We start from the raw sequence: 57,671 nt of genomic DNA on the forward strand, positions 1-57,671 counted from the left end.
AGGCATAGCACCGAGATGCTTTCCTCGCCACGCAGGCCCGCCAAGACGATGCGGATTTTCTCTTCAGCTGAATAGGTTTGCCGCGTCTTGCGGCGGATGTTCTTAACCACCTTGTCGGCGGCGTCTTTTGATGTCTGGGGCTTCTTCGTCATCTCGATCTCCTAATCGATAAGATGAACCAGAAATCCTCCGTTATTCAAATCCTCAAATCTGTCCCACGGGTGCTGACGTCAGACACTCAATGTTAAACTCTATAGCAATCCACTTGCCCCTCCCCGCGCTTCGGTCTTAAACGGAAGGTGCATCGACAGCCGTACTCTGTCTGCGCAGGCCAAAGCCAAAGAGGTATCACATTGCTTTTCTTCACCATCTGGCCGATTTTCGCGCTTATCTGCCTTGGATATGTTCTTGTCCGGAGTGGTTTTCCCAATCCAGGCTTCTGGCCTGCTGCCGAGCGGATCAACTATTTCATTTTTTTCCCAGCCCTTCTTGTTAGCAGTCTCGCTGATGCCCCCATCCGCGATCCACAGGTACTGCGGCTTGGCTGTGCGACCGTTGCCACCATTCTGATAGCGGCACTCGCTCTGACCTTGATCCGGCGCGCATACCCTATGCCTGCCGCGCGCTTTGGCCCTGTGCTGCAAGGCTCGGTACGCTTCAACACCTATTTGGGGCTGGCTATTCTTGCCACTCTGGCAGGACCCGTAGGAATCGAGCGCGCGGCAATTTATCTTGCTATCGCCGTGCCCTTGGTCAACGTCTTGTCCGTCATGGCCCTGACCGAGGCCGGTCACGGCCGTACGCCGCTTGCCATGCTCCGTACAATGGCACGCAACCCGCTGATCCTTGCATGCCTAGGGGGCATCGCACTGGCGCTAACCGGATGGGGTCTGCCCTTTGGCACAGGGCGCTTCCTTGAGCTGATTGCACAAGCCAGCTTGCCGCTTGGCCTGCTCTGCGTGGGGGCAGCACTGCAGCCCACCACCCTGCATCGTGACGGGTTAACCTTGGCTGCAACCGGCGCTTTGCGCCTCTTATTGATGCCTTTTCTCGCAGCACTCATCGCGCGCGCCGTCGGCCTCAGCGGGGCCGAAGCCCTGGTGCTAGTCGTTTTCTCTGCTATCCCCACAGCCCCCACTTCCTATGTGTTGACCCAGCAAATGAACGGCGATGGCACGCTGATGGCAGGTATCGTCACCTCTCAAACCATCGCCGGCATTGCCACAATTCCATTGGTCCTGTGGGTCCTCACTATTTGACGCAGCGCAGCGGAATGCAGCGGTTGATGAATGACCTGTGTGGGGTGTTCGCGTCGATCGACACAACCGGCGGTGAGTTGTCAAAGCAGACATCATTATATGGGGGGATGACTTCGGGTTCTTTCAGCGCGCTATTTTGACTTCCGTGCTGCCAATGCTTGCGAAAATGCATCGGCCAAGGCGCGCACGCGTCGTGGCTGTGCTCTTCCTGGGGGAAACATCATTTGAAGCGGATTGGGAGGTGGTGCAAAATCTTCAAGGAGAGCGTGTAACCTAGACGGACCCGCGGGACACTTGTGGGGTTACTGTAGCTTGTCTCTGAGCGCCTCGTAAGGGGTTTGTCCGTTGTGGGCACCGTGCGGCCTGGCGAAGTTGTAGAACCGTTCCCATTCGTCGAGTTTAGCCTCCAGATCGACATCACCTTTGTAGCTGAGAAGTTGATAGAACTCCTGTTGATCGGAACGGTGGGATCGCTCGACTTTGCCGTTCAATTGCGGTGTGCCGCGTTTGATGTAGGCGTGCCTGATCCCGAGATCTTCGACATGCCAATGGAACTTGGCCTGAAACTCGTGGCCATTATCCGTGCGCACTTCGCGAATGCGAAACGGGACCTTTTCGATGATGTGGTCAATGAAGTCGATGGCGTTTGCCTGCGTATGTTTCTCGTAGACCTTGAGGGCGCGAACTCTGGTTGCATCGTCGATCGCGGTGTATTGGAACCGGCGGATCTTTTCGCCGCATTTTCCTTTGAAGGTCAAGAGCTTGACGTCTACTTGGATGTGGTGACCTGGAACCTGCTTCTGATATCGCTTGGTATGCAGCTTGCGCATTCGTGTGCCTCTGAGGATACGGTAGACCCTGGCATCTGAGATTTTGATGCCGTGGTAACGTGCCAAATACCAGACGATCCTTATGGGCCCCAGGTGATACTTGCGGCGCAGATACAGAACCTTCTCGACGATTTCAGCAGGTGTTTGATTGGCCGGGTTCTTCGGAATTGATTTGGCATTCTTCAAGCCAGCCTCCCCATGCTTTTGATAGGCATCCCGCCATCTATAAAAGCTGGATCTCCCAATCCCAAAAATACCGGCATGCTTTGCGTACATTGCCGATCTTCTCAGCATGCTGGAGCACTCTCAGCTTGCGTTGAATGTCACGTTCTTCGTTCGTCATAAAAACTTCCCCCACCCAAAATTGGGTAATTTACAGGAAGTGTCCCGAGAGTCCGTACATATTTACATATTCTAAATCTCTTTCTTATGCTCCGGGGGCATACGCCCCAATCAACTGTTCGAGTTTGAAGAAAGAGAAGGGTCGCCAGTCTAGATTACGTGGTCGCACCACAAGGGGCTAACGGCGTACACCTTCCCGATCCGGTATCTTGCAAAACGCCGGATCGGGATAACGATAGCAAACTTCCGATACATAAGGGGCTAGTCAAACTTATGATAATTGCCTTGCGAGGTTTGTACTCATATTCCAATGTAGATTGATGAACACAACGCTTACCTTTTCCTGCAACCGTTTTGAAGATGCACAGGCGCACCTTTCAGAATCGTATTGCCGCCATCGGCTGGTGCCTTTGGGCGGGCGGCCTATCGAGTTATCACATGTTTCAGCGTCATTTGGGACAGAAGCCTTCAATACCTTGAGTTATGGCGCAGAAATTGAAGTGAAGGCGAATGGTTTCGAGGGGTTCTATATGTTCGAGATGCCGCTGCATGGTGGTGTCGATATTTCAATTGGTCAACAGCAGGCGCAATCGCAGCCTGGGCGCGCACTCCTGCTTTCCCCGGGGCAGAGATTTCATTCGCGTTGGAAGCCAGACACTTACCAGTGGATGTTGCAAATCAGTCAAAAGTCCATTCAAACTGCATTTGAAAAACGCGCGCATCGTCGGCTGGATGCGGAAATCGTGTTTGATCCAGTGATTGAACTCGGGACGCCTCATGGACAATTCTTGCAAACGGCTATGAGTGATTTGGCACATTATATGGGTAATTACGATTCCGCACAGGGAGACATGTTTCAGCAACGGTTTGATACTGTTGTTGAGTTGTTAATTTCAAATTTGCCATATTTTCGCAATGGCTCGCCAGTTCCAGAGCGGCTGTATGCCACGCCGCGACATGTTCATCGCGTGGTTGAAATCATGCAAACCCGCTTTCATGAGGCGCTCTCAGTCGCTGACTTGGCGGTGGAGGTGGGCGTCTCTGAACGCGCACTTTATGATGGGTTTCAGCGGTATTATCAAAAACCGCCCTATGAGGTGCTAATGCGAATTCGCATGGATGTTGCGCGCAGCCTCATACGAAAAGATGATTTACCTTTGTCGGCAGTGGCTAGGCGCGTAGGTATGCCGCATCAAGGACGGTTCTCAGGGTTGTACCGAAAAACCTTTGGAGTGCGGCCATTGGCCGACCGGAGAACGCGGCACAAGCTAAAAGAGTAGCTTCCGTTTTATGTTTTATCCACATCCTGCATAATGTTAAGTTTAGGCGTGCGTCGGAGCTTGACTATGCCATTTCCCGTGTCTCTATTTATTTTAAATCTAAAGCGCCTGCTGCGCTATTTGACGGTTTAAGAATTGGGAGAGAGATACTGAAATGGCACGCCCGAACTTAAAAAACAATGGCCTGCTTTCTCAACGAGAAGCGCCAGTTTTAAGTTGTTATTTTCCGCTAGGAGATCCTAAGGTCCCTGTGGATTTGGTCGATATTTATGCCGATCATGGGGTCGATGTCCTGGAAATAGGACTTGCGTCTGATCACCCTTTTTTAGACGGGCCCGATGTCAGTGCCTCAATGAAACGCGCGGATGTAGACCGAGCGCGAAAAGATTTGGATCGCGTGATGAATCACCTATCCAAACGTAGGGTTGCTCCGAAAATTTTGTTGATGGGCTATGTTGAGCAGGCGCATAAAGGTCGAGAGGATACTCACTTTTGGTCGGGGATCGATAGTTTCCTAAGTGTTGGGTGTAGCAATGAACATATCGCACAGCAAATCGAAAAAACCGCCATCGGGGCAGGGGTCGCACCTTCTGTCTTCGTGGGATGGCCTATCGTGGACCATGACATTGATGCGGTTAGAAAGGCGACGTTTTACGTGATGCTTCAAGCTGGCGCTGGGCAAACAGGACCGCGCAAAGAGTTGGATCCGGAAAACCGCCAACGTATCCTGCAGTTGCGTGATGCCGGTGTCGATGTTCCGATTTTGTTGGGGTTTGGCATTTCCAACGGGGCCCAAGCACGTGAAGCAATTTCACTAGGGGCGGATGGCGTCGTTGTGGGATCTCAAGTCTTAAGGGCTGCGCTTGAGGGAGATAAGGTATTGAAATCTTTATTTACAGATTTGCGGAGTGGGCTTGATGCGTGATGGAACACTGATCATTGGATTTGATATCGGCTCAACGGCTGTCAAAGCGGGTCTGTTCAACATTGATGGTACAGTCGTCGATCAGTGGAGTCGTTCTTATCCGACGTCTCGACCAGGGCCGGGTTTGGTTGAACAAGATCCACAAGACTGGTTGGATGGTATCCAAAATGCGATCGATGCCTTGCTTGAAGGGCGTGATGCCAATTGCGTAGGGGCAATTGGCATATGTAGCCAAGTCAATACAGAGGTGTTTGTTGATGCGTCAGGCGTACCATTATGCCCCGCGATAACGTGGCAAGACGTGCGTGCCGCAGATCAAGCCACCGCTTTGAAAGACCGTATCACGCCGGCGCTTAAGCAGGCGTGGTGGGGGACTGATATGCCGATTGGGGCAAGTCATGTGATGGCCAAAATGCAATGGATGGAACAAATGCATCCAGATATTTGGGACCGCACATGCTATGTCTTGTCGCCTAAGGACTATTGTCTTTTTAAACTTGCAGGTGTTGCCGTTTCTGATCCCATTGCATCGTTCGGTCAGGTGGGCACAGACCTTGAATATATCTCGCCACTTCTTGACTTGATGCCTGGGGCATCAAAGCGTTTGCCTCCCTTGCGCTTTTTCACCGATGTTGTTGGAGAGATGGAACTTGGAAGTCACAAACGCAAAGTGCCTGTCGTTTCTGGCACAATGGATGCATGGGGAAACCTATTTGGCTGTGGTGTATATGAACCGGGACAAGGCATGTATATCAGCGGCACAAGTGAAATCTTGTCGGTCGTTGGCAGCGAGCGGATTGGAGCTTCTGGGGTTGTAACCTTTGCCACCGTGGACAATTTGGTGGTAAATGCAGGCCCCACTCAAAGTGGCGCGGACAGTCTGCGGTGGTGGGGCAATGTCGTGGACAAGACCCCAGCAGAATTGATCGCCTTGGCTGAGCAAGTGGATCGCGCGCAAAGCAATGTGCTTTTCCTTCCGCAGCTGGAAGGTGAGCGTGCTCCAATTTGGAATTCTAATATACGAGGATCATTCATCGGGTTGGACAGTCGAACATCAGGCCCAGAGTTTGCAATGGCCGTTTTGGAGGGCGTTGCTATGTCAGCGCGCCATTTGTTTGATGCTTTGGGTCAAGCCGCAGGCGCTCAGCCAGATTATCTTCTGTATGGCGGTGGCGGTGCGCGTTCGGATTTGTGGAGCCAAATCAGAGCAGATGTTCTTGGCGTACCGCTGCACAAATTTGAGTATGGTGATGTCGGATGCCTTGGCGCCGCCATTCTGGCCGCCGTTGGCATTGGTGCATTCCCCGATATTAAAAGCGCTGTACCAAACATGACGCGGGTCGAGAAAATCTTTGAACCAGACCCGCGCCAAAAGGCGCGATATGACACAATGTTTGAGACCTATCTGCGCGCCATTGATGCGCTGGAACCATTGACTGTTTTGAACAACAAAGAGCATCACCACAAGATGCCAGCTTAACCCCAACACATGAGGAGATATATGATGACCACCTTGAAAACTTCTATAACGGCACTGACGTTGGCAACGTTTGGCTGCCTTCCTGCCTTTGCGACAGACGTTAATGTTTTGACGCCTTACATGAGCTCCATTCCCACAAACGATATGGTCCAAGCATTCATAGCCGAAGGTGAAGCGCGTGGCTGGAACGTGACTGTCATCGATACACGCAACGACTTTGCCCAATTGGCATCACGTATTGAAGATACCGTAAACGCAAAAGCTGATGCGATTGTATTGGTTTCAACCACGGCTGAGTTGATTGCCGATCAGGTGGCTCTGGCTGCCGAATCAGGCATACCGGTGATCTCGCTTGACGGTGCCAAGGCTGAAAACGTTGCTGTAAATGTGACCTCCAACAACTTTGATCTTGGTGTGCAATTGTCCGAAGCCCTGTTCACGTCGCTGGATGGCAAAGGCAATATCGTGAAATTCTTCCATTCAGCGCATCCGGGCGTGTACCAACGCGAACTGGGTTTGGACAAAACACTGGCTAAGTACCCAGATATCAATGTGATTGCAGAACATTTTGTTCAGGTTCCGGGCCCTGTGGACAATGGACGTATCGCGATGGAAAATATCCTGCGCCAACATGGTGATGAAATTGACGGTGTCTGGGCCGCATTCGATGACCCTGGTATCGGCGCAGAGCTGGCTTTTGAAGCCGAAGCGCCAGACTCTTCAGCCATTATCATGGGGATCGATGGCAATGAACAAGCCGTCGATATGATCTCCTCTTGCACCCATTTCAAAATGACTTTGCGTCAAGATTTCGCGGGTATGGCCAAAATCGGCGCGCAACAGCTCGAGGCAATCCTTGCTGGGGGCACTGCTGAAAGCGACGAAATTTATGTGACTGCGATTCCGATTACAGCGCAAAGCCTTGGAGCTGACTGCGAATGATAAAGTCGGAGCCAGATAATACCACAGGGGCAGGGCAGCCATTTTTGACGCTGCGTGGTGTGAAAAAGCACTATGGTGGTGCTAAGGCGCTTGATGGTGCTGACCTCGTGGTCGAGGCTGGCTCCGTTCACAGCTTGGTTGGCGAGAACGGTGCAGGAAAGTCGACCTTAATCAAATCCTTGTCGGGTTTGATTGCACCTGATGCAGGCGATATTTTGGTTGATGGCAAACCTGTCACTATTTCTGGCGTGAAACAGGCCGAAGCACTTGGCTTTCGGTTTATCCACCAGGAACTCAGTCTCGTGCCGCATTTTACAGCTGTAGAAAACGCATTTGTTGGACGGACCTATCCCCGCAAGGGCCCCTTCATTGATAGAGCGCAAATGCGGCAAACCATTGCAGAGACAGCGCGCAATATTGCCCCCGATCTACCATTGGATATTCCTGTTGCAAAGATGACGACGGGGCAAAAACAGCTTGTGGAAATCATTCGCGCGTTGGTGGGCGCCCCTGCACGTTTGGTGGTGATGGATGAACCAACCGCCTCTTTGTCAGATGGCGAAGCGGCGCGTTTGCACCAAGCTGTCAACCGTATGTCCGAACAGGGTGTCGCGGTGATTTTCATTTCGCATCGCCTTGATGAGGTCATGCAAATTTGCGACAGCTACACGGTTTTGCGCAATGGCTGCACTGTTGGGGCAGGGCGCATTGCACAGACAGATCGTGCCGGTCTGGTTCATTTGATGTCTGGGCGTGAAGAATTGCGTGGGGCCGCACATATTCCCCCTGTCGGCAATCCTGTGGTTCTGCGTTTGCGTGATGTGCCATATGGCACGCGCGATAGTCGGGTTTCTTTTGATGTCCGCGCAGGCGAAATCGTGGGCCTATATGGTCTTGTCGGGGCGGGGCGCTCGTCATTGATGAAACTGATTTGGGGGGCGTCAAAACATTCTGGCGGACAGATCGAACTTGACGGCACAGAGTTAAGGGCGGGACGTATCGGCGACAGGATCGCCAAAGGGGCGGCCTATGTCCCTGAAGACAGGCGTCACGAAGGCCTGATCACCAGCCGTTCGATCGCGGATAATATCTCGATTGCGCAATTGCCTTCCATGCGCACTTGGAATGGATTGCCTTGGACAAGCCGACGCAAATTGGTGTCACGCAGCAAGACGGTTCAAACAACATTATCTGTTAAAATGGGGTCGCCATGGGATGGTCCATTGACGCTGTCTGGTGGCAACCAACAAAAGCTTTTGTTCGGGCGATGGTACGGTCGTGACACGCGATTGCTGATCCTCGATGAACCAAGTCGCGGTGTCGATGTCGGCGCTAAGGCCGAAATTCACGACCTTGCACGCCGCTTTGCCGCAGATGGCGCCGCCGTTTTAATGACGACCAGTGACATGGATGAACTGATGGCCCTAAGCGCACGTGTTCTTGTGCTTGCCAGCGGTGAAATCACCGCTGAGTTTTCGGGCGAAACCCTAACCCCAAGACGCGTCATCGACGCAGCTTTTCAACACCAAACAGAAAAAGAGACCCACGCATGACATCCTTTGTCCGTCGTTACGGGACCTTGATGGCGCTTGTGGCAATCATCGCTGCATTTTCCATCGCGTCTCCGCAGGCTTTCGGGACTGCTTCCAACTTGATCAACATAACGCAACAAATGACGCTTCTGGCGATTGTTGCCATCGGCGCCACGATTGTGATGGCGGTTGGAGAGTTTGATCTCTCGACGGCTTCGGTCGTGTCTTTTGGAGGTATTTTCTCTGTCTTTTTGTTCAAGCTTGGCATCCCTGCGCCCCTTGTGTGCCTTGCTGTTCTCGTCGCCGCAGGTGCTTTCGGTGCCGTGTCCGGCTTTATCGTTGCCCGCTTCGAGGTTTTGTCTTTCATCACCACTTTGGCCATCGGTACGATTGTCGGAGGCGTTACGTTTTGGCTTTCCAACGGGGCAACGCTGTTTGGCGATATACCAACCGGATTTAGAGATTTGGCGCGGGGCAAAAGCTTTGGCATTCCGATTTTGACGTTTTGGTTGCTTGGCGTTTCCATATTGGCGTGGATTTTACTCGATAAAATCGAAATCGGTCGCCGTCTCTATGCCATTGGCGGCAATCGCGAAGCGGCGCGCTTGGCTGGTGTGCGGATTGTGTCCAACACCACGTTTGCCTTTGTGTGCTCCGCAATTTTAGCCGCCTTGGTTGGGATGTTGCTGACAGGCCGAATTGGCAGCGCCAGTCCTACAGGTGGCGGTGGCTTTCTACTTTCGGCCTATGCGGCTGTCTTTCTTGGCATGACGGCTTTCCGTGAAGGAGAGGCAAACGTGCCAGGCACGCTTGTGGGGGCTGCGATCATTGCGGTGGTCGGGAACGGCTTGACCATTCTTGGCGTGTCGACGTTCATGCAAGATATCATTACAGGTTTGATCATCCTTGCAGCTGTCTTGGTGCGGCGCACCGGCGCACAGGGAAGATAATCATGGGGATTGAGACAAAAAATTCTACAAAAAACGGGCGTTTTGGTCATTTTGGTGGGCAATTCGTAGCTCCGATTTTGCTGCCTGTTCTTGATCGACTGGAAGCTGCGTTTGACGACGCGCGGAAAGACGCAGAATTTCGCGATACCTTGAATCAACTGCTGCACCGCTATGTGGGCAGGCCGACACCTTTGTTCGACATCCCGCGATTTGCCGCCCGTAAAGGTGGTGCGCAAATTGTATTGAAACGCGATGATTTGACCTTCAACGGTGGGAATTACGCCAATTCCGCCGTCGGGCAATGCCTTTTGGCAAAACGCATGGGTCTAAATGCCGTTGTGGCAGATACAGGTTCAGGACAGAACGGGATTGCCACGGCGGCGGTGGCCGCGCGGTTCGGGATGAAATGCACAATTTACATCGGTGCAAGTGATGCGGCACGCCAACAGAGCACGGTCAAAAAGATGACTCTCTTTGGGGCCAAAGTGCAAATCGTCGAAGACGCGGATCGCGCTTTGAGCGCGGCAACCAGTGCCGCAACACGCCATTGGATGGGCCGTAGCGACACAACAACCTATGTTGCCGGTGCCCCCATCGGGCCGCATCCTTACCCTGAAATGGTCGCGGCATTCCAAGCCGTGATTGGCAGAGAGACCCGTTTGCAGTTGATAGATCAAGGTCTTGCGCCTTCGATTTTCGTCTCTGCAGTGGGGGGCGGCGCGTCGACCATCGGGTTGTTTTCTGCGTTTCTAGACGATCCGCAAGTGCGTTTGATGGCGGTAGAAGGTGCGGGCGAGGGAGGCGAGAAATCTGCGCATTCAGCGCGTTTGGGACGCGGGCGTCGGGGTATTTTTCACGGCGCAGAAACAATGGTTTTGGCTGATGCGCATGGTCAAATTATCTCTACTTCTTCGATTGCTCCGGGGCTTTCCTATCCGGGGTCATCGCCGCAGTTGGCTCATTTGGTCGAAACGGGACGGATTGAAACGATGGAGGTATCGAATGCTGCCGCCAAGGCTGCCGTTTTACGCCTTGCGAAACGTGAAGGTATTTTACTGTGTCTTGAGGCAGGTCATGCCTTGGCTGCCGCCGAAGGTCTTGCCGCGCAACTGTCACCTGATCAAACCATTGTCGTGATGGCGCAGTCATCCGGAGACAAGGATATTGAAACTCTAGTGGAAGAGATCCCACAATGACCCAAAGTGCCACGACACCGAAAACGCGCCGGATTGACTCGATGTTTAAACGGCTTAAAGCAGAAGATAAATCAGCGTTTGTGACGTATACAGTTGCGAATGATCCTACCTTTGAGGCGTCTCTGGCCTTGATGCATAAATTTGTTGCTTCGGGCATTGACCTTATTGAGATTGGTCATCCGTTTTCAGATCCAATTCTCGATGGTGCGACAATACAAAAAGCGAACATTCGCGGACTTGCATCTGGCGGAAACTTGGATCGTACATTGGATCTGTGCGCAGCTTTTCGGCAAACGGATCCTGTGACGCCATTAGTGTTGATGGGATACGCCAATCCGCTTGCGGTGATGGGATATGAACACTTTGCACAACGTGCGGCTGCTGCGGGTGTGGATGGGTTGATCGCAGGCGATTTCCCCTTACGCGAAGCCGGTGATCTGCTTGATGCTTTGGCACGCTCTGGAATATTCATGATCCCGATGGCTGCCCCCACGCTTGAAGCAAAAGATTTCACATCTGAGCATCCAGCTGTCGGTGGCTTTCTATATTGTATCCCTGTTGTTGGCCCGACGGGTGGCCCTTCGGCCTCAATCGAAGCCATCGCAGCAGGCGTTGCTGAATGCCGCAAAGTCAGCACGTTACCTGTAATGGTCGGCTTTGGTGTGAAAACGCCCCAGATGGCGGCGGACGTCGGACAGGTGGCTGATGGCGTGATCGTTGCGACGGCGCTTATCGATATGTTTCAGGGAAAACTGAATGGTGATGATCCTCAAGGCTCTGATTATTTGGACTATGTTGCAGCCCAGATAAATCAATTTCGAATGGCCATCGACAAATGAGGTTGATCAGGCTGCACGTGTGGAAATTGCCCAAATATCAGTAACAATTGCCGATATCCCCAATCATTCTTATTATTTCAGAGCGCTATGTATTATGCGCCTAAGCGAAGTTTGGTGTCGTAGCTAGTGCTCTGAGGAATTGTTGCTCCGTCTTCGCGGCAAGGGTATCTTTACTGCGACAAAATTGCATTGAGAGGGGCACTCATACATGGATCGGATGATATCCGTCGCGTAAAAGCCGAAGATTAAACGCAGGTCACAAACGCCTCGCCTTGCGCAGGATTTCGCTTGGTGTGCAGCCGAATTTACGACGGAAATGTTCGGAAAATCGCCCGAGATGATAAAAACCTAGCTGCATTGCAACATCGGTGACATTGGTGCCAGGCTCGGCGTGGCTGAGTTCCTGCCAAGAGCGTTCCAATCGCAGATCGCGGAGCACTGCCATCGGTGATCGACCCCGCCCAGCCCGAAATGCCATCTGAAGCGCGCGTTCACTGACGCCTGTTTCACGTGCCAAAGTGCCGAGCGTGAGCGGCTCTGCAATATGCGCGCTCATATACTCTTCTGCCAGCCGCACAGCGCGCGGCAAAGCGCCAGATTTTTCAAGGCTTTGTTCAGAAAGGTTGTGCCGCTGGGTCTGCAAAAGCCCGACCATGAGGGTTGTTTCCAATTGCTGCCCCATAAGGCCGCCAGTGCCCAGCACGCCATCGCCGCTCATCGCGTAGTTCAGAAGGCCGAGAAAGGCTTTGCCTTCTTGCGCACGCATATCATTTGCGCCGCAGAACCTTAGGCTTTGCCCGTCAGGCAAGCCGAAATGACTGCGTGCTGTGCGCTGCAACGCATCTCGGCGGACTTGAATCATCAGTTGTGTACAGCCTTCACCCCAAATCATGCAGGTGCTTTCGCTTGGATTCACAACGCCACTGCGACCCCCGCCGATCTCGTGGCAGTTTGTGCCGTTCGAGATCGAGGCATGGCCGCTCAAAGGGTATTGAAATAGATAGAATTCTTTCAGGGCCCCTGGAATGATCATGGTTTTTGCCGAATAAGTCATCACATTGATTGACAGGTCGCTTCCCGCCAATCGATTGTGCCGAGCGTCGAAACCTCTTTTGCCCATGGGTTCCAGTCGGTGGTCGCAATAGACCTGTGCAACGCGCGCGCGGGCTTCATCCACATCCTGAGAGGTGAAAAATGGTGAGCAGGACAGCGGTAAATGCCGCGGCCGTCCCGTGTCTGCCATATTCTGTATTGCCCCAGTATTGTCCATCGTCACGCATCTTATTTTAGAGCTAAAGATAATTTTTTCGTATTCTGGATAGTGTTGACGCAAACAGGATAGCGCGAGGCGCCCCCCTTTAGGCAAGGTTTTTTTACAAAACCATAACAATAAGGGAGACACCGATGCGAGGGCTGAAGGATAAAGTTGCGATTGTACCCGGTGGTGCCACAAAAATTGGCGCGGCTGTGGTTCAGGCCTTTCGCGCCCATGGCGTGAAAGTTGTAATCGCGGATATCGACGCAAAAAGCGGTAAGGCACTTGAGGCGGACGGGGTGACGTTCGTCGAAGCAAATATCTGTTCGGATGAAGATATTGCCAAGGTCGTCACCACAGCAACCCAGACATATGGCCGAATTGATTTTCTTGTAAATGTCGCCGCGACCTATCTCGACAATGGGGTGGAAAGCACGCGGGCAGAATGGCTGGAAGCTTTGGATGTAAACATTGTTGGCTCGGTCATGTTAATGCAGGCGGCACGTGCGCAGCTTGCGAAAAACAAAGGCGCCATTGTGAATTTCGGCTCGATCTCTGCACGTGTGGCGCAGACCGGCCGCTGGCTTTATCCAGTGTCAAAGGCCGCGATTTTGCAGTTGACGAAAAATCAGGCGATGGATTTGGCCCCCGAGGGCATCCGCGTGAATGCCGTTTCACCGGGGTGGACGTGGTCGAACATCATGGACGGTCTTACAAATGGCGATCGCGAAAAGACCGACAGGGTCGGCGCGGATTATCACCTGTTTCCACGGGTCGGGGACCCTGAAGAGGTGGCCCAAGCGGTGATATTCTTGTGTTCGGACGAGTCTTCGTTCGTGACCGGGACCGATATTCGCGTGGATGGTGGTTATTCGGCGATGGGACCTGAGGGCAAAAGTCCGGCTATCCCGCGCCTGATGGATTGATCCGCGACCACACATATCAAAACAAAAACAACAGGAGAAACACGCATGAAACGTATCACCATCGTAGGTGGGGGCCAGTCGGGCCTGCAACTTGCTATCGGCCTTTTGCAAAAGGGCTATGACGTTAAGATTATTCAGGACCGCACCGGCGACCAGATTGCTGCGGGACGGGTTCTTTCGTCGCAATGCCAATTCGACGCATCCCTAGACCACGAACGCGCCCTTGGCATCAATTTTTGGGAAGAGGCTTGCCCACCGGTTGAAGGGATTTCTTTCACCGTGCCGGCCCCCGAAGGCGCGGGCAAGGCGCTGGAGTGGTCTTCACGGCTTGATGCCAAAGGCCAATCGGTCGACCAGCGGGTGAAAATGCCGCGCTGGCTTGAGGAATTCAGCCGTCTGGGCGGCGATCTGGTGATTGCGTCTGCCGATATTGCTATGCTGGAACAGGAATCCAAGACTGCTGATCTGGTGATTGTCGCCTCTGGCAAGGGCGAGATTGGAAAACTCTTTGAACGCGATGCAGAGCGTTCGCCGTTTGATGCGCCACAGCGTGCGCTGGCGTTGACCTATGTCCATGGCATGACGCCGCGCGAGAATTTTTCGGCGGTGAACTTTAACCTTATCCCTGGTGTTGGCGAATACTTCGTTTTCCCCGCGCTGACCAAAGCCGGCCCGTGCGATATTATGGTGTTCGAGGGTGTGCCGGGTGGCCCTATGGATTGTTGGAAAGATGCCACCACGCCTGAGGCACATCTTGAGACTTCGCTGAACATTCTTAAGACTTACTTGCCTTGGGAATATGCCCGGTGTGGCAATGTCGAGTTGACCGATGAGAACGGAATTCTTGCTGGGCGTTTCCCTCCAACGGTACGTAAACCTGTCGCAACCTTGCCATCTGGGGCAAAGGTTTTGGGTCTTGGCGATGCTGTATGCCTCAATGACCCGATCACGGGGCAGGGTGCGAACAACGCGGCGAAGGCGGCGGCGGTCTATTTTGACGCCATTCTTGCACAGGGTGATAAGCCGTTTGATGAGGATTGGATGGTCGCAACCTTTGAGCAATTCTGGGACTATGCGCAATGGGTTGTCCGTTGGACCAATATGATGCTCTTGCCGCCGCCACCCTTTGTGCTGAACATCATGGGCTCAGCGCAGGTTTTGCCGAGGCTCGCAAAACGCATTGCTAACGGGTTTGACGATCCGCGTGATTTCTTTCCGTGGTTCGCCGATGAAGCGGCGGCGCAAGAGTATCTCACCAGCCTTCAGGCGGCTTGATATGGTGGATGTAGCGACCTTTCGTCAGGCCATGGGGCTTTTCCCCGGTGCTGTGACGCTAATTACCACCGGTAAAGATACGCTGAGGCGTGGAATCACGGCGACGGCGGTGTGTTCGGTCACCGACAATCCGCCGTCTATCCTTGTCTGTGTCAATCGCAAAACCGGCACGTGTCAGGAGATTGAGCGTTCTGGAAAATTCTCTGTGCAGCTTTTAGATGGCGATCAGTCTGATGTGGCGCTTTGTTTTGCTGGTGCGACAGGGAAAACAGGGGCCGATAAATTCACCCCAGCAGACTGGACCGCCTGCGTTGTGGGTCTGCCGCGTCTTAAGTCAGCATTGGCGAGCCTGTCTTGTGAGGTCACGTCCTCAAGTGAAAACGGCAGTCACATGGTCTTTATTGGGGCTATAAAGGATACGGCGCTGCGCGAGGGAGAGGCCTTGATCTATGCGCAGTCTCATTTCAGACGCTTAGACGCGGTCTGAAGAAGGCATTCCAAGAAAAGGCCCCCACGGGGGTCTTTTTTATAGTTCCAGTTCCGGATGGAGGTTGCGTGAAAGGCCTTCGCAGCAGTTTGCTCGGCTATGAAATCGGAAAAATAATTTCGTAATTTACGCAATGAAGGGCTTATCGTGGTGTTAATCGCAGAGTAAAAAGGGACCAGTACGCGGCGTAAAACTGGTCCACTAAACTATCGGATTTCTGCGTTTTGGACAAATGGGTCCGGGGCTCGAGTGTCATTTTTGAATCGACATGCATTTATCATTGCAGTGTCGAATTGGGTTTTCCGTATCACAACTTCGGCTTAACGCTTGGGAGCCCACGTCAGGCTCGGCACTTTTGCGAAGGTGTCGGCCAACAGGCAAAGGCAGACTGGGTAGATGCTGCAATGTTAGCCAAAATGAGGTCACTGCTACAGTTGAAGGCCGATCAACCAAAGAGTGAAACCCTTCATGATCTCAAACAGTTGGCGAGGGCGCGGCAGGCCTTGATCAAGGGGCGCACTGCGGCCAAAATACGGCTCGCCGCCACGCCCCATCGGTTGCTCTTCCAGCAGATCAAACGGCGGCTGAGCCAGATCAAACGCGATCTTTCGCAGAGTGCAGTTATCGTCGACACGATCATTGCTGCTGATACAGAACTTTGCGCCAAGGCTGACATCATGGTGAGCCCTCCCAGTATTGCAAAGATGACTGCCTCTGCGATATCTGACTGATGTGCCTGATCTCGGGCATTTGAGCGGTAAGCAAGCGGCAAAACTGGAGGGTCTTGCCCCAATTACCAAGCAATTGGGAAAGTGACAGGGCAAATAACAGATTCAAGGAGGCCGAGCCAGCGTCAGAAACGCGGTCTACTTACTGGCTGTTGTTGGAAAACGATCCAACCCTGATTTGAAGGCCAAATATGAGCAATTGGTATCGACCGGGAAATGCTGACAACCGGTCATTACAGCTGTCATACGCATGCCCATTGTCATGGAAAATGCATTGTTGTGCGAAGGTCGAAAATGGAATGAATATCACGCTTGACCAATACGGATATCACCCAATTTCGATCTGCCTTGATGAGGGCGTTGGCCAGTTCAATGAGCTTTCGCATCAGGGCAGCAATGGCGACTTTTGGTGGTTTGGATACATTTGCGCCAGCTGTCCAGTGTTGTCGGCCTCTTCAGTTTTCACTATCCGCACCGAAAATCCTAAATTTTTGGGATGAAAAAGTCGATCGGTGTTCGAGTCATCGGTTGTATCGAAACTGGGTCGCTTAAGTGATCAGTCCAGATGTCGCTCTCTAACTAGAATTTATTTTTGATGAAATCGTTTTGAGTATAAAATAGATTCCACCATTTAAAGCGTTTTAAATTTTAGATTTCCGATGACACCGTGCCTATTTTTTGTGCGAAAACGACACGTTTGAGCGGTTTTCATGAATTTTTCTTGCAATATATACTTTAAACTTAAAGGTATACCGTAGGAAGTCGAAAGAGGTATAACTCCCGTGTCTCAGAAAAGTATGACGCAGTCCCTTGTTCAGCGTGTTTATGATGATTTGCTGTCGGATCTTTCGGCAGACCGCCTTCAGGCTGGCGACCGCTTGGTGGAAGCGACCATTGCGCGTGAAAGGGATGTTTCCAGAACGCCTGTGCGCGAAGCGCTTGGGCGGCTCGAAAACGATGGTTTGATTGAAAGCGTGCAGCCGTATGGGCATGTCATCATAACGCCTACGGTCGAAGATATACGGGAAATTTTTGCGATCCGTCGCGCGCTGGAGCCTTTGGCGTTTTCAAGCCTGATTGAATTCGCCACCGACGATGATGATGCGGAGTTGCGGTTACTTCTTGCAGATGTTCAAGCCGCACAGACACCCAAAGATGCCGCGCATTCAAATATTGCCTTTCGCAACTTCTGGATGTCCCGAATTCAAAATCGTCGTCTGCAAGAAACACTGTCTCGGTTTCATATGCAGGTCCATTTGGTCCGCGCTGCAACGCTGAAGCTATCAAATGGTCGTGACACGGCGCGCATTGGTGCGGGCAAATTGGCTGAAAGCTACTGGGCGCGCGACAGGGATGCTGCGCAAAAATCAATGACACAGTTTGTTGATGCAGCCCTTGTGATTTTTGAAGCTGTTTCGTCTGAAATGCCGGCGGTCCAAAATCGACGTCGAAAATAACGATTAACAAAAAATAGACCCATAAAAACCGACTAAACGGTGGGGTTTCTTAACCAACAATGAGGAAAACATGACAAAACTTTTAACATTCAAAGGCTTTGCCGCTGCAGCGGCTTTCGGATTGTCATCTGTGGCCGCTCAAGCCGAAGACATTATCCGTGCCGTCACATTTGTGCCTGCACAGGTATCATTTGCACGTAACTTTCAAGGATTTGTTGATCTCGTAAATGAGCGCGGAGAAGGTGTTGTTCAAATTCAGGTCATCGGGGGACCAGAAACTATCCCTGCAGAGCGGATGGGGGAGGCTCAAAAGAACGGTATCGCCGATATGTTCCTGCTGCCTGCGGGACTGTATCTTAACCTCGTTCCAGAGGGCGAAGCCTTTGCTGGATCCAATCTTGATCCAATGACGCTTAGGGCCGCTGGCGGTATGGAATTGGTCAACAAACCTTTTCACGAAAAAGGCAATGCCCATGTGCTGGCGCATGTTGACGGTGGAGCAAACTTCTTTTTGTGGACGACTGAAAAACCGGGTGCAGATGAGAATGGTCAGCTAAACTTAGAGGGCATTCGTATGCGTTCGTCGCCCTTATTTAGGTCGTTTCTAGAAGAGCTTGGCGCGACCAATGTCGTTCAAAGTGCAAGCGAAGTGTATACATCCTTAGAGCGTGGTGTCGTTGATGGAACTGCTTTTCCAGTTACGGGTCTTCGTGATTTTGGTTGGGACAAGTTCCTGAAATACCGTGTTAATCCAGGATTTTTTCAGACAGATGTTCTGGTGTCTATGAACTTGGATAGCTGGGATGATCTGTCTGACGAAGCAAAGGAAATTGTCAATCAAGCCGCTATCGATCATGAAATATCTTCCTATGGGGCGAGTATTGCGCTGAACGAATCCGAGAGCCAAATTCTTTTGGAGGGTGGCATCGAGAACATAGAACTGACCGGTGAACAGCGTCAAATCTTTCTTGAAAAAGCATATGATATTTCTTGGCAGCGCCTGAAAGATCGTGACCCAACAATGCATGATGAACTCAAGGCGGTCTTCTTTACAGACTTCTAAAATCGTCTCTTGGCGGGGATGATGATTGATCCCGCCATTTTGAATGCTCGTATTGTTCGCCAATAAATTCCCACTTGAAAGGACACTGTCATGTCTTTGATGTTCAGATGCCTCGATGCGGTGTCGAACCTGTTGTTTCGTCTCGCATGCCTTTTCATTGTCGCGATTGTTTTGATTGTCACATATGATGTGTTGTCCCGAAACTTTGGCCTTCCGATGTTTGTATGGGCGGTTAATTCCGTCGAATACTCGATGCTTTATGTGACGTTTTTGTGCCTTCCCTATCTTGTGATGACACGAGGGCATGTCAGTGTCGAAGTGGTCTTGACCTACCTCCCAAACAACGTTCGCAAAGCTTGGGAGTTCATGCTGCATATCATCTCAGCTCTGATTTGCTTCTACCTCGCATGGTATTCAGGAAAGAGCTTCGTCACGTCGATCATCGAAGGCACCTACGAGGTGCGCAGTTTTGATGCTCCGATGTGGGCGCTCTATGCCTCAATGCCGCTTGGTTTCGGATTTGGGGGCGCTCAGTTCCTGTCCTTTATTGCGCGCGGCGAAAGCTTCTTTGGTGCTGCGCCCGAAGCGCACGCAGGAATGTAAGGGATTTTGATATGATGGACTGGAGCATTTCGATTGCGATCCTCATCGGTGGCCTCATCTTTTCAATGGGCATCGGATTGCCTGTGGCGCTTGGCTTCTTTTTGATCAACGTGGTCGGCGTATTTTTATTCATGGGGGGGGCGCGTGGTATCGACCAGATGCTCTCAAATGGGACGATGGCGGTCTCGACCTATGCCTTGGCGCCCGTCCCACTCTTTCTTGTTATGGGGTCGTTGTTCTTTCACTCAGGTCTTGCACGCCGTGTTTTGGATGCGATTGACGTTCTGATTGGCCGCCTGCCTGCGCGATTGTCCTATCTGACGATCACGTCAGGGACTGTGTTTGCTGCTTTGTCTGGATCATCGCTTGCCAATACAGGGATGCTCGGCACGTTAATGGTGCCTGAGATGATGAAGCGCGGGTACAAAAAGCATATGGCCATTGGCCCTATTCTTGGGTCGGGTGGCTTGGCTGTGATCATTCCGCCATCAACATTGGCCGTGCTCTTTGGGTCCTTGGCGGGGATAGATATTGGCGGTCTTCTTGTGGCTGGCTTACTTCCGGGGCTCATTCTCGCAATTTTCTACTCAATTTTAATTTTCATTCAGGCCAAAATTGATCCGGATGCTGCACCGTCTTACGATTTTGAACCTGTGCCTTTGTCCAAGCGCGTTGGTATTTTTTGCCGAGACATTCTGCCGATGGTCGTGATTATGATGGCGGTTGTGGGATCAATCTTAACTGGTTTTGCGACACCCACTGAAAGTGGTGCTCTTGGAATTGTTGCTGTCGCCGCTCTAGCATTGCTGTTCAAAGCTCTCGATTTCAAAGCCGTTAGAACCGCGATTGCGGATGCGGCCCGTGTGACGGGAATGACGTTCCTTTTGATCACTGCGTCGTCGACCTTCGCACAGCTTTTGGCGTTCTCTGGTGCTTCATCTGGCTTAGTTCGCTGGGCTACGGCGCTCGAAATGGGACCAACTCAGACACTCTTGGTGATGGCGTTGATCCTGCTCGTTCTTGGAATGTTTATGGATCAGGTGTCGATGATGCTCATCACGCTGCCTCTCTTTGTTCCGCTTGCGCTGTCTTTGGATTTCGACATGATTTGGTGGGGGCTGATCATGCTTTTGATGCTTGAAGTTTCCTTTACAACGCCACCTTTTGGATTGCTGTTGTTTGTTATGCATGGCGTCAGTCCCCCCGGAACGACATTGCCAGAAGTGGCGAAAGCGGCCTTGCCCTATATTCTATGTGTGTTTTTGCTAATCGGTTTGGTGATCTTAGTACCATCTTTAGCGACCTTTATTCCCTCGCTGATGTAAGCAAGCTGCCCCATGTACAAAAAGGACAAACCAATGAGTTTTCGCGACAGACTTTCTTATGATGCCACGGCTGGCACCTATTTCGATGGTGATATGCGTTATATTTTCATCAAACCAGAGGCGGTCATGGGGATCGTTTTGGAGATGCCAGCAGAGCAACGCCCAGTGGTGTTCGAGGCAATGATCCGCTCGGTTTTCACCAATGGTGGGAAATCGGCGCAAAGCTATAAAGACGCAGGAGCGGGGGCCTCAGAAGCATTGCTTGGTGTGATCCGTGAAACGTCAGGCCAATTGGGTTGGGGCGATTGGGATACGGTTTTAACAGAAGATAGCCTCAATGTGACGGTTCGAAATTCTCCCTTTGCGGCAGGGTATGGGGCCTCGGATGTGCCTGTCTGTGCCCTTATTGTCGGAATGTTGACAGCAGTATCAGGGATGATTTTTGGCGCACCAACATGCGTCACTGAAACAACATGTGCAGCAATGGGCGCTGATGTGTGTCGGTTTGAAGCACGGATTGCAAAGGGCACGAAAGAATGAGTTTAGCGCAGCTTTACGATTTGCGTGATGCCGTTGCAAAACGCGTTCCTTTACGTGGGCCTTTTGTCGCTATTCCGACACCTGTGTCGGTCGAAATCGTGGCAGGTGCAAAGCCCGATTTTATCTGCATCGATACGGAGCATAGTCCAATTTCAGACGGGCTGTTGACGGATATGTTGCGGGCGGCGGACGTGGCTTGCATCCCAGCGATCGTGCGCGTGCGCAGCAATTTACCACAAAATATTTCGGCTGCTCTTGACGCTGGTGCTTGCGGTGTTCTTGTGCCGCATATCTCATCCGCAGTCGAGGCAAAAGCCGTTGTGAAAGCCGCTCGATTTGCCCCGCATGGCGCACGCGGAGCAGGGCCTGGACGCGCCGCATCCTATCTGCGCAACATATCTGGATCGATTGAGCGCGCACGCAAGGAAACTTTTGTGGCAATTCAACTTGAGACCCTTCAGGCGGTTGAGAATGTCGAAGAAATTCTAGCAGTTGCAGGGGTTGATCTGGTTTTTATTGGCCCCGGTGATCTTGGCGTGGATGCTGCTGCTCATACGGGTGATGTTACTGTTGATGCTTTGATCGAGCGTTTAGTGTCTGCTGCGCAAGCGGCGGATGTGCCTGTTGGCATTTTTACAGCCGATCGCAGTGCCAGTAAGCGTTGGCTTGCGCGTTTGTCCTTTGTGATCGAAGGTTCGGATGCATTGTTTCTCACACAAGCCAGCGATGCGGCCGCAGCGGCTTTGGACTAGGTTGTGCGGCTGCAACCACTTTAATGCAGTCTTTTTAAAGTGTTGCTTGTGCGCGTCCAAACTGAGCACGCGCATAAATCAAGGCATCACCTACTTCAAGGGCAGAGTCTATAATTTCACCTATGAACACTCTGTGACTTCCGACGTCGTTGTAAGAACTCACCTCACAACACACTGAGGCAACGGCGGTGGTCAGTTGCGGCAAACCACTATCTGTTTCTTCCCATGCCCCAACGGAAAACTTTTGAGCCCCCCGTAATCCTGCGGCACCTGCAAAAGCGAGGGCGATATCGTCGGAAGTATGGTCAAGAAGCTGCACGCTAAAGCTTTTCAATCGGGTGATTTCTGTACAGGTGTCCGTCGCACGGTTGACGCAGACCAACAGACTTGGTGGTGTGTCCGTGACCGAACAAACAGCCGTGGCCGTAATGCCGCGTCGACCATCGCCTTGCCCCACTGTGACAAGTGTCACAGCCCCTGGAAAAAGCGACATGGTTTGGCGGAATAGGTCGGTGCTAATGGTCATGTGAAGTGATCTCCGGTGATGTGAGGGCCGTCTGAATAAGCGCGCGGAGCCAAAGCAATGCGGGGTCTTCAGAAAAGCTAGAATGCACCCAGAGTTTGATGTCATAGGATGGCAATTCGAATGGAAGGTCGCGCGCAGAAAAGCCTCCGCGCCCTTCAAGACGCAAAAAGATGGAATTCGGGAAGATTGCGACAAAATCTGTTTGACGTACGACTTCTGGCACAACAGTAAAATGATCCAGGCGCGCTTTTGCATTTATGCGCAGGCCGCGCCGTTTAAAGCTGTCTTGTGCCATTTGATACCCCGTCGCCGCTCGGCTGACATCGACAAAGGATAAGCGTGCAAAGCTTCTTTCTGTCCAATCTTGCGTCAACGCGGGATGATTTTCGCGCATCAAACAAACCAAATGGTCTTTTAGCAAAAGGTCTCCGTGGCACTGAGCTGTATCTAGTCCTGGCAGATAGCCGATGGCCAAATCCACATGACCACTGCGCAGTGCGCTCGCAATCTCAGATGGATCAATGCGAACGGAGGTGATGTTCGCCTCAGGGGCTGCTTTTTCCAAAGCGGCCAGAATGCGCGGCATAGAGAAAAACTCACCTGTGTCCGTCATCGCAATGCGAAACCGGCGTGACGTGGCTTCGGGCACGAAACGATGGGTGTCCTGCACGGTTTGCTCTAGCAAGGACAGTGCCGCTTCAAACGGGCCGCGCAATCGGGTCGCTGTTGCTGTTGGCAACATTTGGTTTCCAACGCGTTGGAACAGAGGGTCGGAAAACTGATCGCGTAATCTGCGCAACGAATGGCTAACTGCGGGTTGGGTCAAACCAAGGCGCTCTGCTGCGTCTGTGAGGCTTTGCATGTCCCAAATCGCGAGAAAAACCTTGATGAGGTTCAGGTCAAAGTGGCTAGAGTTGAAGTTTCTCATTAAGGATGTCCAACCCATAAGGAAAGTAGAAAGAGGTTAAAGTGTGCTTACGGATACCCGCGAGGAGCATCTAGACCCGCCAGCACCCGACCTGCATTCTCAATAGTCATATCGGTCACTGCCGCATGTTGGGTCACAACCATTGCATCCCGTAAATAGCGCTGCATCGGGTTCCCTTTGGCGATAACGCCCATACCCGAAATCGTGTAGCATTTTTGTACGATTTGCGCGCTAATCTTGGCCGCGTTTGAGGCACTCAACCGCAACAAATTGGTGTGCTCAAGCGGTACAGGATCTCCCTGTAGCAGGTAATCCCACGCCTCTTCTGCAGCTTCATAAAAGAACGCGCGCGCGCCGCGCAAGGCTGCTTCTGATTCTGCTACCCCCGTCAAAAAATATCCACGATCGCAAAGGCGGGCATGTCCGGCCATGAGTTTTGCCGCACCCGATACTGATTTTGCCTGCTCGATTGCCGCGCGTGCTAAACCAAGGTTGCAGGCTGCGTGAACTTGAGCTTGGTACGCCATCGCAGGGTATCGGTAGAGAGGATCGTCAAAGAGCCCAGGGGCGCCGCGTTCACAAATCCATGTGTCAGGATAGAATTTATCCGTGACCGTCGTGTCGTGGCTGCCTGTGCCTTGCATGCCTGAAACGTCCCAACATTCGATGATGTCGACTTCATTGGCGGGTGCAACAGCCATCATCACAGTGGCGGGCGCATTTGGCTCGTTGCCTTGTGGCACGCCTTCGATACCGACGCCGATCCAGTCAGCCCCCATGCAACCCGATGCAAACTTCCAACGACCTGAGACAGACCAGCCACCGTCTACGCGTGTGGCCTTTTGCACAGGGTGCAATCCGCCAGCGAACACTTGATCTGGTCCATTTGCATACATGATTTCTTGGGCTTCGACGGGCAGGGCGGCGGTATATGTGTTGGCTGAACCAAACGCTGAAACCCAAGCTGCAGAGCCATCGACGGTGCCGATTTTGTCGACCATTTTCAAAAAATGATGTGGGGCAATGGCATCGCCGCCAAAGCGCGTTGGGGTGGCTGATCTAAAAATTCGGGCTTTCTTCATCAGCGCTACAATGTCTTTGGGCACGTGTCTTTTTTGCTCAATTTCGCCGCGGCGTTCAGAAATGGTTTCTAAGAGGAGTTTGAACTCTACGGTTTCTGTGAGCTTCGAAAAATCCGTCTCCAACAGCGGGGCGCTTGAGGTTTCTGGTGCTTTTACATCAAGTGCTGTAGTCATTGGAGCGGTCCTTTTCGTTGTTCAAACGTATTAGCGTTGAAATTGCTTTATAAATCAAATTCATTATTCTAACTTGTAGAATGAATTTAATTTATTCAGAATTGCAGTCATTTTTGAGCAAAAATTCTTCATCGGTGCATGACACACGACATTCCAAGTCTAAGCTAAAGTCTAAAACTTAATGTGTGTGAAGGCGAAGAAAACCAATTCCCGTCGGCGACGATCTAACACGGTGCAGCGCATCGATGCTTTCAATCCATGCCGGCGCAAGACGCGTTGATAATCGTGCGAACAGTATTGGCTGCCACGGTCTGTGTGGTATTCTCTCGGCAGTATTGCCTGCCGGCTAATCGATGTCATGGATGACGTCAGCGCCTATTTAGATCCATAGGCGATGACGTCAAGAATGCTATATAATTCAAGTGCTTGAGTCTTCTGCCCCGATCTGTAGCTGCGTATACGCAACATCAGGTGGTCGGTTTTGGCATTGCTCAATCAAGCGATTTTGCGAGGCTTACCTTCGGCATCGACTGCGACAAGCAGGACATCTGCGCTAAAGATGTGCGTGCAGGTCGTTTTGGGGGCAGCCCAGCCTGAAAAGGAAAGATTGAACGATGTATTTCCTGTGCGCGTTAAATTAGCATGTACCGCAAATTCCACGCCTGCGGACAGCGGTGCGTGGAATGTTAGGTCTTTGATCGAAAGTATAAGCGCGTCACCACCGCTTGCGTGATGTCCTGCAAGGCCTGCCGCGATGTCGAGTTGACCCATAATCCACGCGCCTGTGATGGCCCCGCGAGAGGTTGCCTCACTGTAGGGTGCTGTTGTGATTAAAACAGGCTGGCCTTCGGGTTTTTTTGGATCAGTCATGGGGAATGACAGCCGTTGCTTCGATTTCGATTTTAGCTTCGTCTTCCATCAAGGCCACAACCTGTACGACTGCCATGGCTGGAAAATGTCTGCCGAGCACGTCGCGATATGCTGCGCCGAAAGCGCGCAGGTTTTCTGTGTATTCTTTTTTGTCGGTGATATACCACGTCAAACGCACCAAATGTTTTGGGCTGGCACCTGCGCTATCCAAGACCGCGACGATGTTTTCCAGCGTCTGGCGGAACTGGCCAACCATATCGTCGTGTTCCCATTCTTGTTGTGCGTTCCAGCCGACCAACCCGCCTGTGAAAACCATCTTGCCCTCGGCCATTACACCATTGGCGTAGCCTTTTGCAGGGATCCAACCGTCTGGTTGAAGAAAATTGTGGGGCGTCAGGGCACTCATAAAATGACTTTCTTTTTAATCTAAGGAAGGGGTGATGTAGTGTTGCATTGCGGCACGCGGGGCATCTGGCCATGGATGGGATGCGTTGGTGGCAATATTTGCGTAAACGAGCGTCGCTGTGCATGTAAACCGAGGCTGCCCCGCGCATGAACATGTGATGAGAAAGGTAACAGACGCGTTGCCGATTTTTTTGATGTTGAGCGAAAAATCAAGCCAATCCTCAAGGCGAGAGGCCGCGTGAAAGCGGACCTCGATGTTGCCCATGGGGGTGCCGTAACCCTGCTTCATGACCGTGCCGGCCCAGCTGAAATCTACGGCGTCTGAGAAGAAACGTTCGCAAACAGAAGAAATCATTTCAAAGTAGCGAGGGTAGAACACGATCCCTGCAGGATCGCAATGGTTGAATTCGACCTGACGATTGTGTGTGAAAACCTTACTCATGTTTCACCGCCTGATACAGAGATGCTCTGTCCTGTGACCATATCCGATCCTTCTGCGCACAGCCAAAGCACTGCTGCGGCGACATCTTGCGGCGGCACAAGGCGGTGCATGGGATTTGTCGCCTCCAAAGTTGCGCGGGCCTCTTGCGCTGTGCGGCCGGTTTTTTCCACAATATTGGCGATAGAACGTTCGGTCATCTCAGTGTCTAGAAAACCTGGGCAGATGGCGTTCACAGTGATGCCTTTGCGGACCAGTTCAAGGGCCACGGATTTGACCATGCCGACCACACCATGTTTGGCAGCAGCATAAGGCGCCACATAAGGGTAGCCTTTGATGCCTGCCGTGGATGCTATGGCGATCAATCGTCCCCAAGGCTTGTCTTTCATAGCCTTCGCACCCTCGCGCAACGTCAAAAACGTACCCGTGACGTTGACCGACATGATCCGTTCAAACGCTTCAAGTTCGGTTTTGACAAAAGGGGCGCTTTCAGATGCGCCTGCATTTGCCACAACAATATCGGGGGCGGCAGCGGAAATGGCTGCTGATATGACCGCCTCATCAGTGATGTCTGCGACAGTGGCGGTTATGTTTTCATGCTGCGCGGCAACCGCCTGCAACGGGGCCAAACGTCGTCCACAAATCGTGACCTGCGCGCCAGCTTCGGCCAGTTGCAGGGCGATGATCGCCCCCACACCAGACCCGCCACCTGTTACGAAGGCCGTTTTTCCAATCAAACTCATACCGCCAAGGCCTTTGCGCGTTCGGCCAAAGTTATAGCTTGACGACGGCCGCCTTCATAGGGGGCAGGCCAGTCTTGAGCAGTGTCGCCCAGCTCTACCGCCGCATGCAGGGTCCAATATGGGTCTGCAAGATGTGGACGCGCCAGCAAGACCAGATCGGCACGCCCAGCCATCAGGGTAGAGTTGACATGATCCGGTTCATAAATATTGCCAGCGACCAACGTCGGCACAGCCAATTCATTGCGCACACGGTCCGAGAATGGCACTTGGAACATGCGGCCATAAATAGGCTGTTCGCCTTTGTCAGTCTGGCCTGACGACACGTTGATCGCATCGGCGCCTGCATCTTTGAACATTTGTGCGATGGCAACGGCATCTTCGGGATTGACGCCTGCTTCGCCCATCCAATCATGTGCGGAAATACGCACTGTCATCGGTTTGCTCTCGGGCCATTCAGCGCGCATGGCGTGAAAAATTTCCAACGGATAGCGCATACGGTTTTCCAATGAACCACCATATTCATCGCTGCGCTTGTTGGTGACAGGCGAGATGAAAGAGGCCAACAAATAGCCATGTGCTGCGTGCATTTCGATCATGTCAAATCCAGCTTTGTCAGCGGCTTTAACGGACGCGATGAACTGATCTTTCACCATGTCCATATCTGCGCGATCCATTGATTTTGGCACTACGTTGCCGTCCATCAAGGGGATGGCTGATGCAGACAAAAGATCCCAATTGTCCTCGGTCAAAGGTTTGTCGATGCCGTCCCATGCTAAACGCGTAGAGCCTTTGCGTCCTGCATGACCAATCTGCGCACAGATTTTCGCAGGTGTCTCGGCGTGTACAAAATCGGTCAAGCGTGACCACGCCGGGACTTGATCCTCGCTAATACAAGGGCAGCCGGGGGTGATGCGGCCTTCTTTCGACACACATAGCATTTCAGTGAACACAAGGCCCGCGCCGCCTTTGGCCCGTTCGGCGTAATGTACAAAATGCCAATCATTTGGATTGCCATCGGTGGCTTTGTATTGCGCCATGGGAGAAACGACGACACGGTTTTGCAGCGTCATATCACGCAATTTGTAAGGGGCGAACATGGGGCTGCGACCAGCTGTGCCGCCCGCTTTTTTCTGAAACCAAGCTTCAGCCTTGGCCATCCACTCAGGATCGCGCAGGCGCAGGTTTTCATGGCTGATCCGTTGAGACCGCGTTAGCAAAGCATAGCTGAACTGCGTCATGTCAAGGGTCAAGTAGCGTTCGATATCTTCAAACCACTCGGTGGAATTGCGCGCCGCAGAGGTCACGCGCAGCACCTGCAATTTGCGTTCATCTTGGTAGGTTTGCAAAGCGTCTTGCAGCGGTTTGCCAGCGTTCAGCACATCTGCAAGGGCAATAGCGCTTTCCATGCCCAGTTTAGACCCTGACCCGATCGAGAAATGCGCTGTGGCCGATGCGTCGCCCAGCAGGACGACATTTTCAAAGTGCCAGTTTTCACAGGTCACGCGCGGGAATTGAATCCAAGCAGAGCCACGAATGTGGTTGGCATTGGTCATCAGGGGATGCCCGCCGAGGTGCTTGGCGAATATCTTTTCGCAAAGTGCGATGCTCTCTTGTTGATTTAACGTGTCAAATCCGAACGCTTTATAGGTTTCAGGCCCGCATTCGACGATGAAGGTCGCTGTATTGTCATCGAACTGGTAGGCATGAGCCCAGATCCAGCCGTGCTCGGTCTTTTCAAAGATAAAGGTGAAGGCGTCGTCGAATTTCTGATGAGTGCCGAGCCAGACAAAGTGGTTTTGGCGCATGTCAATTTCAGGCTTGAATTTATCTTGATAGATTGTGCGGGTCTTGGAATTCAGCCCGTCTGCCGCCACGACAAGGTCATTGGTTTGTTTCAACTCGGCAATTTTTTCATCTGTCAAATCGGTTTCAAAGGCTAGATTGACACCCAGATCACGTGCGCGATCTTGCAGAGCAATAAGCAAAACTTTACGCCCGATCCCACAAAACCCGTGACCGCTTGATGTCATTTCTTCATCGCCGCGTACGGTTTTTACATCATCCCAATAGGCGAAGTTATCGCGGATCATTTTTTCACTGACCGGGTCGTTTTCTTCAAAGTTCGACATCGTCTCATCGGACAAAACAACCCCCCAGCCAAATGTATCATCAAAGCGATTGCGTTCGTAAATGGTGATGTCATGGGCGGTATCGCGAAGCTTCATCGAGATCGCAAAATATAAGCCAGATGGTCCGCCGCCAAGAACTGCTATCTTCATCTTATTATCCCTTGCTGATTGGCGAGTGTTAGACTCGCCTTAATGCTTTAAGCTTAAAGTTAATAGGCGGCGGCATGTCTGTCAACAGATAAGGTGCGGGAATTATATTGTCCGTGGGGTGGCTGGTGTTGTTATAACTAATTATTTTTTATTCATTTATTTAAATAATAACGAAGGCGTGTGTTGAATTTTAGATGGGCATTAAAAATTTTTTACGATATTTTGCATGGAAAAAAGACGGCCAGTCGTTGATTGAAACATCATTTGACTTTCGAATGCATTTTAAACATAAATGAAATTGAAGCATGGGTCGCTGCCCTATTACACGGGGTGGGATTCTGCAATTTTTGAGAGGAAATCAATATGCCCTTTACGATGACCAAACCAATGCGTTTTGGCGATTGCGACCTTACAGGCATCGCGTATCACCCTGCTTATTTATCCTATCTTGTCGATGTAAACGAGGCAATGTTCGCGTCATTTGGCGTGCTATGGAAAGAGCTTATGTTTGAGCGTCATCTGGGGTTGCCGAGTGTCAAAATGAACATCGAGTTCAAAAAACCTGCCGTTTATGGCGATGTGCTTGAATTCAATGTGCATGTGCGCAAAATCGGTAGATCTTCGCTTGATCTTTATACTGTTGTCATCGTGGATGGTGATGTGATCTGGACGATTGAGCAACTGATTGTGATGACCTCGACCAAGGATCACAAATCACACCCATGGCCCGATGATTGCCGTGCAGGACTTGAGAAATATTTGCACCCTGAGCTCGCAAAGTGATCTGAGGGGATATTTGGCGCGCCCAGTATGTTGGGCGCATCCGAATAGTTTTGGCTGTTAGTCGAACCAGCTGTCATTTATTTCAGGGCGCGGGATCGCATCAAGCAAGGCTTTGGTGATGTCTGATTTCGGGTGCTCAAAAACGGTTTGCACAGGCCCGCTGTCTACGATTTCACCGTGGTTCAAAACAATGACATCATCGCATAAATGACGGATCACCGATAGATCGTGGCTGATAAACGCTACGGTCAGCCCCATGTCTTTGGCCAGTGTTTTCAGCAATGACAGAACCTGTGCCTGACTTGACACATCCAGCCCCGATACAATTTCATCGGCCAAGATAAAGCGCGGCTCCAAAGCGATTGCGCGAGCGATGCCAACGCGTTGTCGTTGTCCACCTGACAATTCATGCGGATAGCGATCTGCAAAGGATTCAGGCAGCCCGACCTTTTCCAAGGCTTTCAATGCATCCGCGCGGGTGCCGCCGCGGCGATACCGTTTCATCGGTTGCGCGATGATACGCCAGACTTTGTGACGCGGGTTCAGCGATGACATCGGGTCTTGGAAAATCATTTGCAGATCGCGGCGCAGCGGACGCAGCGCATCTTCATCTAACGTGCCGATGTCTTTTCCGTCAAAGGTAACCTGGCCTGCGTCAGGCGCAAGAAGGCGTACCAATACACGGCCAAGAGTCGATTTTCCTGACCCGCTTTCCCCGACAATGCCTGTGATGCGCCCTTCGGGCAGATCAAGAGTGAGGCCTTTCAGGACTTCAATGCGTGGAGCTGTGCCAAACAGTGGCCTATGCGCGCGATCAGGGAACGACAGGTGCAGATCCTTGATTGAAAACAACGCTGGCTGTGGGGGTGTCATCACGTCAGTCATCGGTGCGCCCTTTTCGAAAATCTGTCGTCATCTGCCTGTATCTCGCGATGTAATTCGGCAATCAACGCGGGTGGAACAGGGCGGAACGGCTCGGTGCTGGCATTTGGGGTTGGGGTCGCGGCGATCAGCGCGCGGGTATAAGCATGTTCGGGGTTCTCAAAAATGCGATGCGTGGGCGCATCTTCGACAACCCGTCCGCCAAACAATACTGTGACTTTTTGACTGATTTTGGCGACAACGCCCATGTCATGCGTCACAAATAAAACGCCTGTGCCCGTTTCGCGTTGTAGTTCACGAATAAGGCGCAAGATTTCCTTTTGTACCGTGACATCCAGCGCTGTGGTCGGTTCATCGGCCACGATCAGGCGCGGAGAGGGTGCAAATGCGGCAGCTATCAAAATACGCTGGCGCATGCCGCCAGACAGTTCATGCGGGTAGCTGTTCAATACGCGGTCTGGATTTCGGATATGAACGCGGTCCAGCAATTCGCGGGTGCGGGCAAGCGCGCGGGCCTTGGTCCAGCCGTGGATGCGCGTCAGCGGATCAGTGATTTGCGGCCCGATTTTGCGCACCGGGTTAAGCGCGGTCAGCGGATCTTGGGGGATCAAAGCAGACGTCTGGGCAATCGTTTTGCGTCGTGTGGCGGGGGTCAGCGCATTCAAATGCGTGCCTTCCAGTAAAATCTCGCCTTGGCTGATTGAAATCCCAGTCGGTAGGATGCCCAATACAGCCTTGCCGATCATGGATTTGCCCGCACCACTTTCCCCGACAAGGGCGCGCACTTCGCCTGGATCTAATGACAAAGAGACATCGCGCAGTAGGCGGTGGCCATTGGGTAGGGTGACGTTAAGGTTAATGATATCAAGTGTTTTTGCGTGAAGATTGTTCATTTCAGCACCGGATCAAATTGTTTCTTTAGGCCTTCGCCAAGGGTCGAAAAGCTGAGAACGGTGAGGAATAGTGCGATCAGCGGGAACAGCAAAACCCACCATGCAAAGTGAATTGCGCCGCGGCCTTCGGAAATCATCGACCCCCAAGTGGGATCATCTGATGAAATAGACAGATTCACAAAGCTCAAGATCGCCTCGACGATCACAGCGATGCCCATTTCAAGCGCCAAAAGGGCAATGATTGACGGCAAGACATTTGGCAGTATTTCACTGAGCAGCGTCGCCATACGCCGTGCGCCGCCAATGCGCGCGCTGTCGACATAGTCCATCTGCGCCTGCACCATCGTTTCAGCGCGGATCACGCGGGCAAAGCGGGTCCAGTCAATCAGGGCAATCGCGAAAATAACCGATGTCAGCCCCGTGCCGATCACTGCCACCAAAAGAACGGCAAACAAAACGGGGGGGAAGGCCATCCAAATATCGACCAGCCGCGAGATAACGCGGTCCCACCAGCCGCCATAGTAGCCAGCGATCAGCCCAAGTGTAGATCCGAAAATCCCTGTGCTAAAGGCTGCAATGACGCTGACAAATAGGGCAATCCGAGCGCCATAGATCATACGCGACAGCACATCTCGGCCCAGACTGTCAGTGCCAAGCAGGTGTCCCGGCTCGGAGCCGTCGATGAAAAAGGGCGGTAAACGTTCCAACATCAAATCTTGGGCGAGCGGGTCATGCGGCGCGAAAATCGGAGCAAAAACAGCCGCGATTATCAGTGTGACAATCCATAACAGTGGAAGCCAAAGGCGCAAATTTCTGATCTTGAACCGCATGGGGCGGGGGGAATATGTTGCATCAACCATTACGCAGCCTCGGGTTTAGAAATGTGTAGGACAGATCAACCAGCAGGTTGATCACGGTAAACAAGGCGGCGAACAGTAAAACAATGCCTTGGATCAATGGCAGATCACGATTGATCACCGCATCAATGGCCATATTTCCGAGGCCTTCATAGGCAAACAGGCGCTCAACGATCACGGTACCTCCGATCAGGAATGTGAACTGGACGCCGACCAAGGCCAAAGTTGGCAAGGCGGCATTTTGCAAGGCTTCGCGCAGAATGACGGATGTTTCCGAGAAGCCGCGCACACGGGCCAGTGTGGTGTAATCTTGGTTCAAAACTTCTTTCAGGTTTTGTTTCAGCAACTGGGCAATCATTGCGGCCAAAGGCAACGCAAGGGACATTGCTGGCATGAGCATATGTGAGAACGTCGAGCTGACAACATCCCAGCGTCCACGCAACAGGCCCTCAAAAAAGTAAAAGTTAGTCGTGAAATCAATATCTAACCGTGGATCAACGCGCCCCGAAATCGACAGGACCGGCCAGAGAACGCCAAAGAGCAGCACAAAGATTAACCCCCACAAAAAGTCGGGAATAGACAGCACCGCGCCGCTGGTCAGGTCCAGCCCGACTTCGGTGCCTGTGCTACGCTTGCGTGCGCCAATCACCGCGACAAGGCCGCCGAGTGCCAAGGCAATCAACAGGGCCATCAGCGACAGCTCTAACGTGGCGGGCAAACGTCCCAAGACCAACTCATCAACGGGTTGGCGCAGGGTGATCGAGGTGCCAAAATCGCCTTGTATCACGCCGCCGATCCAGATCATAAATTGATGCGGCAGGCTTTTGTCAAACCCGTAGAGTGCAGTCAGCGCTGCGATATCTTCCTCGGTGGCGCCAGGGGGCAGCATCATCGAAATCGGATTGCCTGGGGCAACACGTACCAGCGTGAACACGACCACGGCGACACCAAATAGGGTGATCGCGGTCGTGAGCAGCCGCACAAACACGGTTTTCAAAAGCATAGTAATCTTTCTGAGTTTTGGCCTCGGACTGCAGGACGCTCAGTCCGAGGTTTTGCCTAATGAAATCAGGCTTTGGTGATCGCTTGTGGTAGCAAATCACCTGAGGTGTAGGGCGTCACCGCCAAGGAAGACGCGTAGACAACTGGCATCACATATTGCAAAATCGGAATGACATAGCCCTCTTCAGCGATGTAACGCGACACATCTTTAAAGCCTTGAATGCGGTTGTCTTCATCAGGCTCTACAAACAGCGGCCCGATCTTTTCAATCAAATCAGGGCTGTCCCATACCGCATGGGGTGAGGGGCCGAACATGGAAAAACCAGTCGATGTTGACGGGTCGCCGATCGAGTTGCCCCAGTTGTAAAATGCGGCAGGTGCCAATGTGTCCGTGGCGCGCAGCTCGTAGTGTTTCGCGATCTCGTAGACTTCGATCTCGGCCTCGATGCCCACCTTGCGCCACATGCCAACGATGGCTTGAATCATCTCATAATCTTTGGGTTTGAAACCACGAGTTGTTTGAATGGTAAAGGTCACAGGATTGTCCGTGGAATACCCCGATGCCGCAAGCAGTTCTTTCGCCTTTTCAACATCATAGTCAAAAGTAATGCTGTCGTCATAGGCTGCGTATCCGGGTGCTTCGAGTGTGGCCAATGGCACCCCATAGCCACGTAGCAAACGGTCGATGATCAACTGCTTGTCGATAGCGTGATGCGCTGCGAGGCGTACATTTTTGTCCAGCATGACGTCGATGTCATTGAGAAAAATCATACCTATATCAGTGACCGGAATGGCTTCGCCAGACAGGCCGTCTTTGGCAATCAAACGGTCATATTCTTCATAAGGCATGTTCGAAGTGACGTCGGAATTACCTGATTCAATTTCGGCCACACGAGAAGCCGCATCGGTGACGAATTTGACTGTTACTGTTTCAAATTCAGGTGCGCCTCCCCAGTAGTCGGCAAAGGCTTTCAGACGGACATAAGCGCCTTGCTCAAAGGCATCGACCATATAAGGGCCAGTGCCGATTGGGGCTTTTTCGAACCCTTCGGTGCCGACCTCTTCGTAGTATTTCTTGGGTAGGATAAAGGCTGTGAGAAAGGCCATCCATTTGAACAATGCGGGTTCAAAGCTCAGCACATCTGCTGTGATGACATTGCCATTTACGGTGAAGTTGCCGATTTTGGACCAGACGAATTGCATCGGGTTGCCCGTGTCAGGGTTGGCTGCGCGTTCCAGCGACCAGATGACATCTTCGGGGGTGAAGTCATCGCCATTGTGCCATTTGACGCCTTCGCGCACGGTCATTGTGAGCTTGGTTTTGTCATCGCTAAAGCCCCAGTCGGTCAACAGTCCGGCGTCGAATGTTAAGTCGGGGCGCTGTGCAATGTAGCGGTCATAAACGGCGAGATAAATGGATTGCAGTGCAGGATTTACAGCTGCAGGGCCTGTGGTTGGGTCCCAGCTTTGGACAGGGACGTTATAGGCGATTGTCAGGCTGTCGGTCCCTTGCGCAGCCAAGGGAATGCCACTTGCGAATAGGGCGGTCAGTGCGGCTGACGTTCCTATAAATCCACGGCGGGTAAGGTCTGATTTGGCAGTCATCTTGTATACTCCTGTTGAGAGGGTAAGGCTCGGTTTCCGAGTTCGTTTTATAGAGTCACTTTATGGGTGTTATTTCAAATATAAAGTAAAAACTGTGTGCGGAGTGATCGTCTTTTGCTATTTGATTGCTTGTGCAGCAAAAAAACCTGACGCGGCCCCCGTGCCCGCGCCGGGCCACGCCGCAGCGCCAATCAAATGCAGGCCTTTGATTGGTGTGTGCCCATCGGCAAAGCCGCGCAACGGACGGAATAAAAAGTTTTGGGTCAAGTGATGTGATCCGCAAATCTGATCGCCGCCCACAAGGTTGGGATTGCCTGCCTCTAAATCCTCAGGGGATACGACGTGCTGTGCAAGAATGGTGGCTCGGAACCCAGGGGCTTGTTCTTCGATCAAATCCAGTACGCGGTCCGCCATTGATTCTTTAGCATCATCCCAATTTTTATGGAGTATTTCACCTTTTGCATCACCTTTTATAACGGCAGGCACAACGCGAGCCTGCACCCATAGGGTGTGTTTTCCCTCGGGCGCGCGAGTGGGATCAAATAGGGTGGGTTGTCCCACGACAAGCAAAGGTGTTTCAGGCAGTAACCCTGCAACGGCTTGCGCATAGGTCTGGGACGCGGTGTCAATGGACCGCCCAATGTGGACATAGGCAAATTTCTTAAGCGGTTCTGCCAGCCACGGGACCGGGGCATCAAGGGCAAGATGCAACATCATTGTTCCCGGTGCATGGCGGAACTTTTCCATGCCTTTATCAAAACGCGTATCGGCGGTTGGGCCCGCCAGACGCGATAGATGTTTGGGCGCCAGTCCAGCAAGTATAATTGAAGTGTCAATTATTTTCCCATTCGCCTCAACGCCGGTAACTTTCCCGTTTGTGTGGCAAATACGTGTGACTTCGGTGTTGCATTCAATCTGCCCGCCGTGAGATTCGATCATCGAAACCAGCGCGCGCGTGGCACTATCTGCACCGCCTTTGCCGATAACCATTCCCATAGCTTGCCCCCCCATTGCCTCGAGGTAGGGAAAGATCGCACCGCCTGCGATATCGGGGGCGAAATCAAGGTGCATTCCCCATGTGGACAGGGCCGTGCGCAAGCGGGGATCTTCAAAGGTGTTGTCCAGCCAATCGCGCGGAGAGCTTATCAAAAACTGGGCAACTTCAATGGCTTTGGATGTGCCAAGAGAGCGCCAGGTTTTCCACAGAAACTTTGCCAATGGCCAACGTCGCATCGGAGTTCCCAACAATCCGCCAACCACGCCAGCGCGTTCGGGAAATTCAGCCATCAAATTGCGCCAAGTCTCTTTGTCGGCCTCGTTGGAAAAGCTGCTGAGAGTTTCTTCAAGGTCGGTTGTTACGCCGATATGGTCGCCCGGCTCTAGGGCTTGGGCGAACGGGTGGCTGATAGGGACCAACGCGAACCCGTGTCGTGCCATTTCTTCGCCGTGACGGGCCATGAATTGCGACCCCGCGAACATCGATAGGTTCATCGCGGCGACATCGTGGCGAAACCCTTTTTTCGTCAACTCTTCAGTGCGCACCGCGCCACCAGCGGTTGGGCCGCGTTCCAGCACCCGCACGGGTGTGCCGCGCGCGGCCAAATCCGCGGCCGCCACCAACCCGTTGATGCCTGCGCCAATGATTACAACAGGTTCGGTCATGGTTTACCTCGCAAAGCTTTTGACGGTTTCAAGCGCGCCGTCCAATGCATCGCCCTTGACATCATCAAGAGCCGCCACACGCAGGCGGCGCATCCAATCGGCGCCATCGCTGCGGCCTACGAGCATATCCAATGCGCCCATGACGCGGGCAAATTTGGAATGTCCGCGCACATGGGTGTCGGAATAGCCTTTAATCAGGCGGTAGTTTGTCAGGATTTCTATGGCCATTGCAGGATTGTCTTTTGCCACTGAAAGCGCCGTTTTGAACCACGTATCGACATGGTCCATTTCGCTTTTATGGCGCAGCAATTTGCGGCGGTAGGGGCGCAGGGATGATACGATCCACAGCATAAGAAAACCGCTTAGACTATCGGTGCGCACGCGGCGGCCTTTGTCAAAATGCTTGGTGTAGAAAGCCTCAAGCCCTTTACGTCTTTGCAGCCAGCGTCCGATGCTGGTGGGCAATGTGGTGGTGAACTCTTCGAAGCGCGGGTGAAAATATTCGGTGACCATCAAAAGTTGATCGTCTTTCACAACGACCTCGTTTTTGACCCGCTCCATACGCGAGGCACGGGTTTTGATATCGGCCACGCGCAGGATATCGTCGTAGCACAGAGCGCGCGCACAGTATTTGGCGGCACAAATGCTAAGATCAAAAGGCGTCACATCAAGAGTGGCGATTTGTTCGACCATATCCAGATAATCTGCGCCGTAGTCGATGTCTTGATAATCGACGACTTTTTGCAGACCCAAACCGACCATCTCATGGGTTTCTTGCGGCAGGTTGGCGATGCGGACCTCTAAAGCCGTCCATTTCGATTTCAGGTTTTTCGGCACATTTAGAACTGGCAGAATGACCGCAGGCGCATCTTCGGCAGTGGGCGCTGCTTTGTCGCCCTTGGCAATGTCATAGGCATCACCGAATGCGCGCAGGCTGGCTTCGACGCCGCGTCCTGACGCGCGAATGACATTTTCAAAGCTTTCGCGTGAAAAGGGCAGGGAGCCAGAGCCTGCAAGTGCGCCCAATAGGGACGATGAAATAACAGATCCCGCCGCTTTGGCGACCGTTTCCATATCAAACGCAACTACATGGTCGGCGGCGATGCCCATTGCTTCGATCACTTCCGCGCCGTCCACGCGGCCATCGCCTGCGTGGATTTTTTCTGACACAGCCGGGATGCGGTGGGTCGAGGCGATCAGCGTTGTTCGCCCCGGCGTGACAAAGCCGCGCATGATGGCGCGCCCGCCCTCCATCAATTCGGAGGCCATTAAAATATCGACATCGCCAATGGATGGAGACAGCGAAAACACAGGTGTGCGGCCTGTGTCGCGGCACATTTCGACGTAGTAAATCGTGGCCCCCGTGCGCTGCGCCACCCCCGCAACAGAGGTGGATTGTGCGCGGTATCCATTGGCTTCGGCAACGGCGACGATCCAGTTCGTCAATACGCCGCCGCCCTGGCCCCCTACCGCAAGAGCGGCAAGGGTTATGATTTTTTCTCCGTCAGGTCCGGGCGAACGGCGTGCGATGATAGGGGCTGCTTGCATGTTCATGATTTTGGTCCTTAGGCAAATGCAACGCGTTTGGCGTCGCGGCGGCTTTGTAGCCAAGAGATGATTTTTTGACTTCGTTTCGCGCGCCTTTGTTCAGATGCGCTTGGGTTTGAAACGATTTCCGCTTGGAAGAAAGATGGGCATAGCACGGCCGCGTCCGCCACTTCACCGCAGTTGCCGCAGCCCACACAGGTTTGGTCGATGGCGGCGACGGGATCATCACGCAAGGGATCGCCTGTGTCTTTGACGGAAAGCGATGGACAGCCCGACAGGCGCATACAGGCGTGGTCGCCGGTGCAAATGTCTTCGTCGACGCCGAAACGGGGGCGCACAACGCGTTTGCCGTCTTTGGCGGCTTTGGCCAACTCGGGTTTCACGCGGCGCTGTTTGTTCAGCATGCATTCCGAGGAGGCAACAATGACCTTTGGGCCGGTTTCTTCGGTCGTGAGCGCTTCTTTTAACGTATCGCGAACTTTGGTCACATCATAGGTGTGGTCGATGTGACGGATCCATTTCACTCCGATGCCCTTGCAAGCGTCAACGATGGAGTTTTGGGTTTGCTTGGTTTTATTATTGGCTCTTGAGGATAGGTTGTCTTGCCCACCTGTGGCGGCGGAATAGAAGTTATCGACGATCACGATCACATTGTCGGATTTATTGAACACTGCGTTCCCGACTGAGCTGGTCAAACCGTTGTGCCAAAACCCACCATCGCCAACAAAGGAAATAGATCTGCGCCCGCCTTTGGATTCATTGTGAAATGCGGCTGCCGATGCCGGCCCAAGGCCGTAGCCCATTGTTGTTGCACCCAGATTGAAGGGAGGCATGATGGAGAATAAATGGCACCCGATGTCAGAGGAAATGTGGTGTTCTCCCAATTCTTCTTCGACTAGTTTCGTTGCCGCAAAAATAGGGCGTTCAGGGCAGCCTGTGCAAAACCCTGGTGGGCGTGCGGGCAAGTTTTTTGACAGATCGGGGATGGCGACAGCTTCTTCGTTGCCAGCCGTTTTTGCGACAGGCAGCAAGCTTGGAGCGTGCTCGGACAAAAACGCGCCAATGCCATCAACCATAACCTGACCGGTATATTCACCGCCCATTGGCAGGTTGCCTTTGCCTTCCAGCTTGACGGATTTCCCTGCTTTATACAGCATATGAGCAATCTGCTGCTCTATGTAATTTGGCTGGCCTTCCTCAACAATCAGCACCGCGTCCTTGCCTTCGCAGAACTCTATTATTTGGCTATCAACCAGGGGATAGATGCAGTTTAGCACCAGCATATCCATATCTGTTTGGCCATAAATATCGGCCAAACCGAGACGGTTCAGCGCGCGAATAAGGGTGTTATAAGTGCCGCCTTGTACGATCAACCCGACCTTTGATGCAGGTTTGCCAAAGCGTTCGTTGATTTCTTTCTCTAAGATAAAGTTTTTCGCAGCGGGCAGGCGTTTGGTGAGCTTTTCTTCTTCATGCAGATAGGTCGCCGGCGGCAGAACAATACGGTTTAGGTCACGCGCAGGGTTTTCCAGCGCGTCGCTGACTGTCATGGCTGGTCGTTTATTGTCTGCGGCTGGGAATTGTCCGTGAACGTGGCAAGACCGGATGCCCATCTGCAACATGACAGGTGTGTTTGACACTTCAGACAATTCAAACCCGTCGCCAACAGCCTTTACAATTGCGGGCAAGTTCGGTCTCGGGTCCAGCATCCAGACCTGCGATTTCATGGCAAACGCATAGGTGCGCTCTTGCATGATGGAGGACCCCTCGCCGTAATCTTCGCCGACGATGATCAACGCGCCCCCCGTCACACCGCCAGAGGCAAGGTTGGACAGCGCATCCGAGGCAACATTGGTGCCCACGACAGATTTATATGTTACAGCGCCGCGAATGGGGTAATGTACCGAGGCGGCAAGCATTGCGGTGGCGGTGGCCTCGCTTGCAGAGGCTTCAAAATGCACACCTAGCTCGCCCAAAATTTCCTGCGCGTCGGACAGAACATCCATCAGATGGGAAATAGGCGAGCCTTGATATCCGCCAACATACCCGACACCATTTTCCAAGAGTGCCTTTGTGATGGCGAGAATGCCTTCACCGGCAAAAATATCGCCTTCGCCTTGTTTGAGTTTTTGAACTTCCTTAGCGAATGATCTTTCGGCCATTTGCGCTCTCCTTATTGGGTGGTTCTAGTGTTCCAGCACAGTTTTTGATTAAAAATCGTGGTGGCGAATGTCGTAAAAGATGCGCTGCAATAGTCGGTTAAACGTTGCGCGCTCGTCTGCGGATAAGGATGACAACATGGTGTCGCGCATGCCCAACATGGCAGGCCATGCAGTTTCATAGGCGGCGCGACCAGTGTCGCTGAGACTGATCAATCGCACCCTGCTGTCGCCATCGCGCGCTTCTCGTTTTATCAAACCTGCAGCTTCCATCGCGTCCAATGTACGTGACAGCGTGGGTTGTTTGATGACGGTGAGCACTGACAGCTCGGATATTGTGCAAGGGCTGTGATCGACAAGCACAACAAGCGCGCGCATTTGCGCGACGGACACGCCGACACCCTTGAGCGCTGCCTCGACACCTTTGTTGTAGCGCGCCATAATCCTGTTCATGAGGTAGGGCGTGAACTCTTCTAGGTCTTCGGTATGGTTGCTCATGCTCCCAACTCCTTGGCTGCAAGAAACCCTGATCCGCCAGACAGCCCTGGGCCGGGGTGTGTCGACGCGCCGATGTGATAGAGGTTTTTGATGCCCGTCTCGTGACGCACAGTGTCGCTAAATGGGCGCCACGCAAAGAATTGCTCGATTGAGCAGGCACCGCCATAAGGATCGCCTCCGACAAGGTTCATGTTATAGCCCTGTAAATCAGCGGGCGATATCGCGCGGCGGGTCACGATCTGGTCTGTGAACCCTTCGATGTGTTGCGCTAAAATCGCTTCAACGCGGTCTGCATAAGCCTCGCGAATGGCGTCAGACCATTGGCCGTCTGTGGGTGTTTCAATTTCGTAGCGCGCATCGCCTTTGATGTGGCGGGGCGCCTCGGGCATTTGTAGCCATAAGACGGTTTTGCCTTCTGGGGCGCGTGTCGGATCAGCGGCGCAGGGCTGACCGACACAGATGGTTGGTTGATCGGGTAGCATGCCGCGCTCGGCTTCATTGCCAGCTTTCGACACGCCGTCTAGTCCAGAGGTGAGGTGCAATAACTGCACGTCCTCAAGCCCTTCCGTTTTCCATCTTACAGGCCCGTCCAAGAGGTAATGAAGTTGGAAGTTTCCCTTACCATAACGATATTTACGCAGATCGTTTTGTTTTGTCGGGGTGGGGGCGAGTGTTTCATACAGTTGGTTTGGCGTGACCGATGCCAGCACTTTTCCAGCCTTAATCGTTTCACCGCTGGCAAGCTTTAGCCCCTCAGCTTTGTCGCCACGCACCATCACCTCAGACACCTCGGTTGAGGTGTGGATCGTTCCGCCGTTTTCTTCGATAATGGCGATCAGGCCACGTACCATATTTGCAGCGCCGCCTTTGACGATGGGCGCGCTTGCCGCCTCTAGTGCGAAACCGATGACTTGACCCATTTGTCCCGAAAATGCCGATTCTGGGGCAAGGCCAGCATGAAGACACCACGGAGCCCAAAGCGCCCGGGTCAGGTCGCTTTCAAAAGATGTTTCAAGCCAGCCGCGCATGGACTGCAATGCGCCGCCCATCGTTGTGGCAAGGCCGCGCGGTTTGCGTTTCCATGCCTCTTTGCCTAACAGTTTTACGGTTGATTTTGACCACGGGTCGCCACCCATAAGACCAAACAACAGTTCTGCATCTGCGCCAAATGCGTCTAAGTCCGCGGCGAGTTGTTGTCCGTCGCCTGCATTGACAGCATCAAATGCGGCAATATTTGCCGCGCGATCGGTTTTATAGGTCAGGGCGCGACCGTCCGGGAGCAGCACGCCTGTTGGGGTGCGCGTGGCGCAAAACTCGACGCCGTGGCGCGCCAGATCTGCGCCGAGCTCTGCATGAGCGCCGCCCGTGACCCAAAGAACAAATGTGGTGGCGAGGGGATCATAAGTGACCCCCTCGGCCAGTGTTTCAGAGCGCATGCACCCGCCTGCAACGGTCTCTCGTTCAAACAGCGCAACCTTTTTGCCTGATTTAGACAGCAGCGCACCTGCCGCTAAAGAATTGATCCCGCTGCCAATAATGGCAATGTCTATCCGTGCTGTCATGGTGCTACGCTCTTCGGTTTATGTTGTGGGAACAAGAGCGAGTGCGCGGATGGGCGAGCCTGTGCCGTTCACAATTTTAAGCGGTGCTGTGACAAGGATGGCTCCTTTGGCGGGCAGAGCACTTAGGTTGGTCAGTGAGGCAAGGCCATAGCGGTTGTGTTTGTGCAAAAGGTTGTGGGCAGGAAAGGGGATTTCAAATCCGCCTGCGGCACCTGCGTCGGTGCCGATGCACTGCGTGCCCCAGCCCAATGCTTTTTTCTCTTCCATCAAGTAAATAATGGCTTCGGCATTTGGTCCGGGGGTATGAGGGCCTGTTTCATCCGCATTCAGAAATTTGTCTGGGTCGGTGTTGTACTGATCCCAATCTGTACGCATTAGCACCCATTCGCCTTCTTTGATCTCGCCGTGCTCGGCTTCCCATGCTTTGATGTGCTCAGGTGTCAGCAAGAAATCGGGATCGGCTGCGGATTCTTTCGTGCAGTCAATAACATTGGCTGGGGCGACAAAATTTTGCGGCGCGATGGTGTCGACAGAGCCGTCAGGAAAATCTTTGCCCGTGATCCAGTGATGTGGCGCATCGTAATGCGTGCCGGAGTGTTCGCCCAGCTTTAGCCAATTCCAAGCCCAAAACGGACCGCGATCGCCGTATTTTGAAATTTCGTGGATTTCGATTTTTGGTGTGTCATCAGCCAATTCTGGGGGCAGCTTCAAAAGTGGCGTATCAGGGCCCAATGGGGCCGTGCAGTCGACGACTTTAATGGATCCGTCCAGAAGGCTGGAGGCAAGGCTGGCAAGTGTATCTTGTGTGGACATTGATGTGGCTCCCTGAAGTTTTTTTGTAGTTTCTGATCTGCTTTATATGCAAATACATATATCTGAATTCTTCAAGAGGAAAGTTTAATTCAGGTCGGATTAATTTTGTAAGATATAGTTTTAACAATGTATTTTTTCCAATACGATCAAAATATATGCATAATTTTCTGTTATTACTGGTGTTTTCGGCATCTTTTCATGCTGGCGTGCTGTGTGGGGTTAAGCCTGTAATGTGTTTGTTGTGATTCTCGCCCTCAATAAAGTGATTGAAGTCTAAAATAAATTCTGCCAACGTTAATATATGGCGGCGTGGGTCGCATTTAATTTAGGGAGGCATTTAAATGAGTGCTAAAGTTGTTCCTGTCGTAACGCGTTCAAGTGAATTGGACGATGGTACGTTGCAATCTGGCGAATGTGTGCGAAAATCAGGCGTTAGCCCGCAACACACACCGGCAACAAAAATCTGGTTTGGCCGTGTGAGTAACGAGCCCGGTCACCGTTCGCCACCGCATCATCACGAGGAATGCGAGACTGGCGGATATGTCCTGAAAGGGCATGGGCGCATTTATTTTGGCGATGATTACAAAGAATACACCGATCTGTATGAAGGTGATTTTGTTTTTGTTCCCCCGTATATGCCTCATGTCGAAGTGAACATGAGCACGACGGAAGAGCTGGTGTGGCTGACCTGTCGGACGCCTGACAATTTGGTGACAAACCTTCCCGATGTGCCTGACGAGGCCCTCGAAGGGTATCGCCGCGCTTAATCCAGACATCTCCCCCTTCGATGAAAACACGTCGAAGGGGCCTTAGAAAGGACGCTTCATGAAGCTTCTTCGCTATGGGCCTGTTGGCTCTGAACGCCCCGCTATTTTGGACGCTGACGGAGAGATCCGTGATCTGTCGGCTCATGTGAGTGATATTGACGGGGCAGCGCTTGCGCCTGCATCGCTTGAAAAACTCTCAAAGCTTGATCTATCCTCTTTGCCGCTTGTTTCTGGAGCGCCCCGAATTGGATCTGCGATTTCGCGGCCTGGAAAATTTCTGTGTGTAGGTCTGAATTACGCCGATCATGCGCGCGAAACAGGGAAAGAACCCCCCGTTGAACCCGTCTTGTTTTCAAAGGCCACAACCGCGCTGTGCGGGCCAAATGATAATGTTGAAATTCCACGTGGTTCCGACCGCACAGATTGGGAAATTGAACTGGGCATCGTGATTGGCAGTCGCGTCAAATATGTGGATGAGGCAGATGCGCTGTACTATGTGGCAGGCTATGCTTTGGTCAATGATGTGTCCGAGCGTCGCTTTCAATCAGAGCGCGGCGGCCAGTGGGTGAAGGGCAAAAGCCATGACACCTTTGGTCCTGTCGGTCCGTGGATGGTGACAAAAGATGAAGTAGCAGATGTGCAAAACATTGATCTGTGGCTTGATGTAGATGGAGAGCGTCGCCAGACGGGCAATACCAAAACCATGATTTTCGGGGTTGCGCATTTGGTACATTATATCTCGCAATTCATGACGCTTGAGGCTGGTGATATCATCGCGACGGGCACGCCTCCGGGGGTTGGTTTGGGGATGAAGCCGCCCACATTCTTAAGTGAAGGTCAGGTTGTCACACTTGGGGCAAGCGGGCTGGGCGAACAACGTCAGCTTATGGTGCGAGTATGAGTATCAACTTTGAAAAAATGAAATCAGCCCTAACCGATATGTCGGGCAAAACCGCAATCGTCACTGGCGGTGCGCGCGGTCAAGGCGCTGTGGAGGCAGAGCTTTTGGCCACGGCTGGTGCAGCGGTTTTGATCTGCGATGTGCTTGAAGATGATGGCGCTGCCCTTGCTGCGCGCTTGTCATTCGAGGGCCTGCGGGTGAAGTTTCTCAAGCTTGATGTCACCTCTGAAAGTGAGTGGAAAGCAGTAGTTAAGGATGCTCAGTCATGGACGGGTAGCCTTGATATTCTTGTGAATAACGCAGGCATCATTAACCGCAAAATTATCGGTGATATGTCGGTTGATGAATGGCGCAAGGTGATGGACGTCAATGCGACGGGCAGCTTTATCGGCATCAAGGTTTGTGCGCCAGCTATGGCTGCAACCGGTGGGGGAAGTATCGTAAATATTTCGTCCAACAGCGGGTTTTCTGGCCACTACGATCCTGCGTATACGTCATCCAAATGGGCGCTGCGTGGATTGACGCGGACCGCAGCCATGGAACTGGCTGATGATGGCATTCGCGTGAATGCGATTTGCCCGGGGTTGATTGTAACTGACTTAAACCGCGATTCCGCGCATCTTGGCCCGATGATTTCCATGACGCCTGCGCAACGCGCGGGCGAGGCCGAAGAAGTGGCGCAACTTGTGCTCTTCTTGGCGTCGGAAGGATCTGGATTCATCACAGGCGAAGACTTTGTGATTGACGGTGGATTCACCGCTGGCGCTGGTTATCGCCGCGTTGCAAAAGAAACCGGCATTTTGTAGGGCCAAAAATGCAGGGCGAAAAATAAGCGCGCGGCTTCTGGCTTCGCGCTTATTCCTTGTGGCGAATATCCAGCATAATCGAGATGGCGCGGGCTGCGTCAGGTTCGGATACGTCTTCAAACAATTCGTTGATCCAGATAAGATGTTCCGCCGCCATTTCATCCATTAAAGCCCGCCCCTCATCGGTGATGCGCACCAAAAAGGCGCGCCGGTCACTTTTAAGGTTCGTGCGCTCAGCAAGTCCTTCGCTGACAAGGCGATCCACGACGCCGGTAACATTGCCGTTTGACACAACTAGATGTTGGGACAGTTCACTCATTTTCATGCCTTCAGGCGTGACGTGCAGCGTGGCAAGCACGTCAAATCGCGGCAGTGTTGTGTCGTATCCCGAGCGCAACCGTTCGCGTAGCAAGCCTTCAACGTGGCGTGTGGCTTTTAACATTTGCAGCCAAAGTCGCAGACGCTGACGGGCAAGGTTTTCGGATGCGGTATCAGGTTTGGACGGGCTATCCATGAAATATCCCTAACTAAGTTGAAGGTAATAATTTGATTTATATATAAAACTTTTAGGATGTAGGTAAAGCCAGTTCTTGGCGTTTGGGCTGTTTTGGCCGTTAAAAAAAGCGTTTCACCTAAATGATGTGACCTAATTTCAGGTGTAAACGCCAAAGCTACATTTGTTACAAGCGCGTCTTGAGGTTGGCTACGCGAAAAGATTAATGCACCAATTGATTTGAGGCCAACATCGTCGACGCTTGATGCCAACATTAGTACAGTCCAAAAATAATCTAAAACATAAACGAGAGGGGCGTAAGGTTGTATTCAGGCGCCGTGTAGGATGTTTTTTGAGGCATCGATGGGAGGGGCCTGTCAGAGGAACTTGACGAGTGCCTGTTGATCCGCGCAATCTTGATTTATGAGCAAAACCGCACCTTTCAAATACTTCAAAACCAGTCCTGAAATCATCAAGCTGGCGGTGATGTATTACATTCGGTTTCCGCTGAGCTTGCGGCAGGTTGAAGATATTCTGCATGAACGCGGGATAGATATTACTCACGAGACTATTCGGTTTTGGTGGAACCGATTTGGTCCGCTGTTTGCGAAGGAAATTCGAAAGAATAAGGGAGACCGTCATTCAAACTGGCGCTGGCACATTGATGAGGTCTTTGTGAAAATCAATGGCGAGAGATTCTACCTATGGCGTGCCGTTGATCAAGAAGGAACGGTTCTTGAGAGTTTTGTTTCAAAACGTCGAGACCGCCGCGCGGCACTGAAAGTGTTACGAAAACTGCTTTCTAAACATGGTTCTCCGCATGAAATTATCACGGATAAACTTGGTTCCTACCGCGCAGCACTGCGCGAGTTAAACCTCTTAGATCGGCACGAAACAGGACAGTATGAAAACAACCAATCTGAAAATTCACACTTACATTTCCGACAGCGAGAACGGGCAATGTGTCGCTTTCGATCCGCGCGAAGTCTGCAGAAGTTCATCTCGATCAACGCAGCCATTTTTAACCACTTTAGTCACCAACGTCACTTCCTCAGTCGCCCCAATTTCAAGCTTTTGCGTGACCAGTCGCTCGCCGATTGGAGAAAGGTTTGTGCGGGATAGGATAATGGTCGTGGGGTCTATTACAGCGTGTTAGCATTCCTCTGACAATGCCGTCGGCGGCATTGAACGCCTGCTTCATGGCTCTGCCAAAGGTTGAACGTATACTCAGTGGGACTGTGCATTTTAGTATCACCCTTGTTGTTCGTTTAAGCCTCCTCCCGTTTAAAAGTGACGGTGTTTTTTGCTTAGGTGATGCCATGCTGGATTGCCTTTTTTCGTCTATGGTAAGCAACAACAGTTCAGCCAATGCGCTTTCAAGGTGAGCGGACAGTTTGTCGGCTCGCCTCGTTGGGGTAAGCACAATCCTGTCTTGAAAACAGCGGACCCCTCTGGCGACACTGGACCTATCATGTTTTGGTGCCGCCCTCGGTGTTCGTTTAAGCTACCTTGCGTTCTAAAGCGGCGGGGCTTTACCTGTTCAATTTTGAGTGGCGGTGTGGATCGTAAAAGCCGTGTGTGGGTGCTCCTTTTAATGCAAGAAGTTTTTCAGATTGCTCAGAACATGTGATCAGTGCGGTCGTGTGTCCGGCCTATATATGCAGCTTTCACACGCCACTGGCCTGTATGGTGTCCGTGGATTAGGTCCAAATCTGTAGATATGCCGTTACTCGCGAGACATTTCATAAGAAAGTTTGCTCTTGACGCGGGTTTGATTTCAGATGTACCTTATTTTAACGTTAAAATTAAGCTGGTGAAGGAAGTAAGTTGAAAAGACGTGTCACTCTTGCCGAGGTTGCCAAGTCTGCGGGCGTATCCCATCAGACGGTCTCAAATGTCTTGAATAACCGATCTGTGGTGCGCGAAGAAACGCGTAAGTTGGTTTCGCATCACCTCAAGCAATCAGGATATCGTCGCAATGCAACGGCTCGAAGCCTGAAGACCAATCAGTCGAATTTGATTGGTCTAGTTGTTCCAAGCATGACCAATTCCATGTACGCCGAGGTCGCCCAAGCCGTTGTGCGTGAAGCTGAGCGGCGGGGGTACACTGTGATGATGGCGGTGAGTAATCGTGACGCCGAAGTTGAGATGAGTGTAGTTCACACTATCATTGATCACAACGCAGCGGGTATTTTGATTTCTCCGTCCGACGTGGAAGGTAAGGCAAGCAAGTTGATCAAAGATCAAGGTGTTCCTTTTGCGGAGATGTTGAATCGAAGCGCTTTCGACATGTGCGACGTTTATGAGGCTGACAATCATAATGGTGCGCGCACCGCGACGAACCATTTGATAGAGTGTGGGCACACAAACATTGGGTTCATCGCGGGTGTGTTTAGTTCAACCGCACAAAGTCGATACGAGGGCTACATCGAGGCGCTAAAAACAGCTGGATTGCCAATGTCTTCCGAATTGATTGTGAGTGGTAACTATACGCGAGAGGGTGGGTTGTTGGCCTGTCAGCAGATACTGGACAGCGGGCGGCACCCGACTGCGATCTTTTGCGCAAGTGATATCATGGCCTATGGTGCGATGGATGAATTGGCCGCACGCGGATTGCGAATTCCGCAAGATGTTGCAATCATAGGATTTGATGACATGGAATTGTCCTCGTTGCCAGGTGTCAGTCTGTCCAGCATTTCGTTTCAACCGGCTGTCTTGGCGTGCAGAGCTATTGCGCAGTTGATTGATCGAATCGAACTGTCTGATCCCTTTGCTGACCGCGCATATGAACGCGTGCCTTGTTCACTTGTCGTTCGTGCAAGTACAGTTACAACACAGACGCACCGAGATGCATCATGAAGGTTGTTGACCCACATTTTCACCTCTGGGACCTAGATTTCCTTTCCTATCCTTGGTTGACGACTGGGCCCTCAATCGGGGTTTTTGGTGACAATACGCCCATCCGGAAAGCTCATACACTGGCAGACTATCTGGCGAGCGCTGGCTCTATCGAGGTCGTGAAAACAGTCCATGTTGAAGCAGCCGTGGAGGCCGGTAATGATGTCGCCGAAACTGTCTGGCTTGACGACATTGCTAGAAATGAAGGGCAACCGAACGGTATTGTCGGATTCTGCGATCTGTCCTCTGATGATGTCGAGGCAAAATTAGCCCTACAATGCCTGTCGGGTCGCATGCGTGGCATTCGCCAAATTCTGAATACCCATGACGACCCGCTTTTGAATTTTGCGTCGCAAGAGTATATGGAAAATCCGTCTTGGAACGCGGGGTTTGAACTGCTTGCCGAGCGGAACCTTTCGTTCGATTTACAGATTTACCCAAGACAGATGTCGACTGCCTCCGCACTCGCGAAGCGTAACCCACACACTGCAATCGTTTTGAATCATACAGGCATGCCAACGAGCTTTGATCAATGCGGGTTCAATGAATGGCAACAGGGTATGTCGAAGCTGGCAATATGTGAAAATGTGTCGGTTAAAATTTCTGGTTTGGGGATGATGTTTCACAATTGGACCGTTGAGGCGATCCGGCCATTTGTGCTTGAAACGATCAACTTGTTTGGTGTGGACAGATGTATGTTCGCAAGTAATTTTCCAGTCGATGGGATGTATTCGACGTTTGAGTTTCTTTGGTTGGCCTATGCGGACATCGTTTCAGATCAAAGTATGTCCATGAGTGATAAATTATTCCACCAAACCGCAGAAAAAATCTATCGAATATGATGCTGTGCTTTTTTGCGAGAAAATTTTAACGTTAAAATAAGGCGAACTAGGGAAATCTACGAATGAATAGCAAAAAAACAAAAACATGCCTTGTTACCGCAGCAGGCCAAGGCATTGGTCGAGCGATCGTGGATGGATTGCTTTCAGCTGGGCACAAGGTAATCGCCACAGATAGGGATGTGGCGTTGCTTGAGGGTTTAATCGGGGTGGAAAAGTGCGAAGTGCATGAACTTGATGTGACTGAGCCTGCCGCCATCGCCGCACTTAGCCACTACACTAATACTGTTGACGTGCTGTGCCACTGCGCTGGTTACGTCGATAGTGGCACCGTATTGGACATTACGGATGCGCAGTATGACTTTAACTTTCAGCTGAACGTCCAGTCTGCCGTGCGTTTGGCACAAGCTGTGCTGCCAGGGATGGTTTCCCGAAACGATGGAGCGTTGATCTTTATTTCGTCCGTGGCTAGCGCAATCAAAGGTGTCCCGAACCGCTCAATTTATGGCACCACCAAAGCCGCATTGCTTGGTCTCTCAAAATCGATTGCTGCGGACTTTGTGGCAGAGGGCATCAGGTCCAATTGCATCTGTCCTGGTACAGTAGAGACGCCATCTCTTTCCGAACGTATCGCCGAAAGTGGCTCCGATATTATGGCCCAGCGGAAAGAATTTATTGCACGCCAACCCATGGGGCGACTTGGTCGTGCAGAAGAAATTGCAGCATTGGCCGTTTTCTTGTCTGACCCAATGGCCGGTTTCATGACCGGGCAAGCGCTCGCAATCGACGGTGGTTGGACAATTTAATCACCAAAATTACTAAACATTCCGACAACCAATCTCTGGAGGAGAGAAAAAGTGAGTATTTCCTACATAAAGAAAATAATATCGGCTGGTACATTTGCCGCACTGGCGACATCTGCAAGCGCAGAAGACGTTACAATCGGTTATTCCGTATTCTGGGGAACAAACCCCTTTCTCGTTACGATGGTAAACGGTGCCGAAGCCGCTGCCGCAGAATGGGCCGACAAGGGCTATGATATTGATGTTGTCGTGACAAACGGTGGCGACGACGACAAATCCAGGCAGGTCAACGATCTTGAAGATTTGTTCGCTCAAGGGGTCGATGGACTCCTGATCTTCCCCGGAGACAGTGTTATGGTCGGTGAGCCGATCTCCAATTTGTACAATGCCTCAAATCTTCCGGTGGTCGTCACTGACATCGGCATTCGAAAAGGCGAAATTACGTCTCTGGTGATTACCGACAACTTGGCCGGTGGTATGCTGGCAGCAGAAGAAATGGCACGTATCGTCCCCGCTGGATCCAAGGTGATTACATTGGATTATGCCCCAACCAACGACAACGCCCAGTTGCGCCAGCAGGGGTTCGAGGAACGTGCAGCCGAGCTTGGCTTGATCGTTCTTGAAGAGGCCGCAATGCCGCCCGCAATGACGTTGGACAATGGCCGCAACGTCATGGAAGATTTGCTGGTGTCAGAGCCGGATATTGCGGGCGTGTTTTCGTTTAATCAGGTTGTTTTGCAGGGTGCGTATGCCGCGCTTGAGGGTGCTGATCGCGTCGGCGAAGTCAAACTTGTTGGGTTCGATCTAGACCCGGTATCTTGGCAGATGGTCCGTGACGGCAAGATCGACGCGCTGGTCGTTCAGGACCCATATGCAATGGGGTTCACGGGTCTCAATCAGGTGATGGCTGCGATTACGGGTGCTGAAACGCAAGAGTTTATCGGTCTTGATACCAAGCTGTTGGTCGCGGCAAACGCCGTTGATTTCGCGAATGATCCACAAGTGACAGGCGAATGAACGTCGCCGCCATCAAAAACGGGAAGGGGGGCGTTATGCCCCCCGCCCAAACCGACACCGTGTCAGGCATGCTTAGTGCCAGTGGCATAAGCAAGGCGTTCGGAGCTACCCAGGCCTTGGATGATGTGTCGATCCGGCTTGAACCTGGTGAAATCCATGGTTTGATCGGTGAAAACGGCGCGGGCAAATCCACGCTGGTCAAGACACTGTGCGGTGTCCATCGCCCTGACGCCGGAACAATTGAGGTGGGCGGGGAGTCCATCACAGGTTGGTCGCCTGAAATCGCAATCGCATCAGGCCTCATTACAGTGCATCAGGACGTCAATCTGATTGAGACCATGACCGTCACAGAAAACATCTTTCTGAATGCCGAAATTAAACGCGGACCCTTTCTTGACCGTCAAGCTATGGCAGCCGAAGCCCAGCAACTGCTGGACACACTTATGCTCGAGATATCGCCAGAGGCGGTCTTGGGCAGCCTGCCCACTGATCTGCGAAAAATGGTTCAACTCGCCCGCGCGATGCGCCAGAAGCCGCGCGTCCTTTTGCTCGACGAGCCAACATCATCTCTGACCGCTGATGAGGTCGACATTCTGATTTCGCAGGTGAAGAGTATCGCCGCAACTGGTGTGAGTGTTCTGTATATTTCGCACTATTTGAACGAGGTGTTCGAGCATACTCAGAGCCTCACTATTCTGCGTGACGGAAAAACGGCGTGGCAAGGAGCGACATCCGACATAACGTTGCCGGAAGCGATCCGCACCATGATCGGTGGAACCTTGCGCACCTCCCAGAAAATTGACGCTTCGACCAAACAGCTTGGTGAACCAGTACTTAAACTGCGGAATCTTACGCTTGGCCACCGATTGAGCGACATCAGTTTTGATGTCCGGCCAGGTGAAATTCTGGGTATCGGCGGATTGATCGGGGCGGGGTTGGGTGATCTCGCGCGGACAATTTTTGCTGATCCCGATTATCGAGCGACCTCTGGTGACATCATGATGGATGGTGAAAGAGTTGACTGGACCAGCCCAGCCGATGCAATGGGTGCCGGTATCGGACTGGTGACAAATGATCGCCATCGATCAGGTGCAATTGTGGATTTTTCGATTGCTGACAATATCGGGCTGCCGTCACTCAGCAGGTTTTCAAACAAATTTGGCGTGCTGAAAACCACTGCGCTGAAAGCAGAAGTCGACGACCAGATGCAGCAACTATCCGTCAAGGCAGCTGGACCGCTGGCAGCCTTGTCGACGTTGTCAGGAGGCAACCAGCAGAAAGTTATGTTGGCGAAATGGTTCATGACCAATCCCCGCGTCCTTATCCTTGATGAACCGACGATTGGCGTCGATATCGGTGCCAAACAATCCATCAAGGATTTGATCCTTCAAAAGGCCGCCGAAGGCTGCGCCGTGGTTATTCTGTCGAGCGAGATGGATGAAATCGTTGAAGTTGCAGACCGCGCATTGATCTTGTTTCGAGGTCGGATCGTCGCTCGTCTGGATGAGCCCGGGTTTACGCAAGAAGACCTTACGAATGCGGCAAACGCGTCGTTCAATCCCAAAATCAGCACGCAAACAACTGAGAAGTCAGTGGAGACAATATCATGAATTCCGTTATCGCCTTTGGTCGCCGCAATCTGAATATAATCCAATTGGTATTGGTCGTGCTGATCCTGTCAGCAACGATCTACAGCATGAACCCGCGCTTTTTGTCGCCGGTGAACCTTTCAAACCTTTTGGGGCAGATGGTTACACTTCTGATCGTCTCCCTGGGCATGACAATCGTGATCATTAATGGGGAGTTTGATATATCCGTTGGCTCCATGGTTGGTTTAACGGGGGCCGTTATGGGATGGTTCATGGTCGCAATGCCAGCTGCATACACCACGCCGTTCTGGGAGGCGCATCCCGTTTTGTTAATGGTCTTGGGCATCAGTGCAGCCTTGCTTGTTGGGCCAATGTTAGCCGTGCTGAGTGGGCTGCTGGTGACACAATTCCTGATCCCCAGTTTCATCGTCACATTAGGAATGTTGATGATCGCGCGGTCGCTGACGCTGGTTGTGACCGGCGGGCAGCCAATCGCTGGAATCCCCGAGAGCCTCAAGGCGTTCGGCGTTTCGCGACCAATCGAAATTCCACTGCCTATTGCGGATGTCGGGCTTCGGCTGCCTTCCATATTTCTCGTAGCGGTTCTCGTCTATGTCATAGGTTGGTTCGTAATGAATCGCATGGCGTTTGGTCGCAAAGTCTATTCGGTCGGCGCGAACCCAACTGTGGCGCGATTGGCGGGAATCAACACCACCAAAGTTAAACTACAGTGCTTTGCGATCGTGGGTTTTTGTGCGTCGATTGCTGGCGTCTTGAACGTCATGCGGATTGGCGCGGTCTCGCCGAATTCGGGCCAAGGCTTGGAATTTGAAGTCATCGCCGCAGTCGTGATCGGTGGAACGTCACTGAGCGGCGGGCGTGGCACCGTACTTGGAACCGTGCTGGGTGTGATTATCATCGTTTTGATCCGCAACTTTTTGAACCTCGCGCGGATCGATATTTTTTGGCAAGATTTTGCAACGGGGGCGATCATTATGACCGCCGTAATCCTTAATGCGCTGCAACGCCGTGTGTCGGGGGCGCCGGCATGAAGATGAAAAGCACTTCAAAACGCAGGTTAGGTCATACTGATTTGCATCTTTCGGCGCTGGGTCTTGGCACAGCCGGCCTTGGTGAGTTGTTTGAGCCCGTCGATGAAAATACAGCCCAAGCAACGTTGCAAACGGCATGGAAGCAGGGGTGTCGATACTTTGATACTTCGCCGTTCTACGGTCACGGGCAGGCCGAAATTCGGACAGGTCGGGGTCTTTATCGCAAGGATCGGGATGATCTTGTCGTCTCATCCAAAGTCGGCCGGTTGTTTCGTCGCCCCAAACACCCCGATAGCTTTGTTCCGGATCAATGGATTGGTGGTTTGCCGTTCGAGATCAAGTTTGATTACTCCTACGACGGCATTATGCGGTCTGTTGAGGACAGTTATTTACGCCTTGGCATGAACCGCATCGACGTGTTGCTTATTCACGATCTGGACACGTGGTTTCACCCGGATTCTGATACGCTTGAACAGCACCGAAAATCTCTTTTGAACAGCGGTTGGAAAGCACTGGAAGAGTTGAAATCGTCTGGTGTCGTCGGTGCCATCGGCGCTGGTCTGAACGACCGAGAGACTTTTGGATGGTATCTGGATCATTGCGACGTCGACTGCTTCTTACTGGCTTTACGGTATTCCTTGTTGGACCATGACGTTCTGGATGAAGAATTCAAACGTTGTGAATCAGCAGGGATAGGCATTGTCGTCGGTGGCGCCTTTAGCTCCGGAATCTTGGCTACGGGTGCCATCGAAGACGCCAAATATAACTACGAAAAAGCCCCGGATGATATTCTTGCCAAAGTCCGCAGGATTGAGGCCGTTTGCTGTCGGTACGATACGCCACTTGCGGCAGCAGCCCTGCAATTTTCAGCATCTCATCCTTTAGTTGCCAGCGTCGTAGTCGGTGCCTTGAGCCCTGCCCACGTCGATACAAACATTTCCGCGTTCGAGACCGAAATACCAGCCGACCTTTGGGCGGAACTTAAATCAGAGGGACTTTTGCCACGTCATGCGCCGGTTCCTGACCAACATCATATCAGTAAGGAAATTTTATGAAACTTCGTTCACAGCAGTGGTTCGACAATCCGGAAAATCCGGGCATGACTGCGATGTATCTTGAACGTTATTTGAATTACGGTCTGACACGCGAAGAACTGCAATCAGGCAAACCGATCATCGGGATCGCCCAAACCGGAAATGATCTGACCCCTTGTAACCGCCACCATGTCGAACTGGCTAAGCGTGTGCGCGACGGTATTACTGCTTCAGGCGGAATCTGCTTTGAATTTCCCGTTCATCCCATTCAGGAAACCGGAAAACGACCAACCGCAGGTCTGGACCGCAACCTTGCTTATCTGGGACTCGTAGAGACCCTTTACGGCTACCCGCTTGACGGCGTGGTGTTAACGATCGGTTGTGACAAAACCACGCCCGCGCTGCTGATGGCCGCGGCCACTGTTAACATTCCAGCTATCGCGCTATCGGTTGGCCCGATGCTGAACGGGTGGGAAGGCGAACAGCGCATGGGGTCTGGCACCGTGATCTGGGACGCGCGCAAAGACCTTGCTGTGGGTGAAATTGATGAAGAGCGGTTCATGCAAAAAGTATCGGACGCTGCACCTTCCGTCGGATATTGCAATTCGATGGGCACGGCGAGCACCATGAACTGCTTGACCGAAGCTCTCGGAATGCAGATGCCGGGTTCCGGTGCCATTCCTGCCCCATATCGCGAACGGGGCCAAATGGCGTATCGAACAGGTAAGCGGATCGTGGACATGGTCCACGAAGACCTTAAACCATCCGACATCATGACACGGGGCGCGTTCGAGAACGCGATCGTTGTCAATTCTGCAATTGGTGGATCGACAAATGCCCCCATCCATCTGAACGCTGTTGCATCCCATATGGGGGTGAAGCTCGACAACGACGATTGGGAGCGTTTGGGCCACACCGTTCCGTTGATCGTCGACATGCAGCCTTCTGGAAAATATCTAGCTGAAGACTTTCACCGGGCAGGGGGGATTGCAGCGGTTATATCATGTCTGCTCAGCAACAACGTTTTGCCAGATCGAACAGCCCTGTGTGCAACCGGGCAGACAATGGAAGATGTCTATGTCGATGTTCCCGTCACAAACACAGATGTCATTCGACCGTTCGATACGCCGTTGAAACCGCAGGCTGGTTTTTTGAACCTGACAGGTAACTTGTGGGACAGTGCAATCATGAAGACCTCAGTGATTTCCGAGGGCTTTCGCGCACGGTATCTGTCAGCTCCAGATGATCCCGAAGCTTTCGAGGGGCGCGCTATCGTTTTCGATGGACCTGAACATTATCACGCGACGCTGGATGATCCTGCGCTAGAAATCGATGAAACCTGCATTCTGGTTATGCGTGGGGCTGGGCCAATCGGGTATCCGGGTGGTGCCGAAGTCGTCAACATGCAACCCCCCGCTACATTGATTGCGCAGGGTATCACCGAACTACCGTGTATTGGCGATGGTCGCCAATCGGGTACGTCGGGGTCTCCTTCAATTCTAAATGTGGCTCCGGAAGCAGCAGCGATGGGCGGTTTGGCGATTTTGCAGACCAACGACATCCTACGTGTCGACCTGGCCAAACGGCGTGTCGATGTCTTGATAAGTGACGAAATCCTTGACCAGCGGCGTTCGGAATTAAGGGAAACTGGTAACTTCCCCTATCCAGCAGACCAAACTCCATGGCAGCAAATTCAACGCGGATTGATCAATCAGTTCGACAAGGGCGCCGTTCTATCACACGCCCCTGACTTTCAGCGGATTGCGCAGACAAAAG

The 57,671-nt window shown here is 52.2% G+C and carries 53 protein-coding genes and 2 pseudogenes (1 of these 55 running past the window's edge); 32 read left to right on the forward strand and 23 right to left on the reverse strand.

The window, feature by feature from the left end:
• Positions 1-152, reverse strand: a pseudogene (locus KO497_RS15430) (IS3 family transposase); the annotation flags it as partial.
• A gap of 201 nt (positions 153-353) precedes the next feature.
• On the opposite strand from KO497_RS15430, the gene KO497_RS15435 reads away from it, so the two are divergent.
• Positions 354-1,259 carry an AEC family transporter gene (locus KO497_RS15435; RefSeq protein WP_215944859.1) on the forward strand — a complete coding sequence of 302 codons (906 nt, stop codon included), beginning with the start codon at positions 354-356 and terminating at the stop codon, positions 1,257-1,259.
• A gap of 302 nt (positions 1,260-1,561) precedes the next feature.
• On the opposite strand, the pseudogene KO497_RS15440 reads toward KO497_RS15435, so the two are convergent.
• Positions 1,562-2,432: pseudogene (locus tag KO497_RS15440) on the reverse strand (IS481 family transposase).
• Between the two features lie 319 nt (positions 2,433-2,751).
• Here KO497_RS15440 and KO497_RS15445 point away from each other — a divergent pair.
• The 8 genes from KO497_RS15445 (at position 2,752) to trpA (ending at position 11,575) form a co-directional block, all read left to right on the forward strand.
• Complete coding sequence (locus KO497_RS15445; protein WP_215944860.1) at positions 2,752-3,711, forward strand: AraC family transcriptional regulator; 960 nt, start codon at positions 2,752-2,754, stop codon at positions 3,709-3,711.
• Positions 3,712-3,865: 154 nt separating this feature from the next.
• The gene (locus tag KO497_RS15450) at positions 3,866-4,636 is read left to right on the forward strand and encodes a tryptophan synthase subunit alpha (RefSeq protein WP_215944861.1); all 771 of its coding nucleotides are present in this window, start codon (positions 3,866-3,868) and stop codon (positions 4,634-4,636) included.
• The gene (locus tag KO497_RS15455) at positions 4,629-6,116 is read left to right on the forward strand and encodes a xylulokinase (protein ID WP_215944862.1); all 1,488 of its coding nucleotides are present in this window, start codon (positions 4,629-4,631) and stop codon (positions 6,114-6,116) included. Before KO497_RS15450 ends, KO497_RS15455 begins: the two co-directional genes overlap by 8 nt.
• A gap of 24 nt (positions 6,117-6,140) precedes the next feature.
• Positions 6,141-7,058 (forward strand): sugar ABC transporter substrate-binding protein, encoded by a 918-nt coding sequence (locus KO497_RS15460; protein WP_215944863.1) that lies wholly within the window; start codon positions 6,141-6,143, stop codon positions 7,056-7,058.
• Complete coding sequence (locus tag KO497_RS15465; protein WP_215944864.1) at positions 7,055-8,611, forward strand: sugar ABC transporter ATP-binding protein; 1,557 nt, start codon at positions 7,055-7,057, stop codon at positions 8,609-8,611. Before KO497_RS15460 ends, KO497_RS15465 begins: the two co-directional genes overlap by 4 nt.
• Positions 8,608-9,540, forward strand: coding sequence for an ABC transporter permease (locus KO497_RS15470; RefSeq protein WP_215944865.1), 933 nt, complete (start codon positions 8,608-8,610; stop codon positions 9,538-9,540). Before KO497_RS15465 ends, KO497_RS15470 begins: the two co-directional genes overlap by 4 nt.
• Before the next feature lie 2 nt (positions 9,541-9,542).
• A complete protein-coding gene (gene trpB / locus KO497_RS15475; protein WP_215944866.1) occupies positions 9,543-10,736 on the forward strand; it encodes a tryptophan synthase subunit beta in 1,194 nt (397 codons plus the stop codon).
• The gene (gene trpA / locus KO497_RS15480) at positions 10,733-11,575 is read left to right on the forward strand and encodes a tryptophan synthase subunit alpha (RefSeq protein ID WP_215944867.1); all 843 of its coding nucleotides are present in this window, start codon (positions 10,733-10,735) and stop codon (positions 11,573-11,575) included. Before trpB ends, trpA begins: the two co-directional genes overlap by 4 nt.
• A 256-nt stretch (positions 11,576-11,831) precedes the next feature.
• On the opposite strand, the gene KO497_RS15485 is transcribed toward trpA, so the two are convergent.
• Complete coding sequence (locus KO497_RS15485) at positions 11,832-12,845, reverse strand: AraC family transcriptional regulator (RefSeq protein WP_215944868.1); 1,014 nt, start codon at positions 12,843-12,845, stop codon at positions 11,832-11,834.
• Positions 12,846-12,979: 134 nt separating this feature from the next.
• Here KO497_RS15485 and KO497_RS15490 point away from each other — a divergent pair, with 134 nt between their 5' ends.
• The 10 genes from KO497_RS15490 (at position 12,980) to KO497_RS15535 (ending at position 21,986) form a co-directional block, all read left to right on the forward strand.
• Positions 12,980-13,756 (forward strand): SDR family oxidoreductase, encoded by a 777-nt coding sequence (locus KO497_RS15490; RefSeq protein ID WP_215944869.1) that lies wholly within the window; start codon positions 12,980-12,982, stop codon positions 13,754-13,756.
• A gap of 45 nt (positions 13,757-13,801) precedes the next feature.
• Positions 13,802-15,031: a styrene monooxygenase/indole monooxygenase family protein gene (locus tag KO497_RS15495; RefSeq protein ID WP_215944870.1), complete on the forward strand. Its 1,230-nt coding sequence runs from the start codon at positions 13,802-13,804 to the stop codon at positions 15,029-15,031.
• Position 15,032: 1 nt separating this feature from the next.
• Positions 15,033-15,518, forward strand: coding sequence for a flavin reductase family protein (locus KO497_RS15500; protein WP_215944871.1), 486 nt, complete (start codon positions 15,033-15,035; stop codon positions 15,516-15,518).
• Between the two features lie 293 nt (positions 15,519-15,811).
• Complete coding sequence (locus tag KO497_RS15505; RefSeq protein ID WP_252729732.1) at positions 15,812-16,249, forward strand: IS110 family transposase; 438 nt, start codon at positions 15,812-15,814, stop codon at positions 16,247-16,249.
• A 794-nt stretch (positions 16,250-17,043) separates the two neighbouring features.
• Entirely contained in the window at positions 17,044-17,703 is a 660-nt protein-coding gene (locus tag KO497_RS19305) for a GntR family transcriptional regulator (protein WP_215944873.1), read from the forward strand.
• Between the two features lie 70 nt (positions 17,704-17,773).
• Positions 17,774-18,766 carry a TRAP transporter substrate-binding protein DctP gene (gene dctP / locus KO497_RS15515; protein ID WP_215944874.1) on the forward strand — a complete coding sequence of 331 codons (993 nt, stop codon included), beginning with the start codon at positions 17,774-17,776 and terminating at the stop codon, positions 18,764-18,766.
• 90 nt (positions 18,767-18,856) lie between these two features.
• Positions 18,857-19,369 (forward strand): TRAP transporter small permease, encoded by a 513-nt coding sequence (locus KO497_RS15520; RefSeq protein WP_215944875.1) that lies wholly within the window; start codon positions 18,857-18,859, stop codon positions 19,367-19,369.
• Positions 19,370-19,380: 11 nt separating this feature from the next.
• A complete protein-coding gene (locus KO497_RS15525; protein WP_354668128.1) occupies positions 19,381-20,694 on the forward strand; it encodes a TRAP transporter large permease in 1,314 nt (437 codons plus the stop codon).
• A gap of 33 nt (positions 20,695-20,727) precedes the next feature.
• On the forward strand, positions 20,728-21,234 hold the full coding sequence (locus KO497_RS15530; RefSeq protein ID WP_215944876.1) for a V4R domain-containing protein: 507 nt from the start codon (positions 20,728-20,730) through the stop codon (positions 21,232-21,234).
• Positions 21,231-21,986, forward strand: a complete 756-nt coding sequence (locus tag KO497_RS15535) for an HpcH/HpaI aldolase family protein (protein ID WP_215944877.1) — start codon at positions 21,231-21,233, stop codon at positions 21,984-21,986. The genes KO497_RS15530 and KO497_RS15535 overlap by 4 nt, the downstream gene beginning before the upstream one ends.
• 34 nt (positions 21,987-22,020) lie before the next feature.
• On the opposite strand, the gene KO497_RS15540 is transcribed toward KO497_RS15535, so the two are convergent.
• From KO497_RS15540 to KO497_RS15575, 8 genes are all read right to left on the reverse strand, one after another.
• Positions 22,021-22,512 carry a flavin reductase family protein gene (locus tag KO497_RS15540; RefSeq protein ID WP_215944878.1) on the reverse strand — a complete coding sequence of 164 codons (492 nt, stop codon included), beginning with the start codon at positions 22,510-22,512 and terminating at the stop codon, positions 22,021-22,023.
• Positions 22,502-23,440 carry a LysR family transcriptional regulator gene (locus KO497_RS15545; RefSeq protein ID WP_215944879.1) on the reverse strand — a complete coding sequence of 313 codons (939 nt, stop codon included), beginning with the start codon at positions 23,438-23,440 and terminating at the stop codon, positions 22,502-22,504. The genes KO497_RS15540 and KO497_RS15545 overlap by 11 nt, the downstream gene beginning before the upstream one ends.
• A 47-nt stretch (positions 23,441-23,487) precedes the next feature.
• On the reverse strand, positions 23,488-24,696 hold the full coding sequence (locus tag KO497_RS15550; protein WP_215944880.1) for an acyl-CoA dehydrogenase family protein: 1,209 nt from the start codon (positions 24,694-24,696) through the stop codon (positions 23,488-23,490).
• A gap of 495 nt (positions 24,697-25,191) precedes the next feature.
• Entirely contained in the window at positions 25,192-25,566 is a 375-nt protein-coding gene (locus KO497_RS15555) for a hotdog domain-containing protein (protein ID WP_215944881.1), read from the reverse strand.
• Positions 25,559-25,972, reverse strand: coding sequence for a RidA family protein (locus KO497_RS15560; RefSeq protein WP_215944882.1), 414 nt, complete (start codon positions 25,970-25,972; stop codon positions 25,559-25,561). Before KO497_RS15560 ends, KO497_RS15555 begins: the two co-directional genes overlap by 8 nt.
• 15 nt (positions 25,973-25,987) lie before the next feature.
• Complete coding sequence (locus KO497_RS15565; RefSeq protein ID WP_215944883.1) at positions 25,988-26,413, reverse strand: acyl-CoA thioesterase; 426 nt, start codon at positions 26,411-26,413, stop codon at positions 25,988-25,990.
• Positions 26,410-27,153 (reverse strand): SDR family NAD(P)-dependent oxidoreductase, encoded by a 744-nt coding sequence (locus KO497_RS15570; RefSeq protein ID WP_215944884.1) that lies wholly within the window; start codon positions 27,151-27,153, stop codon positions 26,410-26,412. The genes KO497_RS15565 and KO497_RS15570 overlap by 4 nt, the downstream gene beginning before the upstream one ends.
• The gene (locus KO497_RS15575; RefSeq protein ID WP_215944885.1) at positions 27,150-29,432 is read right to left on the reverse strand and encodes a bifunctional salicylyl-CoA 5-hydroxylase/oxidoreductase; all 2,283 of its coding nucleotides are present in this window, start codon (positions 29,430-29,432) and stop codon (positions 27,150-27,152) included. The genes KO497_RS15570 and KO497_RS15575 overlap by 4 nt, the downstream gene beginning before the upstream one ends.
• 363 nt (positions 29,433-29,795) lie before the next feature.
• Between KO497_RS15575 and KO497_RS15580 the strand changes: the two genes are divergently transcribed.
• Complete coding sequence (locus tag KO497_RS15580) at positions 29,796-30,215, forward strand: acyl-CoA thioesterase (RefSeq protein WP_215944886.1); 420 nt, start codon at positions 29,796-29,798, stop codon at positions 30,213-30,215.
• A gap of 57 nt (positions 30,216-30,272) precedes the next feature.
• Here KO497_RS15580 and KO497_RS15585 read toward each other — a convergent pair whose 3' ends face one another.
• The 11 genes from KO497_RS15585 to KO497_RS15635 all read right to left on the reverse strand — a co-directional run bounded on the left by KO497_RS15585 (position 30,273) and on the right by KO497_RS15635 (position 43,696).
• Positions 30,273-31,100, reverse strand: a complete 828-nt coding sequence (locus KO497_RS15585) for an ABC transporter ATP-binding protein (RefSeq protein ID WP_215944887.1) — start codon at positions 31,098-31,100, stop codon at positions 30,273-30,275.
• Positions 31,097-31,990, reverse strand: coding sequence for an ABC transporter ATP-binding protein (locus tag KO497_RS15590; RefSeq protein ID WP_215944888.1), 894 nt, complete (start codon positions 31,988-31,990; stop codon positions 31,097-31,099). Before KO497_RS15590 ends, KO497_RS15585 begins: the two co-directional genes overlap by 4 nt.
• A complete protein-coding gene (locus tag KO497_RS15595; RefSeq protein ID WP_215944889.1) occupies positions 31,987-32,850 on the reverse strand; it encodes an ABC transporter permease in 864 nt (287 codons plus the stop codon). The genes KO497_RS15590 and KO497_RS15595 overlap by 4 nt, the downstream gene beginning before the upstream one ends.
• Complete coding sequence (locus tag KO497_RS15600; protein WP_215944890.1) at positions 32,843-33,850, reverse strand: ABC transporter permease; 1,008 nt, start codon at positions 33,848-33,850, stop codon at positions 32,843-32,845. The genes KO497_RS15595 and KO497_RS15600 overlap by 8 nt, the downstream gene beginning before the upstream one ends.
• Positions 33,851-33,915: 65 nt before the next feature.
• A complete protein-coding gene (locus tag KO497_RS15605; protein WP_215944891.1) occupies positions 33,916-35,454 on the reverse strand; it encodes an ABC transporter substrate-binding protein in 1,539 nt (512 codons plus the stop codon).
• A 117-nt stretch (positions 35,455-35,571) separates the two neighbouring features.
• Positions 35,572-37,116 (reverse strand): phytoene desaturase family protein, encoded by a 1,545-nt coding sequence (locus KO497_RS15610; protein WP_215944892.1) that lies wholly within the window; start codon positions 37,114-37,116, stop codon positions 35,572-35,574.
• Between the two features lie 3 nt (positions 37,117-37,119).
• Positions 37,120-38,670, reverse strand: a complete 1,551-nt coding sequence (locus KO497_RS15615; protein ID WP_215944893.1) for an indolepyruvate oxidoreductase subunit beta family protein — start codon at positions 38,668-38,670, stop codon at positions 37,120-37,122.
• Between the two features lie 11 nt (positions 38,671-38,681).
• Entirely contained in the window at positions 38,682-40,826 is a 2,145-nt protein-coding gene (locus tag KO497_RS15620; protein ID WP_215944894.1) for an indolepyruvate ferredoxin oxidoreductase subunit alpha, read from the reverse strand.
• Between the two features lie 48 nt (positions 40,827-40,874).
• Positions 40,875-41,321: a MarR family winged helix-turn-helix transcriptional regulator gene (locus KO497_RS15625; protein WP_215944895.1), complete on the reverse strand. Its 447-nt coding sequence runs from the start codon at positions 41,319-41,321 to the stop codon at positions 40,875-40,877.
• Positions 41,318-42,883, reverse strand: coding sequence for a phytoene desaturase family protein (locus KO497_RS15630; RefSeq protein ID WP_215944896.1), 1,566 nt, complete (start codon positions 42,881-42,883; stop codon positions 41,318-41,320). Before KO497_RS15630 ends, KO497_RS15625 begins: the two co-directional genes overlap by 4 nt.
• A gap of 18 nt (positions 42,884-42,901) precedes the next feature.
• Entirely contained in the window at positions 42,902-43,696 is a 795-nt protein-coding gene (locus KO497_RS15635; protein ID WP_215944897.1) for a cyclase family protein, read from the reverse strand.
• Between the two features lie 341 nt (positions 43,697-44,037).
• Here KO497_RS15635 and KO497_RS15640 point away from each other — a divergent pair, with 341 nt between their 5' ends.
• Genes KO497_RS15640 through KO497_RS15650 form a run of 3 tightly spaced genes read left to right on the forward strand, consistent with a single transcriptional unit; the run spans position 44,038 to position 46,170 of the window.
• The gene (locus KO497_RS15640) at positions 44,038-44,463 is read left to right on the forward strand and encodes a cupin domain-containing protein (RefSeq protein ID WP_215944898.1); all 426 of its coding nucleotides are present in this window, start codon (positions 44,038-44,040) and stop codon (positions 44,461-44,463) included.
• A 58-nt stretch (positions 44,464-44,521) separates the two neighbouring features.
• Positions 44,522-45,364 carry a fumarylacetoacetate hydrolase family protein gene (locus tag KO497_RS15645; protein WP_215944899.1) on the forward strand — a complete coding sequence of 281 codons (843 nt, stop codon included), beginning with the start codon at positions 44,522-44,524 and terminating at the stop codon, positions 45,362-45,364.
• On the forward strand, positions 45,361-46,170 hold the full coding sequence (locus KO497_RS15650; RefSeq protein WP_215944900.1) for an SDR family NAD(P)-dependent oxidoreductase: 810 nt from the start codon (positions 45,361-45,363) through the stop codon (positions 46,168-46,170). Before KO497_RS15645 ends, KO497_RS15650 begins: the two co-directional genes overlap by 4 nt.
• A 49-nt stretch (positions 46,171-46,219) precedes the next feature.
• Here KO497_RS15650 and KO497_RS15655 read toward each other — a convergent pair whose 3' ends face one another.
• Positions 46,220-46,684: a MarR family winged helix-turn-helix transcriptional regulator gene (locus KO497_RS15655; RefSeq protein ID WP_215944901.1), complete on the reverse strand. Its 465-nt coding sequence runs from the start codon at positions 46,682-46,684 to the stop codon at positions 46,220-46,222.
• A 402-nt stretch (positions 46,685-47,086) separates the two neighbouring features.
• Here KO497_RS15655 and KO497_RS15660 point away from each other — a divergent pair, with 402 nt between their 5' ends.
• The 9 genes from KO497_RS15660 to KO497_RS15700 form a co-directional block, all read left to right on the forward strand.
• Positions 47,087-47,785 (forward strand): IS6 family transposase, encoded by a 699-nt coding sequence (locus KO497_RS15660; RefSeq protein WP_215944902.1) that lies wholly within the window; start codon positions 47,087-47,089, stop codon positions 47,783-47,785.
• A gap of 705 nt (positions 47,786-48,490) precedes the next feature.
• The gene (locus KO497_RS15665; RefSeq protein WP_215944903.1) at positions 48,491-49,522 is read left to right on the forward strand and encodes a LacI family DNA-binding transcriptional regulator; all 1,032 of its coding nucleotides are present in this window, start codon (positions 48,491-48,493) and stop codon (positions 49,520-49,522) included.
• Entirely contained in the window at positions 49,519-50,403 is an 885-nt protein-coding gene (locus KO497_RS15670) for an amidohydrolase family protein (protein ID WP_215944904.1), read from the forward strand. Before KO497_RS15665 ends, KO497_RS15670 begins: the two co-directional genes overlap by 4 nt.
• Before the next feature lie 62 nt (positions 50,404-50,465).
• On the forward strand, positions 50,466-51,206 hold the full coding sequence (locus KO497_RS15675) for an SDR family oxidoreductase (RefSeq protein ID WP_215944905.1): 741 nt from the start codon (positions 50,466-50,468) through the stop codon (positions 51,204-51,206).
• 51 nt (positions 51,207-51,257) lie between these two features.
• Positions 51,258-52,220, forward strand: a complete 963-nt coding sequence (locus KO497_RS15680; protein ID WP_215944906.1) for a substrate-binding domain-containing protein — start codon at positions 51,258-51,260, stop codon at positions 52,218-52,220.
• Between the two features lie 68 nt (positions 52,221-52,288).
• Positions 52,289-53,830 carry a sugar ABC transporter ATP-binding protein gene (locus tag KO497_RS15685; protein WP_252729735.1) on the forward strand — a complete coding sequence of 514 codons (1,542 nt, stop codon included), beginning with the start codon at positions 52,289-52,291 and terminating at the stop codon, positions 53,828-53,830.
• Positions 53,827-54,861 (forward strand): ABC transporter permease, encoded by a 1,035-nt coding sequence (locus KO497_RS15690; protein ID WP_215944908.1) that lies wholly within the window; start codon positions 53,827-53,829, stop codon positions 54,859-54,861. The genes KO497_RS15685 and KO497_RS15690 overlap by 4 nt, the downstream gene beginning before the upstream one ends.
• Positions 54,858-55,916 (forward strand): aldo/keto reductase, encoded by a 1,059-nt coding sequence (locus KO497_RS15695; RefSeq protein ID WP_215944909.1) that lies wholly within the window; start codon positions 54,858-54,860, stop codon positions 55,914-55,916. Before KO497_RS15690 ends, KO497_RS15695 begins: the two co-directional genes overlap by 4 nt.
• Positions 55,913-57,671, forward strand: partial view of an IlvD/Edd family dehydratase gene (locus tag KO497_RS15700; protein WP_215944910.1) — the 5' portion only. The gene runs 23 nt beyond the window's last position; only the first 1,759 of its 1,782 coding nucleotides appear in the window; the start codon lies at positions 55,913-55,915; its stop codon lies beyond the right edge, outside the window. Before KO497_RS15695 ends, KO497_RS15700 begins: the two co-directional genes overlap by 4 nt.

Source organism: Pacificibacter marinus (assembly GCF_018860665.1).
GTDB classification, from domain to species: Bacteria; Pseudomonadota; Alphaproteobacteria; order Rhodobacterales; family Rhodobacteraceae; genus Celeribacter; species Celeribacter marinus_A.

Bases quoted from the DNA above. Each gene is read 5' to 3' on its own strand.
- KO497_RS15650 (WP_215944900.1), top strand. From the start codon at position 45,361: ATGAGTATCAACTTTGAAAAAATGAAATCAGCCCTAACCGATATGTCG.
- KO497_RS15535 (WP_215944877.1), top strand. From the start codon at position 21,231: ATGAGTTTAGCGCAGCTTTACGATTTGCGTGATGCCGTTGCAAAACGC.
- trpB (WP_215944866.1), top strand. From the start codon at position 9,543: ATGGGGATTGAGACAAAAAATTCTACAAAAAACGGGCGTTTTGGTCAT.
- dctP (WP_215944874.1), top strand. From the start codon at position 17,774: ATGACAAAACTTTTAACATTCAAAGGCTTTGCCGCTGCAGCGGCTTTC.
- KO497_RS15630 (WP_215944896.1), bottom strand. From the start codon at position 42,883: ATGACAGCACGGATAGACATTGCCATTATTGGCAGCGGGATCAATTCT.
- KO497_RS15580 (WP_215944886.1), top strand. From the start codon at position 29,796: ATGCCCTTTACGATGACCAAACCAATGCGTTTTGGCGATTGCGACCTT.
- KO497_RS15585 (WP_215944887.1), bottom strand. From the start codon at position 31,100: ATGACTGACGTGATGACACCCCCACAGCCAGCGTTGTTTTCAATCAAG.
- trpA (WP_215944867.1), top strand. From the start codon at position 10,733: ATGACCCAAAGTGCCACGACACCGAAAACGCGCCGGATTGACTCGATG.
- KO497_RS15605 (WP_215944891.1), bottom strand. From the start codon at position 35,454: ATGACTGCCAAATCAGACCTTACCCGCCGTGGATTTATAGGAACGTCA.
- KO497_RS15615 (WP_215944893.1), bottom strand. From the start codon at position 38,670: ATGAACATGCAAGCAGCCCCTATCATCGCACGCCGTTCGCCCGGACCT.
- KO497_RS19305 (WP_215944873.1), top strand. From the start codon at position 17,044: ATGACGCAGTCCCTTGTTCAGCGTGTTTATGATGATTTGCTGTCGGAT.
- KO497_RS15635 (WP_215944897.1), bottom strand. From the start codon at position 43,696: ATGTCCACACAAGATACACTTGCCAGCCTTGCCTCCAGCCTTCTGGAC.
- KO497_RS15555 (WP_215944881.1), bottom strand. From the start codon at position 25,566: ATGACTGATCCAAAAAAACCCGAAGGCCAGCCTGTTTTAATCACAACA.
- KO497_RS15675 (WP_215944905.1), top strand. From the start codon at position 50,466: ATGAATAGCAAAAAAACAAAAACATGCCTTGTTACCGCAGCAGGCCAA.
- KO497_RS15685 (WP_252729735.1), top strand. From the start codon at position 52,289: ATGCTTAGTGCCAGTGGCATAAGCAAGGCGTTCGGAGCTACCCAGGCC.
- KO497_RS15470 (WP_215944865.1), top strand. From the start codon at position 8,608: ATGACATCCTTTGTCCGTCGTTACGGGACCTTGATGGCGCTTGTGGCA.
- KO497_RS15500 (WP_215944871.1), top strand. From the start codon at position 15,033: ATGGTGGATGTAGCGACCTTTCGTCAGGCCATGGGGCTTTTCCCCGGT.
- KO497_RS15570 (WP_215944884.1), bottom strand. From the start codon at position 27,153: ATGAGTTTGATTGGAAAAACGGCCTTCGTAACAGGTGGCGGGTCTGGT.
- KO497_RS15450 (WP_215944861.1), top strand. From the start codon at position 3,866: ATGGCACGCCCGAACTTAAAAAACAATGGCCTGCTTTCTCAACGAGAA.
- KO497_RS15575 (WP_215944885.1), bottom strand. From the start codon at position 29,432: ATGAAGATAGCAGTTCTTGGCGGCGGACCATCTGGCTTATATTTTGCG.
- KO497_RS15545 (WP_215944879.1), bottom strand. From the start codon at position 23,440: ATGAGAAACTTCAACTCTAGCCACTTTGACCTGAACCTCATCAAGGTT.
- KO497_RS15485 (WP_215944868.1), bottom strand. From the start codon at position 12,845: ATGGACAATACTGGGGCAATACAGAATATGGCAGACACGGGACGGCCG.
- KO497_RS15465 (WP_215944864.1), top strand. From the start codon at position 7,055: ATGATAAAGTCGGAGCCAGATAATACCACAGGGGCAGGGCAGCCATTT.
- KO497_RS15490 (WP_215944869.1), top strand. From the start codon at position 12,980: ATGCGAGGGCTGAAGGATAAAGTTGCGATTGTACCCGGTGGTGCCACA.
- KO497_RS15670 (WP_215944904.1), top strand. From the start codon at position 49,519: ATGAAGGTTGTTGACCCACATTTTCACCTCTGGGACCTAGATTTCCTT.
- KO497_RS15660 (WP_215944902.1), top strand. From the start codon at position 47,087: ATGAGCAAAACCGCACCTTTCAAATACTTCAAAACCAGTCCTGAAATC.
- KO497_RS15530 (WP_215944876.1), top strand. From the start codon at position 20,728: ATGAGTTTTCGCGACAGACTTTCTTATGATGCCACGGCTGGCACCTAT.
- KO497_RS15610 (WP_215944892.1), bottom strand. From the start codon at position 37,116: ATGACCGAACCTGTTGTAATCATTGGCGCAGGCATCAACGGGTTGGTG.
- KO497_RS15595 (WP_215944889.1), bottom strand. From the start codon at position 32,850: ATGGTTGATGCAACATATTCCCCCCGCCCCATGCGGTTCAAGATCAGA.
- KO497_RS15695 (WP_215944909.1), top strand. From the start codon at position 54,858: ATGAAGATGAAAAGCACTTCAAAACGCAGGTTAGGTCATACTGATTTG.
- KO497_RS15600 (WP_215944890.1), bottom strand. From the start codon at position 33,850: ATGCTTTTGAAAACCGTGTTTGTGCGGCTGCTCACGACCGCGATCACC.
- KO497_RS15460 (WP_215944863.1), top strand. From the start codon at position 6,141: ATGACCACCTTGAAAACTTCTATAACGGCACTGACGTTGGCAACGTTT.
- KO497_RS15560 (WP_215944882.1), bottom strand. From the start codon at position 25,972: ATGAGTGCCCTGACGCCCCACAATTTTCTTCAACCAGACGGTTGGATC.
- KO497_RS15690 (WP_215944908.1), top strand. From the start codon at position 53,827: ATGAATTCCGTTATCGCCTTTGGTCGCCGCAATCTGAATATAATCCAA.
- KO497_RS15645 (WP_215944899.1), top strand. From the start codon at position 44,522: ATGAAGCTTCTTCGCTATGGGCCTGTTGGCTCTGAACGCCCCGCTATT.
- KO497_RS15495 (WP_215944870.1), top strand. From the start codon at position 13,802: ATGAAACGTATCACCATCGTAGGTGGGGGCCAGTCGGGCCTGCAACTT.
- KO497_RS15455 (WP_215944862.1), top strand. From the start codon at position 4,629: ATGCGTGATGGAACACTGATCATTGGATTTGATATCGGCTCAACGGCT.
- KO497_RS15525 (WP_354668128.1), top strand. From the start codon at position 19,381: ATGATGGACTGGAGCATTTCGATTGCGATCCTCATCGGTGGCCTCATC.
- KO497_RS15625 (WP_215944895.1), bottom strand. From the start codon at position 41,321: ATGAGCAACCATACCGAAGACCTAGAAGAGTTCACGCCCTACCTCATG.
- KO497_RS15550 (WP_215944880.1), bottom strand. From the start codon at position 24,696: ATGACTACAGCACTTGATGTAAAAGCACCAGAAACCTCAAGCGCCCCG.
- KO497_RS15540 (WP_215944878.1), bottom strand. From the start codon at position 22,512: ATGACCATTAGCACCGACCTATTCCGCCAAACCATGTCGCTTTTTCCA.
- KO497_RS15620 (WP_215944894.1), bottom strand. From the start codon at position 40,826: ATGGCCGAAAGATCATTCGCTAAGGAAGTTCAAAAACTCAAACAAGGC.
- KO497_RS15590 (WP_215944888.1), bottom strand. From the start codon at position 31,990: ATGAACAATCTTCACGCAAAAACACTTGATATCATTAACCTTAACGTC.
- KO497_RS15655 (WP_215944901.1), bottom strand. From the start codon at position 46,684: ATGGATAGCCCGTCCAAACCTGATACCGCATCCGAAAACCTTGCCCGT.
- KO497_RS15565 (WP_215944883.1), bottom strand. From the start codon at position 26,413: ATGAGTAAGGTTTTCACACACAATCGTCAGGTCGAATTCAACCATTGC.
- KO497_RS15445 (WP_215944860.1), top strand. From the start codon at position 2,752: ATGAACACAACGCTTACCTTTTCCTGCAACCGTTTTGAAGATGCACAG.
- KO497_RS15640 (WP_215944898.1), top strand. From the start codon at position 44,038: ATGAGTGCTAAAGTTGTTCCTGTCGTAACGCGTTCAAGTGAATTGGAC.
- KO497_RS15520 (WP_215944875.1), top strand. From the start codon at position 18,857: ATGTCTTTGATGTTCAGATGCCTCGATGCGGTGTCGAACCTGTTGTTT.